The sequence below is a fragment of the Rhizobacter sp. P5_C2 genome (assembly GCF_054049715.1).
Genome location: NZ_JBFULV010000034.1, coordinates 1 through 55,978 on the forward strand (window position 1 = coordinate 1; position 55,978 = coordinate 55,978).

The window sequence follows — 55,978 nt, forward strand, 5'->3', positions numbered from 1 at the left end:
CTGTCGGGGCGAAGACTTCCCTCCGCTGACTGGCTTCATGGCCCGTCGCCGAAACTCCCGTCACTCACTTCGTTCGTTGTGGTCAAACAGTCGGCGACAGTCAGTTCACGAAGCGTGCTGCGCACGCGGGCCATGAATCCAGCCAGCTCCGGCGCCCCGTCCCTATTGGCGCTCCACGGACTCCCCGTCAGCGCCTTTGTGGCACCGCCCCGCTCCTTCGGGGATGACAAGCGAACAAGTGGGCATTGATTCCCGGGTTGCCTCCCGGGCTACGAACACAAGCGGTTCGCAGGCTGCGGCAGGGGGCCTGGGTGGGGGGCGATTTCTGGGGCGACGAAGAACATCGGTTTCGGGGGTGGCGCGCGCCAGCGCGCTTCGTAGACCAACTCATCGGCACTGTCTGACCACAACGAACGAAGTGAGTGGAGGGAGTTTGCCGATGCACCCCCGAAGCCGATCTTCTTCGTGGAGTCGGCCCCCGGGCCGACCGCCCCGGCATGAGTCCCCCGCCCGGGCCTCCTGCCGCAGGCTGCGCGCACAGCAAGAAAAAACGCCCCGCGATAGCGCGAGGCGTTGCAGCACCCGGGTTCGTGACCCGGCGCGGTGATCACTTCTTCGCCGGTTCCTTCTTGGCATCGGCCGAGGCCTTGTAGGCCCCACCGTTGACCGTCAGACCGGCATCCGAGAGCTTCGCAGCCTGGTGGTCCTTGACGCCCTTCACGCGGCCCATCACGTCGGTCCAGTCCTTGAACTCACCCTTCTTGCGCTCGGTCAGCATCCGCGTGGCCATCGCCGGACCGATCCCCTTGATCGCTTCGAGCTCGGCCTGCGTCGCCTTGTTGATGTCGACACCGGCCGCAAAAGCCAGCGCCGAGAACAGTGCCAGCAGCGTGGCGATGATGGTCTTCTTGAACATGGTGATCCTCTCCTGGAAGGTTGACGAATTGCCCGATGGCAACTCCGCGGCCTAACGGGCCCTTCGCAGAGGACGTTGACCGGCCAGGGCCGGTACAGATGCACCTTTCTCAGGCGGTCGTCGCGAGCCAGTCCACGTAGCGCTTCACGCCACCAGCCACATCGGTGAACGCATGGTCGCAACCTGTTGCGCGCAGTCTCGACAGGTCAGCCTGGGTGTGGCTTTGGTACTTGCCGACCAGCGCCTGCGGGAACTCGATGTACTCGATCAGGCCCTTCGCGACCAGCTCGCTCAGCGGCAGTGCCGGCTCGCCCTTCAGCGCGCGCGACGCGTTGACCGTCGCCTCGGCCACGTCGTTGAACGGCTGCGCGCGCCCGGTGCCCAGGTTGAAGACGCCGCTCTGCCCCGGGTGCTGCAGGAACCACAGGTTCACCGCGACCACGTCGTCGACGAACACGAAATCGCGGTTCTGCTCGCCCGGCGCGTAGCCGCCGTACTCGCCGAACAGCTTGACCTTGCCGGTCTCGCGGAACTGGTTGAAGTGGTGGAAGGCCACCGAGGCCATGCGGCCCTTGTGCTGCTCGCGCGGGCCGTAGACGTTGAAGTAGCGGAAGCCCGCCACCTGGCTGCGGTTGTGCGGCAGCATGCGGCGCACCACGTTGTCGAACAGCAGCTTCGAATAGCCGTAGACGTTCAGCGGCCGCTCGAACGCCGGCTCTTCGCGGAAGCTGTCGCTGCCGCCATAGGTGGCGGCCGACGACGCATACAGCAGCCGCGTGCCCTGCGCCTGGCAGGCGTCGAGCAGGTCCTTGCTGCAGCGGTAGTTGGTGTCGAGCATGAAGCGCCCGTTGTGCTCCATCGTGTCGGAGCACGCGCCCTGGTGCAGCACCGCGTCGATCTTGCCGAAGTCGCCGTTCGCGAAGCGCTTGTAGAACTCGCTCTTGTCGAAGTAGTCGCTGAGCTTCGCGCCCAGCAGGTTGCGGTACTTCGGGCCGTCGGTCAGGTCGTCGACGGCGATCACGTCGTCGATGCCCTGCGCGTTCAGCCCGTGGACGATGTTGCTGCCGATCATGCCGGCCGCGCCAGTGACAACCACCTTCATTCGAACAACTCCTCGTAGCTGACGCTGGCCGTGCCGAACTTGCCGACGACGATGCCGCCGGCGCGGTTGGCGATCGGCATGGCCTCGCGCAGGTTGACGCCGCACGCAAGCATCGCGGCCAGCGTGGCGATGACGGTGTCGCCGGCACCCGTGACGTCGAACACCTCGCGCGCCTGCGCCGGCACGCGGGTGTGGCCGTCGGCACCGTCGACCTCGTCGAACAGCGACATGCCTTCTTCCGAACGGGTCAGCATCAGCGCATCCAGGCGGTGCTGCCTGCGCAGGGCCTGGGCCCGCTCGTGCAACTGGGCCTCGCTGCCCCAGGCGCCGATCACCTGCGCCAGCTCGGCGCGGTTCGGCGTGATCACCGTGGCGCCGGCATAGCGGCTGTAGTCGCTGCCCTTCGGGTCGACCAGCACCGGCTTGCCGGCGGCGCGCGCGAGTTCGATCATGCGCGGGATGTGCGTCAGGCCGCCCTTGCCGTAGTCGGAGAACAGCACCGCGTCGTGGCGGGCCAGCTCGCGCTCGTAGTCGCCGAGCATCGCGGTCAGCACCTCGTGGTCGGGCTGGTTCTCGAAATCGACGCGGATCAGCTGCTGCGAGCGGCCGATCACGCGCAGCTTGACGATGGTGTAGAGCTGCGGGTCGTGGCCGAGCACCGTGGCGACGCCTTGCTGCTCAAGCAGGCGCTGCAGCTTGTGCGCCGGCTCGTCGTTGCCGACCACCGTCAGCAGCGTGGCCTGCGCGCCGAGCGTCTTGACGTTCAGCGCGACGTTGGCGGCGCCGCCCAGGCGCTCTTCCTCGCGCGTCACGCGCACCACCGGCACCGGCGCCTCGGGCGAGATGCGGTCGACGGCGCCGAACCAGTAGCGGTCGAGCATCGCGTCACCGACGACCAGCACGCGCGCGCGCGCCAGGCGATCGGGATCCATCGAAACCGTCATCACAAGTCCTCCAGGCGCTGCGGCGGGTAGGCGTCCCAGCTCAGGCAGCCCGGGCATTGCCAGAAATAATGCTGCGCCTCGAAGCCGCAGGCGGCGCAGCGGTAGCGCTGCAGCGGCTTGGCGGCGCGGCCGATGGCATCGCGCAGGCCTTGCGTCTCGTCGCTGCTGAGCGTGTCGCCGGCGCTGACGCGCAGCAGCTCCTGGGCGGCCGACAGGCTGGGCTGCGTCTGCAGGTGCGTCAGCAGGCGGCTGCGCTGCACCGCGGCGCCCGGGTCGAGCAGCGTGATCGCGGCCAGCAGATCCATGGTCGGCGCGCGGCCATACAGCGTGCGCAGCCGCTCGAGCGCGCCGACGGCATCGTTGGCGGCGATCGCGCTGTTGGCGTAGTCGCGGGCAACCAGGTTGAACGCGACCGGGTGGGTCGTCATCAGCTCGCCCCAGGCCTGCATGACCTGCGCATGGTCGCCGCGCGCAAAGGCGCGCTGGCCGGCCAGCACCATCGGGCGGGCGGCCTGCGGGGCCGCGCTGCGGGCGCGGCGCAGCGCATCGTCGCCGTCGGCCTCTTGCTGGCGCGCATCGGCATCGATGGCCAGCTCGCACCAGTAGTGCGCGATGCGCGACGCGAACGAGCCGGTGCCGCTGCGCTCGAGCTTCTGCGCCACCTCGACCGCCGAGCGCCAGTTGCGCGAGCGCTCGTGCAGCGTCAGCAACGCGAGGCGGGCCTCGGTGTCGAAGGCCGTGCCCTCGAGCGCCTTGTAGGCCTCTTCGGCGCGGTCGAACAGGCCGGCCTTCATGAAGTCCTGCGCCAGCGCGTGCTGTGCGCGTTCACGGTCGGCACGCGGCAGGTCGGCGCGGTTCAGCAGGTGCTGGTGCACGCGCACCGCGCGTTCGTATTCGCCGCGGCGGCGGAACAGGTTGCCCAGCGCGAAGTGCAGGTCGGAGGTGTCCGGGTCCTGCTGCACGGCCTCGATGAAGGCATCGATCGCCTTGTCCTGCTGCTCGTTCAGCAGCAGGCTCAGGCCCTTGAAGTAGGCCTTCGGCGAATCGCGCTGCTCGCGCTTCCACTGCCGCAGGTCCAGGCGCGAGCCCAGCCAGCCGAGGGCGAACGCGACCGGCAGGCCGAGCAGGAACCACTGGTAGTCAAAGTCCATCGCGCGGGGGGTGGGAATCGGTTCGGGTGGGGAGCTCGGACGACTGCGTCAGCGCGCTGTCGGCCAGCTCGGAGTGATCGCCGCGGCGGCGCAGGCGGCGCTGGGCGAGGCGGCGGTTGCGCCACCAGCTCGGCACCATCGCGAGCACGCCGAAGGCGCAGCCGAACGCGAAGGCGCCCAGCACGACGAACACCATCGGGGCGTGCCATTCCTGGCCGAAGAACCAATGCACGTTGGCATCGTGCTGGTTGTTCAACGCGAAGGCGAACAGGCTGAAGAAGATGAAGGCTCGGAAGAGCCAGACGGCGATGCGCATCATGGCGGCCGATTATGACGACCCCTCGCCCGATGAGTACACCGGTCGGTCCCCCGAGGGGACGCGGGCCGGCTTGGGAGCGGCCCGGCGCTCGGCCCGCCCAGGTCGGCGAGGTGCAGGGCTCAGGTGCCGGTGAGCGGCGTGATCGGCATCGGCTGGTCGTCTTCGAGCGGAACCTGCTCGTCGACGGCTTCGCGCAAGGCCTTGCCGGGTTTGAAATGCGGAACGAGCTTCTCGGGGATCACCACCTGCTCGCCGGAGCGGGGATTGCGCCCCACCCGCGGCGGGCGGCGGTTGATCGAGAAACTGCCGAACCCCCGGATCTCGATGCGGTGCCCGCGCGCGAGCGCGTCGGACATCGCATCCAGGATGGTCTTGACGGCGAACTCGGTGTCGCGATGCGTCAGCTGGCTGAACTGCTCTGCCAGCCTTGTCACGAGATCGGAACGCGTCATGGGTCCTGTTGATCCTCAGGGTGCGGTCAGTGGGCGAACGACGGGATCAGCCGTTGTTCTGGTTGTCCAGCTTGGCGCGCAGCAGGGCGCCCAGGCTGGTGGTACCGGCGGTCTCGCGCTCGTTCGTGGTCGACAGGCGCTGCATCGCTTCTTGCTGGTCGGCGTTGTCCTTGGCCTTGATCGACAACTGGATCGAACGCGTCTTGCGGTCGATGTTGATGATCAGTGCCGAGACTTCGTCGCCGTCCTTCAGCACGTTGCGCGCGTCTTCGACGCGGTCGCGGCTGATTTCGGAAGCACGCAGGTAGCCGGTGACGTCTTCGTTCAGCTGGATCTCGGCGCCGCGGGCGTCAACCGTCTTGACCTTGCCGTTGACGATCATGCCGCGGTCGTTGACCGAGGTGTAGCTCGTGAACGGGTCGGAGTCGAGTTGCTTGATGCCCAGCGAAATGCGCTCGCGCTCCACATCGACGGCCAGCACGACGGCTTCGACTTCCTGGCCCTTCTTGTAGTTGCGCACCGCGGCTTCGCCCGGCTCGTTCCACGACAGGTCGGACAGGTGCACCAGGCCGTCGATGCCGGCAGCCAGGCCCACGAACACGCCGAAGTCGGTGATCGACTTGACGGGTCCCTTGACCTTGTCGCCGCGCTGCACCGTGGTCGAGAACTCTTCCCACGGGTTGGCCTTGCACTGCTTCATGCCCAGGCTGATGCGGCGCTTGTCTTCGTCGATCTCGAGGACCATGACTTCGACCTCGTCGCCCAGCGAAACGATCTTGCTGGGGGCGACGTTCTTGTTGGTCCAGTCCATTTCGGAGACGTGCACCAAGCCTTCGATGCCCGGCTCGATCTCGACGAACGCGCCGTAGTCGGCGATGTTCGTGATCTTGCCGAACAGGCGCGTGCCGTTCGGGTAGCGGCGCGAGACACCGTGCCACGGGTCGTCGCCCAGTTGCTTGATGCCCAGCGAGACGCGGTTCTTCTCGGCGTCGAACTTGAGGACCTTGGCTTGCAGCTCCTGGCCGACCTGAACGACTTCGCTCGGGTGGCGGACACGGCGCCAGGCCATGTCGGTGATGTGCAGCAGGCCGTCGATGCCGCCCAGGTCGACGAACGCACCGTATTCGGTGATGTTCTTGACCACGCCGTTGACGATCGCGCCTTCGGACAGGGTTTCGAGCAGCTTCGCGCGTTCTTCGCCCATCGAGGCTTCGACCACGGCACGGCGCGACAACACGACGTTGTTGCGCTTGCGGTCGAGCTTGATGACCTTGAACTCCATGGTCTTGCCCTCGAACGGGCTCATGTCCTTGACCGGGCGCGTGTCGAGCAGCGAGCCGGGCAGGAAGGCACGGATGCCGTTCACGAGGACGGTCAGGCCGCCCTTGACCTTGCCGTTGACGGTGCCGGTCACGAATTCGCCGGATTCCAGCGAGTTCTCGAGCGACAGCCACGAGGCCAGGCGCTTGGCCTTGTCGCGCGACAGGATGGTGTCGCCGTAGCCGTTTTCGATCGCGTCGATGGCCACCGACACGAAATCGCCGACCTGGACTTCGAGCTCGCCCTGGTCGTTCTTGAATTCTTCAATGGGCACGTAGGCTTCGGACTTGAGGCCTGCGTTCACCACCACGAAGTTGTAGTCGACACGCACCACTTCGGCGGTGATGACCTCGCCGCTGCGCATTTCAGAGCGCTTCAGCGATTCTTCGAACAGGGCGGCAAAGGATTCGCCGCCTTGGTTGGTGGCGGTTTGGGTTTGAGGCATGTGGATTTCCGGGTGCAACTTGCGTTGCGGTTAGGTTGAGATCCGCTGCCTGGGAGCACGGCCCTTGTTGAGTCAAGAGCGGTGCAGGAGGGTCAGGCCGCGGGCCAGTTTCGCGAAGCCGCCCACCAATCCAGCACTGCCTTGACGCATTCGTCGATGGTCAGTGCCGAGTTGTCGAGCACTTTCGCGCCCTCGGCCGGCTTCAAAGGCGAAACCGCCCGGTTCTGATCCCGGGCGTCGCGCGCTTCAAGGTCGGCTCGAAGGTCATCGATACTAGTCGAAATTCCTTTAGAAATCAATTGCTTATGGCGTCGTTCGGCCCGCACGGCGGCGCTCGCGACGACAAAGACCTTCAGGTCGGCGCCGGGGAAGATCACCGTGCCCATGTCGCGCCCATCGGCCACCAGGCCGGGCAGGCGGCGGTGCGCCAGTTGCAGCTCGTAGAGCGCCTGGCGGACCGCCGGCCAGGCCGACACCTTGGAGGCCATCGCGCCCACCTGCTCCTGGCGAAGGTCGTCGCTCACATCGCGGCCGGCCAGCCAGATGCGCTGGTCGTGGAAGGCCAGTTGCAGGCCGGCGGCGATCTTTGCAAGACCGGGCTCGTCGGTGTCGGCGACGCCGGCGTCGCGCGCCGACAGCGCGGTCGCCCGGTACAGCGCGCCGGAATCGAGGAAGTGGTAGCCGAGCGCCTGCGCGACCGCGCTGGCCAGCGTGCCCTTGCCGGACGCCGTCGGCCCGTCGATCGTGATCACCGGCACGCCGGCCGGGCCGGGCCGGGAGACGGCGAACAGCGTCTCGAAGTAGTCGGGGAAGGTCTTCGCGACGCAGCGCGGGTCGAGGATGCGCACCGGCACCGCGCCGCCCACGAGGGGGTTGAACGCCGCCAGCGAGAAGCACATCGCCACCCGGTGGTCGTCGTAGGTGTGGATGGCCGCCGCGCGCCAGGCGGCCGGCGGCGTGACCTCGATGAAGTCGGGCCCTTCGGTGACCGCGGCGCCCAGCTTGCGCAGCTCGGTCGCCATCGCGGCGATGCGGTCGGTCTCTTTCACGCGCCAGCTGGCGATGTTGTCGAGCCGGGTCGTGCCGGTCGCGTAGAGCGCCATCACCGCCAGCGTCATCGCGGCGTCGGGGATGTGGTTGCAGTCCAGCGTGATCGCCTTCAGCGGCCAGGCGCCGCGGCGCACCTCGAGCCAGCCGGGGCCGCTGCGCACGTCGGCGCCCATCGCGCGGGCGGCGTCGATGAAGCGCAGGTCGCCCTGGATCGAGTCGTCGCCGACGCCTTCGATGCGCAGCGCCCGCCCGTCGAAGGCCGCGATCGCGCCCAGCGCGACGAAGTACGACGCCGACGACGCATCGCCCTCGACGTGGATGCTGCCCGGCGAGCGGTACGCGCTGCCCTGCGGAATGACGAAGCGCTGCCAGCCGTCGCGCTGCACCTGGATGCCGAAGCGGGCCAGCAGGTTCAGCGTGATGTCGACGTAGGGTTTCGAGATCAGCTCGCCGTCGACCTCGATCGTCACCACATGCTCGGCCGACACCAGCGGCAACGCGAGCAGCAGCGCGGTCAGGAACTGGCTGGAGACGTCGCCGCGCACGCGGATCGGCTGCGCGGTGTTCAGCCGCGTGTCGGCGGCCGCGAGCCGCAGCGGCGGAAAGCCCTCCTCGCCGAGCGAGCTGATGTTGCAACCGAGCTGGCGCAGCGCGTCGACCAGGTCGCCGATCGGGCGCTCGTGCATGCGCGGCACGCCACGCAGCTCGAAGCGGCCGTTCTGCGTGGCGGCCAGCACCGCCAGCGCGGCAGTCAGCGGGCGCATCGCGGTGCCGGCGTTGCCGAGGAACAGGCTCGCCTCGCGCGTCGCGAGCCGGCCACCGAGCCCGGTGATGCGCCAGGCGCCGCCGTCGGCCTCGACGCCGCAGCCGAGCTCGCGCAGCGCGGCCAGCATCACCTGGGTGTCGTCGGAATCCAGCAGGTCGTGCACGACCGTGGTGCCGGCGCTGAGCCCGGCCAGCAGCAGCACGCGGTTGGAGATGCTCTTCGAGCCGGGCAGTCGAACGCTGCCGTCGGCGGACGCAAGGGGCGGAAGGTCGAGGAACGGTGTCGTGAACATCGGCGGTGGGCGACCAGGGGCGGCGCCGGGCGCCGCGGTATCAGGAAATCAACGCGAGCTCAGCGCGACGAGCTGGGCTTGCCCGCGCCCATCTGCCAGCTGGAGCGCGCTTCGGACGCGTTGCGGATCAGCCCTTCGAGCGCTTCCGCATTGCCGGTCTTGATGACGTGCTCGAGCGCATCCAGCGTGTGCCGGAAGCGCATCGACTGCTTCAGGATCTCTTCGCGGTTCGACATCAGGATGTCGCGCCAGACCTCGGGGTCGCTCGCGGCGATGCGCGTGAAATCGCGGAAACCCGGGCCGGCCAGCGACAGGAAATCCTTGCCCGCCGGCTGCTTGGCCACCGAGCTGAAGAACGCGAAGGCCAGCATGTGCGGCAGGTGGCTGACGGCGGCGAACGCGGCGTCGTGGTTCTCGGCCGTCATGCGCAGCACCTGCGCACCGATCGCCGACCACACGTCCGTGGCCTTCTGGATCAGCTCGGGCGAGGTCTGCGGCAGCGGCGTGATGATGACCTGCCGGCCGGTGTACAGCGACGCGTCGGCGTGCGCGACGCCGGCCACTTCCTTGCCGGCGATCGGGTGCGCCGGCACGAAGGCGCTGGCGCGCTCCTTCAGCACGCGGCGCGCGGCGTCGACCACGTCGCGCTTGGTCGAGCCGACGTCCATGAACAGCACGTGCGGTTCCACCAAGTGGCGGATCGCCTTGAAGGTGGCTTCGGTGGCCGACACCGGCACGGCCATCAGCACGATGTCGGAGCCCGACACCGCGAGCAGCGCCGATTCGGCGGCCACGTCGATCACCCCCATCTTGCGGGCGCGTTCGGTGGTGGAAGGCGACTTGCTGTAGCCGACCACGCGCTTGACCAGCCCGGCCCGCTTCAGGGCGAGTGCGAACGAGCCGCCCATCAGGCCGACACCGATCACGCCGAGTTGGTTGAACATGGTCAATGGACGTCGATGGGATAGGTGCCGAGCACCTTGAAGAAGGCGCACACCTCGCGCAGCTCGCTCAAGGCGGCCGCGACGTGGGGCTCGTCGGGGTGGCCCTGCAGGTCGACGTAGAAGTAGTACTCCCACTGGCCGGACCGCGCAGGGCGGGATTCGAAACGCGTCATCGAGACGCCGTGGCGCTTCAGCGGCACCAGCATGTCGTGCACCGCGCCGGGCTTGTTCGCCACCGAGACGATCAGGCTGGTGCAATCGTGGCCGGACGCCTTGGGCTGCGGATGCTGGTGCGGATGCGCGAGCACCGTGAAGCGGGTGCGGTTGTGCGCGTCGTCCTGGATGGCCGGCGCGACGATGTGCAGGCCGAACTCGCTGGCGGCGCGTTCGCTCGCGATCGCGGCGACCGTCGGGTCTTCTTTCGCCATGCGCGCGCCTTCGGCGTTGCTCGCGACCGGGCGGCGCTCGACGTTCGGCAGGTGGTTGCTGAGCCAGCCGTGGCACTGCGCCAGCGCCTGCGGGTGGGCGCAGACGGCGCTCAGGTGCTCGAGCGAGTTCTCGCGGCGCAGCAGGTTGTGCCGCACGAACAGGCTGGTCTCGCCGATGATGAAGAGCGGGGTCGTCAGGAACAGGTCGAGCGAGCGCGTGACCACGCCTTCGGTTGAGTTCTCGACCGGCACCACGCCGAAATCGGCCGACCCGGCGCTGACCGCGTGGAACACCTCGTCGAAGTTGGCGCACGGCACCTTGACGATCGACGAGCCGAAGAAGCCCAGCACCGCGAGTTCGCTGAAGGTGCCGGCCGGGCCGAGGTAGGCCACGCGGGTCGGCGTCTCGAGCGCGCGGCAGGCCGACATGATCTCGCGCCAGATCGGCGCGACGCTGTCGCTGGCCAGCGGCCCGGGGTTGGTCTGCTTCAGGCCGTCGATCACCTGCGCCTCGCGCTCGGGGCGGAACGCGACCGAGCCTTCCTTCTTCTTCAGCTCGCCGACGTGCAGCGCGAGCTGGGCGCGCTGGTTCAGCAGGCCCAGCAGCTCTCGGTCGACGCGGTCGATCTGGGTGCGAAGGGCGAGCAGGTCAGGGTGGGGGGCGGGTGTCGGGTCAGCCATGGCGCGCCGCGAATTCTCGCATGTACGCCACCAGCGCCTGCACGCCGGCCAGCGGCATTGCGTTGTACAGGCTGGCGCGCATGCCGCCGACGCTCTTGTGGCCCTTCAGCTGCAGCAGCCCGCGCTCCTTCGCGCCGGCCAGGAACCCATCGTTCAGCGATTCGTCGCGCAGGAAGAAGGGCACGTTCATGCGCGAGCGGCTGCCGGGGTCGACCCGGGTCAGGTAGAACTCCGAGCTGTCGAGGGCGCCGTACAGCAGCGCGGCCTTCGCGATCGAGCGCTGCTCCATCGCGGCGACGCCCGCGGCCGCGCCTTCGCGCTGCGCCTTCAGCCACTGGAACACCAGCCCGGCGATGTAGATCGAGTAGGTGGGCGGCGTGTTGTACATCGAGCCGTTGTCGGCCACGGTCTTGTAGTCGAACGCGCTCGGGCAGATCGGCAACGCGTGGCCGAGCAGGTCGTCGCGCACGAAGACCAGCGTCAGCCCGGCCGGGCCGACGTTCTTCTGCGCGCCGGCGAAGGCCAGGCCCACGCGCGTCCAGTCGATCGCGCGCGACAGGATGTGCGACGAGCAGTCGATCACCAGCGGCGCCTTCGAGCCCAGCGCGGCCAGGTCGGGAATCGTGTGCAGCTCGACGCCGTGGATGGTCTCGTTGGTGCAGGCGTGCACGTAGCTCGCGTCGGCGCTCAGCGACCAGGTCTCGGGCGCCGGGATGCGGGTGTGCTGGTTGTCGGCGTTGCTCGCGGCAATGCGCGGTTGCGCATAGCGCTGCGCTTCCTTGTACGACTTCTGCGACCACGCGCCGGTGACGACCACGTCGACCACGCCGCCGCGCGACAGGTTCATCGGCACGATCGCGTTCTCGGCCAGGCCGCCGCCCTGCATGAACAGGATGCGGAAGTTGGCGGGCACGGCCAGCAGGCCGCGCAGGTCGGCTTCGGCCTGCTCGTAGATGCTCGCGAACTCGCGCCCGCGGTGGCTCATCTCCATCACGCTCATGCCCGAGCCGTGCCAGTCGAGCATGTCGGTGGCGGCTTGCCGCAGCACCTCTTCGGGCAGCGCGGCCGGGCCGGCGGAGAAGTTGTACGGGCGTTGCATCGCGCTCATCGAGGACTACTTGCCGCCCGCCTTCGACGCGGCCGGTGCGGCCGGCTTGGCGCTGCGCGCGCCGGAGGCCGGTGTGGATGTCGATGCGGATGCGGCGGTGCCGGCCGGCGGCACGCCGAGCGCCGTCGAGATGCTCGCGTCGAGCGCCTTCAGCTTCGGATCGACCGACGCGCCGGCGTCGGCGACCAGCTTCTGCACGAACTTGTCGCTGATCTCGGGCATCGCCTGCTGGAACTTCTTGAAGGCCGGGTTCTCGAGCGTCGCGGCCAACTGCTTCAGTTCGTCTTCGGTGAAGCGTTCGTCGAGCATGCCGGCGAGCGTGGTCTGGCTCAGCGTCAGCGCGCGCTCCTTGACCAGCGGCACCGCTTCGGCCAGGTACTTGCGCACGGCAGCCTGCACCTGCGTCCACATCGCGTCGCGCTTGTCGGGCGGCACGCGCTGCTGCAGGTACTGCTGCGCGGCGCTCGTGAGCTGCATCGCCGGGCGCTCGGCCACCTCGCGGGCGGTGTTCTCGAGGGCCGGCTGCTGCAGCGTCAGCACGCGCTGGATGAGGGCCTTCTTCGCGGGGCTGGCCGGGGCGGCCGGCGCGGAGGCCGCTGCCGCCGGTGCGGCCGGCGTCGACTGGGCCTGCGCGCCCAGCGTGGTGCTGCCCAGCAGCGCGATCGTGATCAGGTGGCGGCGCATCAGATGTCCCCTTCCGTCGGGGCATCGCCCGTTCCATCGCCGGAGGCATCCCCGGGTTCGCTTCCATCAGGATTCGCATCGTTCTCGACGATGCGCTGCAGGCCGCTCAATTTCGATCCGCCGTCGAGCGCGATCAGCGTGACGCCCTGCGTCGCGCGGCCCAGCTCGCGGATCTCGGAGACGCGGGTGCGCACCAGCACGCCCTTGTCGGTGATCAGCATGATCTCGTCGTCCGGCCGCACCAGCGTCGCGGCGACGATCTTGCCGTTGCGCTCGGTCTGCTGGATCGCGATCATGCCCTTGGTACCGCGCCCGTGGCGGGTGTACTCGACGATGCTAGTGCGCTTGCCGTAGCCGTTCTCGCTGGCGGTCAGCACGCTCTGCGTCTCGTCTTCGGCCACCAGCATCGCGATCACGCTCTGGCCGTCGTCGAGCATCATGCCGCGCACGCCGCGGGCGCCGCGGCCCATCGCGCGCACGTCGTCTTCATCGAAGCGCACCGCCTTGCCGCCGTCGCTGAACAGCATCACGTCGTGCTTGCCGTCGGTGAGCGCGGCGCCGATCAGGAAGTCGCCTTCGTCCAGGTCGACCGCGATGATGCCGGCCTTGCGCGGGTTGCTGAACTCGTCGAGCGCCGTCTTCTTCACGACGCCCTGCGCGGTCGACATGAACACGAAGTGGTCGGCCGGGAAGCTGCGGAAGCCGTCGGTCAGCGGCAGCACCACGTTGACCTTCTCGCCCTGCTGCAGCGGGAACATGTTGACGATCGGCTTGCCGCGCGAATTGCGCGAGCCCTGCGGCACCTCCCACACCTTCAGCCAGTAGACGCGGCCGCGGTTGGTGAAGCACAGGATGTAGTCGTGCGTGTTCGCGATGAAGAGCTGGTCGACCCAGTCGTCTTCCTTGGTCTGCGTGGCCTGCTTGCCGCGGCCGCCGCGCTTCTGCGCGCGGTACTCGGACAGCGCCTGGCTCTTGATGTAGCCGGTGTGCGAGAGCGTCACGACCATGTCGGTGGGCGTGATCAGGTCTTCGGTGCCGAGGTCTTGCGCGTTGTGCTCGATCTGGCTGCGGCGCGCGCCCAGCTTGGTCTGGCCGAACTCGAGCTTGATCGCGGTGAGTTCGTCGGAAATGATGGTCGTCACGCGCGACGGCGTCGCGAGGATGTTCAGCAGGTCGGCGATCTGCGACATCACCTCCTTGTATTCACCGACGATCTTGTCCTGCTCGAGCCCGGTCAGGCGCTGCAGGCGCATCTGCAGGATCTCGCCGGCCTGGTCGTCGGAGAGGCGGTACAGGCCGTCGGGCTGCATGCCGTACTGGCGCGGCAGGCCTTCGGGGCGGTAGGCGTCGCGCCCGCCGGGGGTCTCGCCCTCGGCGCGCGAGAGCATGTCGCGCACCAGCGAGGAATCCCACGACTTGCTCATCAGCGCGGCCTTCGCGACCGGCGGGGTCGGCGAGGTCTTGATGGTTTCGATGAACTCGTCGATGTTGGCCAGCGCCACCGCCAGGCCTTCGAGCACGTGGCCGCGCTCGCGCGCCTTGCGCAGCTCGAACACCGTACGGCGGGTCACGACCTCGCGGCGGTGCTCGAGGAAGATGCTGACCAGGTCCTTGAGGTTGCAGAGCTTCGGCTGGCCGTCGATCAGCGCCACCATGTTGATGCCGAAGGTGTCCTGCAGCTGCGTCTGCTTGTAGAGGTTGTTCAGCACGACCTCGGGCACCTCGCCGCGCTTCAGCTCGATCACGACGCGCATGCCCGACTTGTCGGACTCGTCCTGGATGTGGCTGATGCCCTCGATCTTCTTCTCGTGGACCAGCTCGGCCATGCGCTCGAGCAAGGTCTTCTTGTTCACCTGGTACGGGATCTCGTCGACGATGATCGACTGGCGCGAGCCCTTGTCGATGTCTTCGAAATGGCACTTCGCGCGCATCACCACCTTGCCGCGGCCGGTGCGGTAGCCGTCGCGCACGCCGCTGGTGCCGTAGATGATGCCGGCGGTGGGGAAATCGGGCGCCGGGATGATCTCGATCAACTCGTCGATCGTGGCCGCGGGGTTCTTCAGCAGGTGAAGGCAGCCGTCGATCACCTCGTTGAGGTTGTGCGGCGGGATGTTGGTGGCCATGCCGACCGCGATGCCGCCGGAGCCGTTCACCAGCAGATTGGGCATCCGCGTGGGCATCACCAGCGGCTCTTTCTCGGAGCCGTCGTAGTTCGGGCCGAAGTCGACCGTTTCCTTGTCGAGGTCGGCCAGCAACTCGTGCGCGATCTTCGAGAGGCGGATTTCGGTGTAGCGCATCGCCGCGGCGTTGTCGCCGTCGACCGAGCCGAAGTTGCCCTGGCCGTCGACCAGCATGTGGCGCATCGAGAAATCCTGCGCCATGCGCACGATGGTGTCGTACACCGACTGGTCGCCGTGCGGGTGGTATTTACCGATCACGTCGCCGACGATACGGGCCGACTTCTTGTAGGGCCGGTTCCAGTCGTTGTTCAGCTCGTGCATCGCGAAGAGGGCGCGGCGGTGGACGGGCTTCAGGCCGTCGCGCGCATCGGGCAGTGCGCGCCCCACGATCACGCTCATCGCGTAGTCGAGGTACGAGCGGCGCATTTCCTCTTCGAGGCTGATCGGCAGGGTTTCCTTGGCGAACTGGGTCATTCGAGGTCGTCGGCGGAGCCGGTAAGACGGGCGCTGGCGGGCCCGTGAGCGCAATCCGCGATTCTAGTTCGGGGCCGTTGTAGTGCTTGCGCAACATCTGATTCGACTCTCGTAGGACGAAGCCGCGACCCCGGGCCAAAATCCGGGTCGCCAGAGGCCCTATGGCACAATCCGTCGACGGTGGTGAGCGCTCGGGACCGAGGGTTTCGCCGTACCTTTCCGATTCCGGTTTGGACGTTTTGCAGGCCATCTGCGACATTCCTCAAGAGGAGAATCATGAAGAAACTGAATAAAGTGGCATCGCTCTTCGCAACCGCCGCGCTGGCCGCATCAGCGTCTGTTGCGTTCGCCCAATCCAACGGGGCTGACAACTGGGTCAACAGCACCGGCATCCCCTGGAAGAACGGCACCAGCGAACTCTGCTGGCGCGATGCCAACTGGACGCCGGCGACGGCCAACCAGGCTTGCGACGGCGCTCTGAAGCCGCCGCCTGCACCGGCTCCGGTTGCACAGGCCCCGGCTCCCGCCCCGGCCCCGATGGCTCCGGCCCCGGTCGCGCCGCCGGCACCGGTCGTCGTTCCGGTTGCTCCGGTCTCCGAGAAGGTCACCTTCGCCGCTGACGCCTTCTATGACTTCGGCAAGTCGACGCTGAAGCCGGAAGCCAAGTCCAAGCTGGACGACCTGGTCAGCAAGACCTCGGGCGTGAACCTCGAAGTCATCATCGCCGTCGGCCACACCGACGCGATCGGTGGCGACGCCGCCAACCAGAAGCTGTCGGTCGCTCGTGCCGAAGCGGTCAAGACCTACCTGGTGAGCAAGGGCATCGAGAAGAACCGCGTGTACACCGAAGGCAAGGGCAAGAAGCAGCCCGTCGCCGACAACAAGACCGCCGAAGGCCGCGCGAAGAATCGCCGCGTCGAAATCGAAGTGGTTGGTACGCGCAACAAGTGATCGGCCTCAGCTGATGCACGACAAACCCCGCCTCGGCGGGGTTTTTTATTGGCGCGGGGAATACCTGCGGCGGGAGCGATTCCTCTGCTTCGAATATGTCGACCCTGACATGTCAAACTGACGGCCTCATGATCAATGCCGACCCTCAAGAGCTCGCCAAATTCAGCGACCTGGCTCATCGCTGGTGGGATCCCGACAGCGAGTTCCGCCCGCTGCACCAGATCAACCCGCTGCGGCTGGACTGGATCGACCGGCTCGCCGCGTTGAAGGGCAAGCGGGTGCTGGACGTCGGCTGTGGCGGCGGCATCCTGGCCGATTCGATGGCGCGCAAGGGCGCCGACGTGCTGGGCATCGACCTCGCCGGCAAGGCGCTGAAGGTGGCGCAGCTGCATGCGATGGAGGCCGGCACCACCGGCGTCGAGTACCGAGAGGTCGCGGCCGAAGCGCTGGCGGTCGAGGCGCCCGGGCAGTTCGACGTCGTCACCTGCATGGAGATGATGGAGCACGTGCCCGACCCGTCGTCGATCGTGCAGGCCTGCGCGACGCTCGCGAAACCGGGCGGCTGGGTGTTCTTCTCGACGATCAACCGCAACGCGAAGGCTTTCATGTTCGCGATCGTCGGCGCGGAGTACCTGCTGAAGCTGCTGCCGCAGGGCACGCACGAGTACAAGCGCTTCATCAAGCCGAGCGAGCTGGCGCAATGGGCGCGCAGCGCCGGGCTGGCGCTGGAGGGCACGCGGGGCATGGAATACAACCCGCTGACCGGGCGCTACTGGCTGTCGGCCGACACCAGCGTGAACTACCTGTTCGCCTGCAGGAAGCCGCTGTGAGCCTGCGCGTGAAGGCGGTGCTGTTCGACCTGGACGGCACCTTGATCGACAGCGCCCCCGACTTGGCCGGCACCGCCAACGACATGCGCGCCACGCGCGGCCTGCCGGCGCTGCCTTTCGAGCAGTTCCGGCCGATGGTCGGCGCGGGCGCGCGGGGGATGATCGGCGTGGCGCTCGGCATCACGCCGGCGGATGACGGCTTCATCGTGCTGCGCGACGAGTTCTTCGACCGCTACGAAGTGCGTATGACGCAGCACACGCGGGCGTTCGACGCGGTGCCGGCGATGCTGGACGCGATCGAGGCCCTCGGCCTGCGCTGGGGCATCGTCACGAACAAGGCGCAGCGCTTCACGAACCCGCTGGTGGCGGCGCTGGGGCTCGATGTGCGGGCCGGCGCGGTGGTGAGCGGCGACACGACGCCGCATTCGAAGCCGCATCCGGCGCCGTTGCTGGAGGCGGCGCGCCAGATGGGCGTGGCGGCGCGCGACTGCGTGTACGTTGGCGACGACCTGCGCGATGTGCAGGCCGGGCAGGCCGCCGGGATGGCGACGGTGGCTGCGGGCTGGGGCTACCTCGGTGTCGGCGAGCCGGTCGGGGCGTGGGGTGCGCAGCACGTCGTTCATTCGCCCGATGAGCTCTTGAAGCTGCTGGCGATGACCTAAACTATGACTTTCTGGGGCCGACCTGGTTTCGACGTAGGTTCGGATTCGGAGTAGGGCATGTCGAGCACCAGTTCGCTCGTAAATCCACTGGATCGCACTTAACTGCGAACGCTGATACGTACCTGCAAGCCTCCAACGGCTAAGTAAGGGCGACCCCCCGCCGCGTAATACCGGCGGGCTTCGCAACAGCACGTCCATGGGCTGGGCTTGAGGGGCAACCCAAGAGCTGCGAAGTCATTCACATGGAATCGCTCTGAGCCGGGTCACTCGGTTCAAGGGCTAAATCAAGTGACTCGGGACGAGGGTAGCGTGCTGCTGCGCGACCACTGTCCTCAAAAACAAATCAGTCAGCTACACATGTAGATCTACCCGGTGAAGGCTTTCGGACGGGGGTTCGATTCCCCCCGGCTCCACCAGATGAAGGTCCGACGAGGACCGTGATGTTGCAAGAAGCCCTGGAGCCCCAACGCTCCAGGGCTTTTTTGTTGTGCGTCGGAAGCTCCATCAAGCCCGCCGGCAAGACCGTGAGGAATTCCACCTGGGACCCTTCGCTCTCCAAGCTTGCGTGCGCCACGGGCACAAAATGCCGTATGATGACAATCATGCGAAAGTCATCCACAACCGCCCGGGCCGCCGCCAAGGAGGCCACGCACGAGCGCATCGTGGCCGTGGCGGCGCGTGCCATCCGCCGCAGCGGCTACGACGGCACCGGGGTGGCCGACATCATGAAGGAGGCCGGGCTGACGCATGGGGCCTTCTATGCCCACTTCGAATCGCGTGAGGCCATGCTCGCCGAGGCGGCGGCCCGGGCCTGCGCGGAGTCCGCTGCGGCTGCGGCGGACGTGGCGGCCAGCGTGCCCGCCGGGTCGGCACTGGCGCCCATGCTCGGCGCCTACCTCTCCAGATCGCATGCCGCGAACCCCGAGCTGGGCTGCCCCTTGGCGGCGCTCGGTTCTGAAACGTCGCGCCAGGCCCCCGAGGTGCGCCGCGTGACGACCCAGCACATCAAGGAAACGGTCGACATGCTCGCCCGCCAGTCGCCGGACTGGGGGCAGTCCGGCGCGCACGAGCGGGCGCTGGTGACGATCTCCGCCATGGTCGGCGCCTTGCTGCTGGCCCGCGCGGTGGACGATCCCAAGCTGTCGGACGACCTGCTCGAAACCGCACACCGCTACCTCACCCCTGCCGGCCCCTGAACCCACACCGGGGACCGTGGCCTTTTCTTTCGCCATTACATATGATGATCATCATTTCAGTAGCCAACACCGACGGAGCCACGACATGACAGCAACCAGCAGCAAGCCCAGGATCGCCCTCGTGACGGGCGCCTCATCGGGCATCGGCCAGGCCACCGCGGAGCGGCTCGCGAAGGCGGGCTACAAGGTCTACGGCACGAGCCGGCGCGGTGAAGACGGGCGCCAGCGAGCGTTCGAGATGCTGCCGCTGGACGTGACCAGCGATGCCTCCGTCGCCGATGCTGTCTCGCAGTTGATGCAGCGGGAGGGGCGCATCGACCTCCTCATCAACAACGCCGGCTTCGGAGTCGCCCCTGCCGGGGCGGAAGAAAGCTCGATCGAGCAGGCCCAGTCGATCTTCGACACCAACTTCTTCGGGATCGTCCGAATGACGCGCGCCGTCCTCCCGCACATGCGCAAACAGGGCGCCGGGCGCATCATCAACATCGGCTCGGTGCTTGGCTTGTTGCCCATGCCGTACGGCGCGCTCTACGCCGCGACGAAGCATGCGATCGAAGGCTATTCCGAGTCGCTCGACCATGAGTTGCGCACAAGGGGCATCCGGGTCTCGGTCATCGAGCCCGCTTACACGAACACGCCGTTCGACGCGAACTTCATGCAGCCCGACGCCAAGCTCGATGCGTATCGCGAGGCCCGCACCGCCGTCAGCCAGCGCGTGAAGGAAGTGATGGCCACCGCAGACCAACCGGGCGTCGTGGCCGAGACCGTGCTGAAGGCCGCCAGTGCGGTTCGCCCCCTGCTGCGCTACACGGCCGGCGGGCTCGCTGCCCGGCTGACATGGCTGCGCAGATTTGCGCCTGCCGGACTGATCGATGCCGGGATTCGAAGGGATCTGCGGCTCGATGCGACGCTGGCGGTGAAATCATGAAGGCATTCGTCCTCGATCGCTATCAGAAGCAAGCCTCCCTGCGCTTGGCGGACATGCCAACCCCGGAGCTCCGTGAAGACGAGGTCCTGGTCGAGGTCCATGCCGCCGGCGTGAACCTGCTGGATGCCAAGATCCGGAGCGGCGAGTTCAAACTCCTGCTGCCCTATCGCCTGCCGATCATCCTCGGTCACGATGTGGCGGGCGTCGTCGTCAAGGTGGGCGCGCGCGTGCGGCAGTTCAAGCCGGGTGATGAGGTCTATGCGCGGGCCGATGATTTCCGGATCGGCACGTTCGCAGAATTCGTCCCCGTCAAAGAGGCGTCGCTTGCGCTCAAGCCCAAGGGCTTGACGATGGAGGAAGCCGCTTCCATTCCGCTGGTGGGGTTGACGGCATGGCAGGCGCTCGTCGAAAAGGCCGGCCTGAAGAAGGGGCAGAAGGTCTTCATCCAGGCCGGCTCCGGTGGCGTGGGCACCTTCGCCATCCAGTTGGCCAAACACCTGGGCGCGAGCGTCGCCACGACGACGAGTGCCACCAACGCCGCGCTCGTGAAGCGCCTGGGTGCCGACGTCGTCGTCGACTACCGCACCCAGGACTTCGAGACCGTCCTGCAAGGCTACGACGTGGTGCTGAACAGCCAGGACGGCAAGACGCTGGGCAAGTCCCTGCGCGTGCTGAAGAGCGGCGGCAGGCTCATCTCCATCTCCGGGCCGCCGGACCCCGAGTTCGGCAAGGAGATCGCGGCGCCGGGCTTCGTGAAGCTGGTGATGCGGTTGCTGAGCTCAAGCATCAGGCGCAGGGCACGCAGTCGAGGCGTGGGCTATTCCTTCCTCTTCATGAAGGCGAACGGTGTTCAGCTGCAGCAGATCACCCGCCTGATCGAGGACGGTGCAATCCGGCCCGTCATCGACAAGGTCTTCCCGTTTTCATCCACCAACGAAGCGCTGGCCCATGTTGAATCTGGCCGAGCCAAGGGCAAGGTCGTGATCAAGATCAAGTGAGCCCTGACGCACCGGCAAGCGGCTGGAGCCTGAACCGCATCGATCTGGCGAAACGCCGAACAGGCGCAAGAGGGACCAAAACCGGCCGATCCTGACCGAAGCTGCGCCTGGTTCGGGTCCTCAGGCATGGCCCGGGCTTTGCTGCAAATGCTGCCATCGAAGCTGAAGCCCTGCGGCACCGCCATGACTCACGACAACAACCAGGGAGCGCTGCCGTTCTCACGACGGGCCTTCATGCTGGGCATCGGCGCGGGCGGGCTCGGTCTGCAGGCCTGCAGCAACGGTGAAGAGACCCAAGCGGATTCGGCAGACGCCGGCGGATCCGCCGGGCAGCCGAGCGAGGGGGCGTCCCGGGTCTTTGTCCACCCGGGACTGCTTCATACCGAAGCCGACTTCGCCCGCATGCGCGAGAAGGTCGCGCTGGGCGCGCAGCCATGGACCGATGGCTGGAATGCCCTCATCGCCAACGGCCGCTCGCAGCTCGGCGCGGCACCTCGACCGCTGGCGCAGGTGGTGCGGGGGGGCGATGGTTCGAACTTCGCGCAGATGTACATCGACATCGCACGCGCCTACCAACTGGCCTTGCGCTGGAAAGTCTCGCAGGACGCCCGCTATGCCGACCAGGCCGTCGTCTTTCTCAACGCGTGGTCCGGCACGCTGACCTCGATCGTCGGCAACGCGGATCGATTCCTGGCCGCGGGCATCTATGGCTACCAGTTCGCGAACGCGGCCGAGATCATGCGCAGCTACAGCGGGTGGGCGGCGGAAGACTTCAAGCGCTTCCAGAACATGATGCTGACGGTCTTCTATCCGTGGAACGCCGACTTCCTGAAGAACCACAACGGCGCGGTGATCACCAACTACTGGGCCAACTGGGACCAGTGCACGCTGGCCAGCATGCTCAGCATCGGCGTGCTGTGCGACCGGGAGGACCTCTACGACCAGGCGCTCGCCTACTACCGGAACGGGCAGGGGCATGGCGCCGGCCTGCAAGCGGTCTTCCACGTGCACCCGGGGAACCTGGGTCAGTGGCAGGAAAGCGGGCGCGACCAGGGCCATTCCACGCTGGGCATCGGCCTCGCCGGCGCATTCCTCGAGGCGGCATGGAACCAGGGCGACGACCTCTATTCGTACGACAACCACCGCTTCCTGGCCGGAGCCCGGTACGTGGCGAAGTCGAACCTGCCGGACGGCAACGGGGGCTTCGAGGGAGTCCCCTATCTGCCCTACAACAACAAGCAGGGTTACAGCACCGTGCTCGGCGGCGGCCTGGGAATCAAGCGCCCGGTCTGGGAGCTGGTGCTCCACCACTACGAAGGGCGCCTCGGCATCGCTGCGCCCGAGGTCAGGCAGCAGGCCCTGCAATTGCGCCCGGAGTACGACGGAGACAACGGCGATCAGCTCGGCTTCGGCACGCTGACCTTCGCGCGCGATCCCGTCGCCGGAGCACGGCCGAGCGGGCTGACGGCGCGGCTGCAAGCGGTCAAGGTCGAACTGTCGTGGTGGGGCGTGCCGGATGCCGACTCGTACACCGTGAAGCGCGGTGCTCGCGGCGGTGGGCCGTACGCGGTCGTCGCCACCGGCGTGACATCGGTCTTGACCTGGACCGACACGGCGCCGCTCGCGTCGGCCTGGTATGTGGTGACCGCCGTCCATGGCGCCGGTGAAAGCGGCACGTCCAACGAGGTGGCGGTGTCGACCCAAGCGCAGCAACTGCTGCAGCTCACGTTCGATGAAACCACCGGCACGGCGGCCGCCGATGCCACCGGGCAATGGCCGGCCAGCAAGACGGTTCGCGCCGACGGCTGGGCGGCGGGTCGCAAGGCGGGCCACTCGGTGGTCCTCGATGGCGTGGCCGACTTCATCGCGTTGCCGGCCAACGTCATTGCATCGCTGAGCGACTTCACCATCGCGACCTGGGTCTTCCTCGATGCCGCCACGACCTGGGCCCGGGTCTTCGACTTCGGTTCCGGTCCTCGGAGATCCATGTTCCTGGTGGCGCGAAATGCGCAAGGCTGGCCTCAGTTCTCGATCGACACCGAGCACGGCTATGTCGCCCAGAACGTCGTCGGCCAGACGGCCGTACCAACCGGAAAGTGGACGCACCTGGCGGTGACCTTGTCCGGGCAGTTGGCGACCTTGTACGTCGACGGCGTGGCCGTGGGCAGCAAGGCCGACGTGATCTATGCGCCGTACCACCTCGGTGTCGGCATGGCCGGGTTCATCGGCAAGTCGCAGTACGCGACCGATCCCTTGCTGAAGGGCAAGGTCGACGATTTCAGCATCTACGCGGGTGCGCTCGGTGCGGCGGCTGTGGCGGCACTTGCCGCCGGTTGAGCTTCTGGGCGCTCGAATCCCCCGCAAGGGGGTTTGAGCCCTCCGCGCGTTGCCGCTACGCTTCCCGGCACTCACGGAGGAGTCCCCCATGACCTTGAAAGCAAAGCTCGCCACGCTGGCGTTCTGTTCACTCGCGGCTGCCGCAGGCGCCGACCCCGGCCCCGCCGTCGCGCCGGCCGAAGCGGCCCGCGGCGCCGGGCATCGCGCCAACGATGCCCCCACCTTCACCGACGTGCGCCGCGCCGTGCACACCGGCGCCATCGTCAACCTGACGCCCCTCGTCGACGACCCGGATCGACGCGACCACCACCACCTCGAACTGCTCTCCGCTCCGCTGACCGGCTCGGCCGCCGTCTCCGCGAACGGCAAGCACATCACCTACGCCGCCCCCGCCACCGCGGGCGTCGACACCTTCACCTACCGCGCCACCGACCGGGCCGGCCTCTCCGTCGACGGCACGGCCCGCATCGTGGTCTACGACGACGCGACCCTCGCCACCTGCCGGCAAGACAGCACCGTCACGCCGGCCGGCGTGCTGGAGAGCCGCACCAAGTCCAACGGCTGCGCCTACTACGGCCAGACCGCCACGCGCGTCTCGATCGACGGCCCGGTGGTGATGGACTATTTCGTCAACTGGCCGTCCAACGGCAGCGCGCCGAAGGCGGTGGTCGTGCTGATCGGCGGCGGCGACTTCAACATGGCCATCCGCGGCAACCTGGACACCGGCGCCGGCGACGTGACCGGCGGCGCCAACAACTTCGTCGTGCGCACCGCGCAACTGCTGGCCGACGCCGGCTACCTCGCGGTCGCACTCGACCGGCCGGTGCCCGGGCCCCGCGTGCCGCCGGGCTCGACCGACGTCACCACCGCGACCGACTTCTACCGCGTGTCGGTCGATCACGCGGTCGACATCCTCACGGTGCTGAAGTCGCTCGACACCCGCCACCTGCCGGTGTTCCTGATGGGCACCAGCCGCGGTTCGATCTCGGTGGTGGCGCAGAACCTGATCGCCACCGGCATCTCCACCTCCAGCACCGTCACCTTCGATTCGAACGACAACGGCCGCCGCCTGTGGGTGGGCAAGCCCAGCGTGCCGAACCTGATAGCCGACTACGTGCACCGCCCGACGCACGTGCTGTGGCATGAGCAGGACGGCTGCATCGCTTCCACGCCGACCGGTTCGCGCATGTTCTACGAGAGCCTGCTCGTCCAGGGCAAGGAGCCGTCGTTCAACATCGCCAGCGGCGGCGTGCGGGTCACGGCCACGGGCAACGGCGTGTCGCCGGATGTCTGCGGGCCGCTGAATTTCCACGGCTACATGGGCATCGAGAACACCGTGCTCGGCTACCTCACCACCTGGTTCGACCAGCGCGTCGCAGCGCTCGGGCACGACAAGCCGCCGCACGCCGCCTTCGCCGAGGTCAGCACGGCCGCCGGCGTGCCGGTGCAGATTCACCTGGCGGGGCTCACGCACGATCAGCACCGGGCGCATCTCTCGTACGCCTTGCCCGGCACGGCGACCAGCTTCGGCGGCCAGGCGGTGCTGAACGGCCGCACCGTGACCTACACGCCGCCCGCCGGCATGACCAGCGGCACCGACTACTTCGTCTACGTGGTGACCGACGGGCGCGGCGGTGTCGGCGCCGCGGTGGTGACGGTGCATGTCGGCGGCTGAGCATTCATCCTGCGGCTGACCCGGCTTCGAGCTGCAGGCGGACGCTGCGGGCTCACGTGCCCGCGGCCTTGTTGACCGCGATCGCCGCGCGGAACAGCGCCTTCAGCGCGGTGGCGTCCGGCTTGTCGCCTTCGTGGAAGTCGATCGCGCGGCGGACGTTGCCGTCGAGGCTGCTGTTGAAGAGCTTGGCCGGGTCGGGCACCGAGGCACCCTTCGCGAAGGTCAGCTTCACCGCCTTCTTGTAGGTCTCGCCGGTGCAGATCAAGCCGTGGTGCGACCAGGCCGCCGTGCTCCACTTCCATTCCTCGGTCACGCCGGGGTCGGCCTTCAGGATCAGCGCGCGCAACGTGGCGAGCATCTCGCCGCGCCAGTCGGCCAGGCCTTCGATCTTCTCGTCGATGAGTTCGGAGGGAGTGGGCATCGCAATCCTCGGCTCGATTTCTTGAGGCCGGCATCGTACCGCCTAGACTGCGGTGATGAACATCCATGACGACTGGGCCACGCCGTTCGAGCGGGGCAACGGCAACCAGACCACGACCTGGCGCGACTGCATCGATTTCCACCAGCAGCTGGCACGGGCCTTCCCGTCCTGGCTGCGCTTCGACGAGGCCGGCCGGTCGGATGGCGGCGTGCCGATCCACGTCGGCGTGTTCTCGAACGACGGCGTCTTCGACCCGCCCGCGGTGAAGGCTGCGGGTCGCTCGGTGTTCTTCAACAACAACGGCATCCACCCCGGCGAGCCCGAAGGCATCGATGCGTGCATGGCCCTGCTGCGCGACCTGTGCCTCGACCCGGCGCGGCGCGCGGCGCTCGGGCGCACGGTGCTGGTCTACATCCCGGTCTACAACGTCGATGGCGCGCTGAACCGGCACGACACCAGCCGCGTCAACCAGAACGGGCCGGAGGCCTTCGGGTTTCGCGGCAATGCGCGCCACCTCGACCTGAACCGCGATTTCATCAAGGCCGACAGCCTGAACACCCGCAGCTTCGCGCAGGTGTTCACCCGCTGGGACCCCGACGTGATGGTCGACACCCACACCTCGAACGGCGCCGACTACCAGCACGTGGTGACGCTGATCGCGACGCAGCCCGACAAGCTCGGCGGCCGCACCGGCAAACACCTGCGGGAGACGATGCTGCCGGCGCTGTACGCCGACATGGCGCGCCGCGGTTTCCCGATGTGCCCGTACGTGAACCCGCTGCAGGAGATTCCGGACGACGGCATCGCCGACTTCCTCGACTCGCCCCGCTTCTCGACAGGCTACGCGGCACTGCACCACACGATCGGCTTCATGCCCGAGACGCACATGCTGAAGGCCTTCGAGGCGCGCTACCACGGCACGCGCGCGCTGGTGGAGGCGGCGCTCGCGCACACCGTGGCGCACGGCGATGCGATCCGTGCCGCGCGGGCGGGCGACCGGGCGGCCATCGCAGGTGGCGCACCGGTCGCGCTCGATTGGTCGCTCGATCGGCAGCGCAGCCGACCGTTCCGCTTCAGCGGCTTCACGGCGGTGCACGAACCGAGCCGCCTCGGCAGCTACCAGCGGCTGCGCTACGACCGCGGCGCGCCGTGGGTGAAAGACATTCCGTACTTCGACCGCTACCGCACCACCGTCAGCGCGGTGCCGCCGCGCGCTTACCTGCTGCCGCAGGCCTGGCATGACGTGGCGCTGCGTCTGCAGGCGCATGGCGTGCCGCTGCAGCGTGCACTGCGCGCCGGTCGCGTGCCGGCCGAGGCTTGCCGCATCACGCGCTTCGACAAGCGGCGAATGCCGTTCGAGGGCAGGCACCTGCACGACGTGCTGGAGGTCGAGACCGAGGTGCGCACCGCCGACGTCGCAGAGGGCGATTGGCTGGTGCCGCTCGGCGGGCCGCACGACCGCTTCATCGTCGAGGTGCTGGAGCCGCTGGGCATCGACAGTTTCTTCCGCTGGGCTTTCTTTGACAGCGTGCTCGACAAGAAGGAGAGCTTCAGCGACTACGTGTTCGAGGACGAGGCCGAGCGGCTGCTGGACGCCGAGCCGGGGCTGCGTGCGCGCTTCGAGGCGTGGAAGGCCGAGCATCCGGATCTGCTGGGCGACCGGGAAGCGGTGCTCGGCTTCATCTTCCTTGCGGCGCAGCGGTATGCCGAGCCCGAATGGCGTCTGTATCCGGTGCTGCGCCTGCTTGAGTTGCCCGCGACCCTGTTCAGCGCCGAGGACTGACAACGCGCGGCATCACATGCCGCGAAAGCGCCCGCGCTGGCTGCGGCTGACCGGCAGCGGAACCGCCAATCCGCGCTGGCGAACGACGAGCTCGCCGTCGTCGCTGCGCTCGACACGCTCGATGCAGCGCGCATTGATCACGATGCCGCGGTGGATGGGCCAGAACACCGCGTCGTCGAGCTGCGGCAGCAGCTCCGCCAGCGGGGTGCGCAGCAGCAGCACCGTGCCGTCGCGCGCGATCGCCTGCGTGTGCCGCAGGTCCGAACGCAGTACCGCGACCTCGTCGACCTCGATCACGCGCATCGTCAGGCCCGACCATGCGTGCAGGAAGCGCAGGCGGGCTTCGGCGGGCGCTTGTGCCGCCAGCGAGCGGCGCAGGCGTTGCACCGTGCGAGCCAGACGTGCCGGCGTGACGGGCTTCTGCAGGTAGTCGGCCGCTTCGTGCTCGAAGGCCTGCAGCGCATGTTCGGCATGCGCCGTGACGAAGACCACGCGCGTGCCGGCCGGTGTGAGCGACGCGAGGGTGAGGCCGTCGATGCCGGGCATCCGCACGTCGAGGAAGGCGACGTCCGGCGTGTGCTCGTCGAGCAGCCGGCGCGCCTGGCTGCCGGTGCCGGCGGTCGCGACGATCTGCAGCTMGGGCCAGGCCTCGGCCAGCAGCGATCGAAGCTCGTCGAGCAGCACGGGTTCATCGTCGGCGAGCAGGGCTGTCGGCATGGGGCTTGTCGGGGAGGGGAAGGGCGATGTCGGCGAGCGTGGCGCCGTCGGTGTCGCGGTGCAGGGTCAGGCCGGCTTGATCGCCGTGCAGCGCGTGCAGGCGCTCGCGCAGGTTGCGCAGCGCGAGACCGTTTCCGGCCGTTGTTGCGCGTGTGGCGAGGTCGAGCGGACGCCCGGTGTTGCGCACGCGCAGGTGAAGGCGGCCGGCGTCGCAACGCGCGCTCACCTGCACCTCGCCGCCGGCTTCATCGGGTTCCACACCATGGCGCAGCGCGTTCTCGACCAGCGGCTGCAGCAGCAGCGGAGCGATCGGCAGCGCCAGCGATTCGGCGCTGCCGTCGACGCGCCAGCGCAGCCGCGGCCCGAGGCGGATCGCCATGATGCCGAGGTACTGCTCGACCATCTGCAGCTCGCGCTCGACCCGCGACATCGGCTCGCGCACCTGCGGCAACGCCGTCTGCAGCAGGCCGGTGATGCCATCGAGCAAGGGCAGCGCCTGCGCGGACCCCTGGCGCACCAGGCTGCGCAAGGTGGCCAGCGTGTTGAACAGGAAATGCGGTTCGATCTGCGCCTGCAGGCTCATCAGCTCGGCCTGCAGGCGCGCGCGTTCGGCCTCGGCGCGCCGTGCCGTTGCCCGGCGGGCCAGCGACTGCGCGACCGGCACGCCGATCCACAGGCCGCAGAACACGCCGTGCAGCGCGGCGCGGGCGAGCGTGTCGGCAGGCCCGCCGCCGGTGGCGCGGTCGAAGGCCCAGCCGCTCGCACTGCCGGCGAGCCACGCCACGGGCGCGGCGATCCACCAGCGCAGCGGCGTGCGTGTCGTGGCCAGCAGCATGAACGCGACGCCGTAGCCGATCCACAGTGCGAGCGCGAGCCGCCAGGCCGGGTGGTCGCGCCACGGCACGGCGGCAGCGRCCATCAGCAGCAGACCGATGAACGCGTTGCGCCAGCGCCCTTCGAGGACGAAGTCGTCGAGCGGCGCCGCTGTCACGGCGGGCTCAGGTGCTGCGGCTCGATGCGCGTCAGCGGTGCCGAGGCCATGGCCGTGACCGGCACGTCGGTGCCGACCGGGTCGAGGCTGAACTGCGTCGCATCGGCCTGCCCGGCGCCTTCGGTGAGAAAGCCGAAGCTCAGCGTCTCGGTGCCGGGCGGAATGTCGAGCACCACGTCGATCGCCTGCCAGCCGGTGCTGCCGTGCAGTGCGCGGCCCTGCATGTTGTCGAATGCCACCGACCTGCCGCCCTTGTCGGCGCGCAGCCAGACGCCGGCCCAGCCTTGTACCTCGGTGATCTTCAGCTGCGCGCGCAATCGCAGGCGCTGGCCGGCATGGCGCCCGGCCGACACCTGCTGCATCACGGTCGCGAAGCCGGTGGTCTGCGCCGGGCAGTCGATGAAGAAGACGCGCGGCGTCGGTGCGGCGCTCGCGTCGCGCACGCCGTGGCGGCAGGCGGCGGCATCGCCGGCGCGCATCCAGCCTTCGGGCAGCGTGGAGTTGGCCGCGCCGAGCGAGGTGGCGAGCAGCGCGACGCCGACGGCGGCAAGCAGGGATTTCAGTGTCATGCGAGGTTCTTTCCAGCGGCGAATGATCGGCCAGATTCTGGGTGTCACCGTCGCATTCGAGCGAGCGATGCGGCAAACCGCATGCACCGGCGCATGAGCCGTCTTTGATGGCGCTTGAGCTGCTTCAGATGCAATTGAGGTCGTCCTTTCCTGGATTCCCTCGTGTCGCGCCTGCCGGACTACCTGTCGGGTCGTTGGCTCGTCGGGAAAGCGCCGCGCTCAGCCACGGTCGGCCCAGGCCACGAGCCCTGACAGCCAGCTTGGCCGCCACGCCAGCGTCAGCGCCACCAGCAGCGCGGCCGCCCCGAGCGACATCACCCACACCAGCACGGCCATCGTCGCGTGGTCGGCGAGCAGGCAGACGCCGAACGACACGGCCAGCGCCACGCCGCCCAGCGCGCGCAAGCCGATCGCGGTGCGCCGGCCCGGGCCGGCGGCGGTGCCGCGCGCCTGCTGCCAGTGCACCTCCATCGCGAGCGCCAGCCACGCGATGCCGCCGGCGCTGCACAGCAGCGCGAAGGTCAACAGCAGCGCCTTATGCATTCGCGGTCTCCTGCTGGTCCGCGGTGGAGGCCTGGTTCGCGTCCAATTCATCTTCCTTGGCGACCGCGACGACCGAGCGTGCGCGGCGGCGCAACCTGACGGCGGCTGTCGCGGCGATCGCGCCGACGACCAGCAGCGCCAGGTCCAGCCCCGCCACCGGCCAGTAGCGCGCCGCGAGTGTCTTGATCAAATGGTCGCCGGTCGTGACCCAGTTCAGCGCGACCGCCGCGAACGCGAGCACGGCCACCGCAGCGCACTGCTCGGCCCACGCCGGCGACAAGCGCGCATCGCGCACCGGCGCGCTGCGCCACAGCGCATGCGCGGCCGCCAGCACCCAGGCGCCCCAGAAGCTCGCCTTCTCCCAGTCGCCACGCTGCGCCATCTCGGCGGGCAGCAGCCGGTTGGCGACCAGGATCGCCAGCGCCGCGACCAGCATGCCGGTCACCGTGGCCACCGCCACCGCATCGGCCCAGCGCGCACCGCCGGTGCCGGCCTTGGCATGCTGGCGCTTGCGCTTCTCGACGAAGAAGATGAAGCCGGTGGCGATGCAGATGCAGCCCATCAGCCCGCCGAACACGTAGAACCAGCGCAGCAGCCAGTGCTCGAAATGCTGCAGGTGCAGGCCGGTCAGGAAGTCGTTGACGCTGGCCACCGCGCTCGGCGGCGGCTCCTCGAGCAGCACGCGGCCGGTGCTGCCTTCGAAGTGGATCGGCTGGCCGACCAGCGTCACGCGGTCGCTGCCGGCGCGGTACAGCGTGACGGTGCTGTTGCGGTCGCCGACGTGGTTGACGTAGAGGTAGCCGACCTCACCGGGCATGCCGCGCGCGGCCCAGCGGCGCTTCGCCTCGACCACCATCGCGTCCACCGACGCGAGCGGCGCCTGCACGCCGGCCGGCTTGAAGGGCAGGCCCTTGGCCGTGGCATTGGCCATCGCCGCCGCCATCGCCTGCGGCTTCAACAGCGTCTCGGAGACCGGCAGGTAGATGCTCGCGAACACCGTCAGGCCGGTCAGCGCGAACATGAAGTGGAAGGGCAGCGCGACCACGCCGGTCAGGTTGTGCAGGTCGAGCGTGCTGCGCTGCACATGCTTGCGCGGGCGGAAGGTGAACAGCTCGCGGAACAGGCGCCGGTGGATGACGACGCCCGACACCAGCGCCGCCAGCATCACCAGCGCCGCGAAGCCGACGATCCAGTAGCCGAGGTCTTTCCAGGTCAGGTTCAGCCCGTAGTGCATCGGGTAGAAGAACTCGCTGCCGATCTTCAGCTGGTCGTCGGGCAGCAGGCGGCCGTTGCGCGGGTCGATCGTCACGTGGCCGTGCACATGGTCGTCGGGGTCGTCCGGGTTGTTCGGCACCGCGTACTCGGCATACAGCGACAGCACCGGATCGCGGTGCGTCGTGTAGGCGCCCCAGTTCATCGGCGCGAGCGCCTTCGGCAGCGGGCCGCTGACGCGCTTCGCGGCGGCCTGCAACTCGTCGGCCTCGGGCGACATGCGCGCGAAGATCGGCGCGAGCATCGTGTCGAACGACGACATCGGCTGCGGCGCGAAGCGCGTCTCGGGGATCGCCCAGCGGTCGATCTCGCGGTCGAACACCGACAGCGAGCCGAAGAAGAACACGACGATCAGCACGTAGCCGAGCACCAGGCCGAACCAGGTGTGTAGCCACGTCATCGAGAGTCGGAAGGTCGGGAACATGGTGTGCTTCCTCAAACGGCCGGCAACCGGGTCATCCACCAGCCGAGACCGGTCATCGCCGCACCGCCGCCGAGCAGCACGAGCCACACGCGCGCCGTGCTCGCGGCCGCGAACGACCAGCAGAACACGACGAGGTAGACGAGGAAGGCCACCAGGTAGAGCAGCGTCTGCGCATCGGCGTACGGCATGCCTGCGGCGAGCGCCAGTGCGATGCCGAGCATCACGAAGCCCCAGGTGAAGGACCAGCCGCCGAGCACGCCGGCGGCCACGCGGGAGATGATCTGGAACTTGCGCATGGGGCAGGGAAGATGAGAACGATTCTCATCATTATCCATGAACGGGGCGCCTCTCCCGAGGCGCCCACCGTGCCCGGCGACTACTTGAACTGGTAGCTCACCGACGCGTAATAGAAGCGCCCGCGCGGGTCGGCGAACGACGCCGCATAGCCGGTGGCATGCGAGCCGTACGACGCCACCGCGGTGAACGGCGGTTCCTCGTCGAACAGGTTGCGCACGCCCAGGCGCACCGAGAAGTCCTTCAGCCCGTTGTAGACGCCCGAGAGGTTCCAGCGGCTCGAGTCCTTCACGTGGTATTCCTGGTGGACGCCGACGTTGGCGTCGACCAGGTCGGCCGACTCGGTCCAGCCCTTCACGAACACGTTCTCGAGCGTCGCGCCCCAGCTGTCGCGCTGCAGGTCGATGCTGAACGAGTGCTGCCAGCGCGGGTGCGGCTGCACGCTGCCGCCGTCGCCGGCGGTGCCGGCGTAGTCGGTCATCGGGCCGTCCTTGTAGGCCTGGCGCTTCCAGGTGTCGACGTAGGTGCCGTTCAACGCGACCGTCAGCTTGCCGACCGAGGGCAGCGCCCAGCGCGTCGTCACGTCGAGGTCGATGCCCGAGGTGCGCAGGTCACCCAGGTTCTCGACCGGCGTGTCGATGTAGCTGATGAAGCCGTCGGCGGTGCGGTGGATGCGGTTGCCGAACTTCGCCAGCAGCCCGGGCTCGGTCAGGATCGCGTCGCCGGTGACCACGCTGATCTGGTCCGTCTTCTTGATCAGCCACCAGTCGAGCGAGGTCGACAGCCACTTCACCGGCTCCAGCACGATGCCGGCCGAGAACTGCTTCGACTTCTCGGCCTTCAGGTCGGCCGACGACGCGAAGCGCTCGTTGAACTGGCTTTCGCAGCGTTCGTCGTTGGCGATCGGGCAGTTCGGGTCTTTCAGCGAGTTGGCGGTGTTGGTCATCGACGGCGGGCTGTTCACGTCCCACAGCGACGGGGCGCGGAAGCCGGTGCCGGCCGAGCTGCGCAGCAGCACCTCGCGGGCCGGCTGCCAGCGCAGGCTGGCGCGCGGGTTGAAGCTCGAGCCGAAGTCGCTGTAGCGGTCGTAGCGGGCCGCGAGGCCGGCTTCCCAGCCTTTCGCGAACGGCGCGTTGACCTCGGTGAACACCGCGATCACGTTGCGGCTGGCCCGCGTCTCCGGCACCGTGCCCTCGCCGCCGATGTGCAGGCCTTGGCGGTACTCGTCGTTGACCGGCGTGTCCTTGGCCTGCTCGTGGCGGAGGTCGAAGCCGAACGCCGCCGCCAGTTGCCCACCCGGCAGCTCGAGGAATTCGCGGCTCGCCTTGCCGTCGAGCACCGTGGTGGTGCTGGTGGATTTGCGCATCGTGCCTTCGAGCAGCGTCGAGCGCAGCAGCGCCTCGCCGGCCGCATCGCTCGGGCCGAACGGGTTGATCTGGCCGGTCTTCAGTGCGTCGATGAACCGGGGTTCGCTGATGTAGCCCGAGTAGTTCAGCGTACCCATGCCGCGTGCGATCGTCAGCGCCGAGTCGTAGTCCCAGCCTTGCGCCGTGCCCTTGATGCCGGTCACCGCGCGGACTTGCTCGTTGACGTTGTCGTTGATGCGGTTGCCGACCGGAACGGCCCGCATCGAGATCTCGGCCATGCCGCTGGCCGGGGCGGCGTAGCCCAGCGTGGCCAGCAGCGCGGCCGGGTAGTAGGGGCTCGTGACCGGGATCGCGAAGCTCGGGTAGCTGGCGGTGTCGGGGTTCAGGTGCCCCGCGGTGGCGTCGATCGGCACCGGCGCGATGCGTCCGATGTTGTGATTGCGTGCATAGGACGCCTCGGCGAAGAACTCGCTGTCCGCGTCCAGGCGCAGGCTGAAGCGCCCGAACAGGTCGCCCTTGGTCTGGTCCGGCAGGTTGTCGAGCGTGGCCGAGTAGATGAAGCGGCAGGCCTGCTTCGGCTGGCCGTTCGGCGTGGTGGCCACCGCCGTGGTGACGACGGTGAACTTCGGGTCGCAGGGCGCGAAGTTCGGATCGTTGAAGCCGTTGGTGCCGAGGTAGGCGCCGGGGCTGATGCCGAAGTCGACCAGCCGGCCCGGGAAGCCGCGGCCCGAGGTCGGAGGTGCCGAGCCGGGGATCTCGGTGACGCCACGGTTGTAGTAGCCCTGGTCGATCGCGCGGATGCGGGTGTTGTCCTGGTAGTTCGCGGTGAACAGGAAGTTGTAGCCGTCGGTCGGCAGGTCGCCCTGGCCGTAAGCGAGGCTCAGGCCGCTTTCCCTGCCACCCACGTTGGCCTGTGTGTCGCCGTAGCGCACCGTCAGCTGGCCGCTCTTGTAGTCGCGGCGCGTGATGAAGTTGATGACGCCGCCGACCGCATCGGTGCCGTACACCGCCGAGGCACCATCGCGCAACACCTCGATGCGCTCCAGCGCGGCGAACGGAATGCTGTTGAGGTCGACCGAGACCGTGCCGCCGATGCTGCCGAACGGGTGGTTCGCGAGCCGCCGGCCGTTCAGCAGCACGAGCGTCGAGTTGGCACCCAGCCCGCGCATGTTGGCATTCGAGGTCGCGTAGCCGGCGCCCTGGGTGGTGTCCGACTGCAGCCCGGTGCTGGCCGACACGCGCTGCAGCAGCGCCTCGACATTGGTCGCGCCGCTGCGCTCGATCTGCTCCTTGGTGATGACGGTGACCGGCAGGGCTGTCTCGGATTCGACACGCCGGATCGACGAGCCGGTGATTTCCACGCGTTCCAGTTGCTGTTTTGTCGCTTCTTGTGCCGCGGCCTGCTGGGCGCTGGCCAAGGCCATGCCGCCGCTGAAAGCCAGCGTGATGGCGCGATGGATCCTGGTTCTTCTCTGCATGGGGTCCTCCCTCCCTGGTGGGGATGGCGAGCGGGTGACGGGACTCCGCGCGCCTTGCTCAGGGGCGCCCGGCGGTGCCGGCGGGTGCCGGACCGGACAGAACCGGGAGCCGAGAGCAAGAAGAAGACCAACTGCAACGCACCATGTCGCTTCGTTTCGGTGCTGCCGCGAAATGCGGGCGGCCTGGCGGCTGCGGTAGGCTGGGCGAATGGATGAATTGCGAGCCTTGTCGACCTTCGTGCGCGTGGCCGAACTTGGCAGCTTCAACAAGGCCGCCCAGGCGCAGGCCACGACGCCGCAAGCGGTCAGCAAGACGATCCGCCAGCTCGAGCAGCACCTGGGCGTGCGCCTGTTCCACCGCACCACGCGCAAGAACTCGCTGACCGAGGAGGGCGAGCGGCTGCTGCATGCGGCCCGGCCCAACCTCGACGGCCTGGTCGAGGCGCTGACGCGCGCCCGCAGCGCGGTGCGCAGYGACGAAGGGCTGGTGCGCGTCAGCGCGGCCGGTGCGGTGGCGCGGCAGGTGCTGGTGCCGATGCTGGCAGCGTTCCAGGCGCAGCACCCGGCTGTCCAGATCGACCTGCTGCTCGAGGACCGCTTCACCGACCTGGTCGGCGAGCGGATCGACGTCGGCTTCCGGGCCGGCAACCCGCCCGAAGCCCAGGTCATCGCGCGCCGGCTGTTCACGATCCAGCAGATCGTGTGCGCGTCGCCGGCCTACTTCGAGCAGCACGTGGCGCCCGAGCGGTTGCAGGACCTGCTGCTGCACCGCTGCACGGCGTACCGCCAGCCGGGAACAGGTCGGCCGATGCCGTGGGAGTTCGAGGTGGATGGCAGCGCGGTTTTCCACCACGTGCCGGTGGTGCTGTGCAGCAGCGAGCCCGAGGCGGACTGCCTCGCCGTACTGGCCGGCATCGGACTCGGCCAGGTCGACAGCATCAATGCCGCGGCCGCGTTGCGCGACGGCCGGCTGGTGCCGGTGCTGACCAACCATGTGAGCGAGCGCATGGGTCTCTACCTGTACTACGCGCAGCGGGCCGACATGCCGGGGCGGGTTCGCCGCTTCATCGACTTCAGCACGACCTGGCTGCGCGACAGCAAGCAGTTCTACGTCCCGCCGGCGGAGTTGCGCGCACTGGCCCGGCGCGCCCGCGCGGCACGCCGGTGATTGGTAACTCATGGTTGTCAAAGTAACGGCTTTGGCGGACTACCCAGGTTGAGGCTTGATTCCTAGAGTTCGGTCCAGGCGTCGCTGTCGCGGCGCGCAACCCAAGGACGAACCTCATGGCCACCTCTTCGAACTTCTTCGCTTCCCAACTCGCCGGCCGCGTCGCCGTCATCACCGGCGCATCGAGCGGCATCGGCCGCGCGTCGGCGCTGCTGCTGGCCGCGCGCGGCGCCAAGGTCGCGGTGCTCGCACGCCGCAAGGAAGCGCTCGACGCGCTGGTGGCCGAGATCACCGCGGCCGGCGGCGAGTCCATCGCGGTGGCGGTCGACGTGACCGACCAGGCCTCGGTGGCGGCCGCGGCCGCGCAAGTCGCAGCGGCCTACGGCCGGGCCGACCTGGTCTTCAACAACGCCGGCGTGATGCTGCCCGGCGCGATCGAAGAGGGCAAGCTCGCCGAATGGGAGCAGCAGATCGACCTGAACGTGACCGGCGTGATGCGCGTGATCCACGCCTTCGTGCCGCAGCTGGTGCAGGCAGCGGCCGAGGGCGCGACCGTCGACCTCGTCAACACCTCGTCGATCGCGGGCCAGTACCTGTACCCGTACTTCGCCGTCTACACCGCGACCAAGGCGTATGTGAGCCACCTGACGCGGCACCTGCGCATCGAGCTGGGTCCGAAGAACATCCGCGTGTCGATGATCGAGCCGGGCATCGTCGCGACCGAGCTGCAGGGCCATGTGACCTTCCAGGGCGCGAAGGACTGGCTGGCCGGTGCCGAGAAGACGATGGAGTTCCTGCAGCCGGAGAACGTCGCCGAGAGCGTCGGCTTCATCGTCGCGCAGCCGAAGCACGTGAACCTGCAGCAGGTCGTGATCATGCCGACGAAGCAGGGGATCTGAGTCGACGGGCCCGGGGAAAGGCCCGAAGGAAGAGGCCCGAGAAAAGGCCCGAGAATGGGCCCGATGAAAATTCCAGCACGACTTCAGAACCTGGTGGCCGAAGGCCTGATCGACAGCGTCGTCCGCCAGCTCAAGAGCGGCAAGGAAGCTGATGTGTACGTCGTGCGCTGCGGCGACGAGACCTGCGCGGCCAAGATCTACAAGGAGGCCCACAAGCGCAGCTTCCGGCAGGCGGTGGACTACACCGAGAACCGCAAGGTGCGCAACAGCCGCCAGGCGCGGGCGATGGCCAAGGGCACGGCGTTCGGCCGCGAGCAGCAGGAGGCTGCGTGGCAGAGCGCCGAGGTCGATGCGCTGTACCGCCTGGCGGCGGCCGGCGTGCGCGTGCCGAAGCCGCACAACTTCCTCGACGGCGTGCTGCTGATGGAGCTGGTGGCCGACGAGCGGGGCGATGCCGCACCGCGCCTGAACGACCTGCAGTTCACCGAAGAACAGGCGCTGCAGCACCATGCCACGCTGATCGGCGAGGTGGTGCGCATGCTGTGCGCCGGCGTGATCCACGGCGACCTGTCGGAGTTCAACATCCTGCTGGCCGCGGATGGGCCGGTGATCATCGACCTGCCGCAGGCGGTCGACGCGGCCGGCAACAACCACGCGCCGCGCATGCTGATGCGCGATGTCGACAACCTGCGCAACTTCTTCGGCCGCTTCGCGCCGAGCCTGCTGGGCACGCGGTACGGGCCCGAGATGTGGTCGCTGTACGCCGGTGGGCTGCTGGTGTCGGGCATGCCGCTGACCGGCCGCTACGAGCAGCGCGCCGGGGCGGTCGACTTGTCCGGGGTGCTGCGCGAGATCGAGGATGCGCGGCTCGAAGAGGCGGCGCGCGTGCTGCGGATGAGCTGAGGAGATTGCATGACCGACGACCTTCGCCGCCACAGTCCCGCCGCCGAGCGCAACCGCGCGGCGATCCTGGCCGAACTGCAGCGGCTGCTCCCGCCGCACGGCGTGCTGCTGGAGATCGCGAGCGGCACCGGCCAGCATGCGGCGCATTGCAGCGCCGGGCTGCCGGGCTGGCAGTGGCAACCGAGCGATTTCGAGGCCGAGACGCTGCCGTCGATCCGCACCTGGTGCGCCGGGCTCGATCGCGTGCGCGCGCCACTGCAGCTCGACGTGTTGTCGCCTGAATGGCCCGGCGTGCCGGCGCAGGTCGACGCCATCTTCTGCGCCAACATGATCCACATCGCGCCGTGGGAATGCTGCGGTGGCTTGATGCGCGGTGCGGCGCGATACCTGTCGCCGCAGGGCATGCTGATCACCTACGGCCCCTACTTGGAAGACGGCGTCGAAACCTCGCCCGGCAACCTGGGTTTCGACGTCGACCTGCGCATGCGCAACCCCGGCTGGGGCCTGCGCCGGCGCGAGGACGTCGAGCACGAAGCCGCGGAGGCCGGCCTGGTGCTGCGTGAACGGGTGGCGATGCCGGCCAATAACCTGCTGCTGGCCTGGCGCCGCGTGCCGACCTGAACCCGCCATCGCCGGGTCGCGACGAACGCTGATTCCTCAGCGCTGGCCCGCTCGCACCAGCGGCAAGAAAACCTCGTCCACCCAGGCCGTCGTCAGCTCCGGCCCCGGCGCGGCGAGGTTCATGATGACGTGATGGCGGAACAGGTCGATCAGCACGGTCGACACCGGCGGCTTCAGTTTGGCGGCGTCGATCTCGCCGCGCGCCACGGCACGGGCCAGGATGCTGCCGAGAGCGTCGGTTTCGCCGCGGACGAGTTGTGTTCGAAACGCCTCGGGCGATGACCCGGTCGCGGCGGAGTACTCGCCAAAAATCACCAGGATGCTGGCCGCCAGAGCACTGGCCCGCGCGGTGGCCTGGTTCATCAGTGCGAGGAGTTCATCGCGCACGCCGCCGCCTGCGGGCACGTCCATGGGGTGCTTGAGCAGTTGCTGATGGATGGCGGCCAGGGCCAGCTCGGCGCGATTGCTCCAACGGCGGCCCAGTACCGGGCGACTCGTGCCTGCCCTGGTGGCCACGGCTTCCATCGTCAGGTTGGCATAGCCGCCTTCGATCAATTCCTCCCAGGTGGACTCCAGGATCGCCGCTTCCAGGTTGGCACCGCGTCGCCTTTCCTTCACTTGAACGCCTTCCACAATAAGATTCATCCTTGCATCTTGTTGGATATTTTGCTTAAATTGGATGCATCGATGAATCTTAATTGAAGGAGGCTCCCAATTGGGAACGGCACACAGGCGGCCCAAGGTGGCGGTACTCGACGACTACGCCGGCGCTGCTCTCAGCCTCGCCGACTGGTCGTCCGTGCAGAGCCAGGCGGACGTCACGGTCTTCGACCACCACCTCTCCGAGGACGAAGCCGCGCAGGCGCTGCAGCCGTTCGACGTGGTTTGCACGCTTCGCGAGCGCATGGCCTTTCCACGCACGCTGATCGAGCGGCTGCCGAACCTGAAGCTGATCAAGATCGTCGGCATGAGCCTGCCGAACCTGGACATGGCCGCGGCCAGCGAGCGCGGCATCCTGGTGGGCCACTCGGATTTCTCCCACCCCAGGTTTCGCATCGCCGGCCTCGCTGACGCCACGCCGGAACTGGCATGGGGGTTGATGATGGCCACAGTGCGCCACTTGGCTGAAGAACATCGGCACATGCGCGACGGCGGGTGGCAGACCACCACAGGTCTGATCCTGTCCGGCAAGACGCTCGGCCTTCTCGGTCTCGGCCGCAGCGGCAAACGCATGGCACAATACGCGAAGGTGTTCGGGATGGAGGTCATCGCCTGGAGCCAGAACCTGACCGTCGAGGCGGCGGCGGCGGTCGGCGTGCGCCGTGTCGAGAAAGAGGCTCTCTTCACGGAAGCCGACGTGGTCTCCATCCACCTGGTGCTGTCGGAGCGCACGCTGGGCCTCGTCACTGAAGCCGAACTGGCCTTGATGAAGCCGAGCGCCTATGTGATCAACACCTCCAGAGGTCCGATCGTCGACGAGGCGGCTCTTGTCGCTGCGCTGCGAGCCGGAACGATCGCCGGAGCGGGACTGGACGTCTACGACGTCGAACCGCTGCCGCCCGATCATGCGTTGCGCTCTCTGCGCAACGTGACGCTGTCTCCCCATCTCGGGTACGTCACCCGCGAGCTTCTGCGCGCCATCTATTCAGAAACCGCAGAAGACGTGGCGGCTTGGCTGGAGGGGTCCCCGGTCTGGATCGCGAACCGTGAGGCGCTGCAGAGTCGAGTTCCGACCGGCTAGACATTCCGCTCTCCCCATTCGATCAGCCGCAACTCCCGCGCCCGGACCAGCGCCCCCACGCGTGTGCCCACGCCGAGCTTCGCGAAGATGTTCTTCACATGCCACTTCACGGTGGTCATCGAGATCTGCGCCCGCGCGCTGATCTGCTGGTTGCTCAAGCCCTGCGCCAGCAGCGCCAGCACCTCCAGCTCGCGCGCGGTCAGCGCATCCACCGCATGGGCGGAGCGGGGCTCGCTGCGCCCGAGCGCGGCACCGAAGACGCGCAGCACGTGCTCGGGCATCAGGCGGCGCATCGTCGGCACCTGCAGCGCAGCCACCAGCACCTCGTGGAAGCGCGGGTTGTCGTCGAACCAGCTGCGCGACGGCGCGTGGCCGCGGGCGCGCAGCAGCGATTGATGCAGACACTGCAGCGCCTCGTCGCGCGCGCCGGTCTCCCACAGGTTGCTGGCCAGCGCCGCCTCGATCGCATGCAAGCGCAGCACGTGCCCTGCGGCCTCGGCGCTGCCGCGCAGCACCTGCAGCACGGCGCGCGCTTCATCGTGCCGCTGCGCGTGCGACAGCAGCGCGGCCTGCGCCATGCCGCGCCGCTCCCAGGCCTCGTCATAGGGTCGCATGGCTTGCCATTCGGTCGCGTCGACGATGCCGAATTCCGCCGCGCAGTCGCGTGCCCGCACCGGCTCGCCCTGCGCCAGCCACAGCCGCACCTTGTCGAATCCCACCTGCGCCGCAAAGCGCCGCTCGTGGCTGCCGCCGAGCACGCCGTGCAGGTAGTCGAGCAGGCGCATCGCGGCCTCGGGTTCGCGCTCGGCGGCATGCACGCGGGCGAGCGTGCGTGCGGCGGCCACCAGCGTCTCGTAGGTACCACCTGCTTCCACCAGCGGCAGCAATTCCTCGCACAGCGTGCGCGCTTCGGACAGTCGGTTGGTCTCATAGCGCAGCACCGCGAGCGCTGTCGCCGCATTCGCCCACGCGGCATTGCGCGGGCCGTTGCGCGTGCCGGCCCACAGCGCTTCCACGCGGCGCGCGGCCGAGCCGAAGTCGCCCTTCGCCCGCTCCACCAGTGCCAGCAGGCTGCTTGCATAGCCATCGCCGTAGGGGCTGATCGGCTGCAGGATCTCTCGCGCGCGCATCGCGAGCCGCCACGCGGCATCGAAGCGATGCGCGCAGAACAGCGCATAGGCGCGGTTGACCAACTGCAGCCCGCGCAGCTGGGCATCGCCATCGCTCTCGTCAGCCGCCGGCATCTCGTCGCCGAGCGCTGCATGCTCGCCGAGCAGCGCCTGCAGGATCTGCTGCAGTGTGCGCCGATGAAACGCGAACGGCGCACCGTCGCGCGTCGCGGGGTCCGCGGCCAGCCGGCGCAGCATCGCGCGGGCTTCGTCGAAGCGCCGGCACAAGACCAGGCAGGTGGTGAAGGTCACGCCGAGCGCAGGCCGGGCGTGCAGGTGTTGAGGTGGCAGCCGCTCGCACCAGCGCACCACCTCGGCGATGTCGCCCGATTGCTGCCAGCGTGCGGCGGCGCGCTCCATCAGCTCGGCACACCAGGCCGGCTCGCCCGACTGGAACGCATGGGTCAGTGCCTCGGTGAAGCGCAGCTGCGCCGCATACCAATGGCTGGCACGCGCGTGCAGGGCGCGCTGGCGCGCCGGGTCGGCCGCCAGCCGGCTGCGCAGGAAGCCGGCGAACAGCGGGTGGTAACGGAAGGCCAGGGCGTGGCTGTCCTGCGCGGTCACGAACAGCTGGCTGCGCTCCAGCTTCTCGAGCACCGCCTGCGAGCCGTCGCGGCCGAGCAGTGCATCGCACAGCTCGCCGGTCATCGCGTCGACGAGGCTGGTCGCGACCAGGAACTCCTGCAGCGCCGCATCCTGCTCGCTCAGCACCTCGCGCTGCAGGTAGGCGGCGATGTCGACATGGCCGCCGTCGACATCGCCACGCGCGAGCAGGCCGAGCTTGACGCCCGCTGTCCAGCCCAGCGTGATCTCCAGCAATCGCTCGGCGTGTTCGCGGCTCAGCGGCTCGGGCATCAGCTTGCGGCCGAGCTGCGTGACCTGGCCGATGTCGAACGCCAGGTCACCACCATCGAGCACCTCCAGCTGATCGCGCAGCCGCCACGTGGGCAGGTTCAGGCCGGGCATGCAGCGACCCGACAGCACCCAGTGCACTCCAGGTGCGCACGATGCCAGCAGCGTGTCGAGCAGCGCGAGGCAGGGCGCGTCCTGCGCGTGCTGCACGTCGTCGATCATGATCAGCAGGTCGCCGCTGCGCTGTGCGAGCAGCGTCTGCAGGGTCTGCACCGCACCATCGGCGCCCGTCGTCGATGGGGGCTGCGCGCCGGCTGCCGCCACGCTGGCCAGCAGCCGCGTCGCCAGCGCCTGCGGGCTCGGCAGCGGCCCGTCCAGCGTCAACCAGGCCACCGTGCGCCGTTGCCGCCGATTGCGGAACCACTGCGTCAGCAACGTCGTCTTGCCGGAGCCGGCCGGCGCGGCCACCAGCACCAGCCGCAGTTTCGACGCGGCATCGAGCCGCGCCATCAAGGCGGGTCGCGAGACGCTGGAAGGCGCCAGCAGCGGGGGCTCGATCGTCGTTTCTGACATCGCGGCGGCCGGGGAGGGTGAACCCCTGGAGGGAGGGCGCGCGAGTGTAGCGCCCCCTCCCGGCGGAGGGGGCGCGGCGGAAAGACGCTCCGTACGATCGTGCGGCGAGCCACCGTCGAGGCAGCCCGCCATCCAACAAAGAAACAAGGAGACACACATGCAAGCGCATCCCATGCCGTGCCGAGGCAGGCCGCGGCTCACCCTGTCGATGTTGTTGTCGTCGTTGCGGTTCCTGTCGGGCCTCGTGATGGCCCTGTTGCTGATGCCGCTCGCGGCGCACGCGCAGGCGCCGTCGTTCATGCAGTTCGAGAGCGGCCCGGTGCGGCCGATGGCGATGTCGCCCGACCGCAGCCGGCTGTTCGTCGCGAACACGCCCAACGACACGCTCGATGTCTTCAACATCGCCGGTGCCACGCCGCAGCTCGTCGCGCGCGTGCCGGTGGGGCTGGAGCCGGTGTCGGTGGCGGTGCGCGGCAACACCGAGGTGTGGGTGGTGAACCACCTGTCCGACAGCGTCAGCATCGTCGACCTGGCCGGCACGCCGCGCGTCGTGCGCACGCTGCTGGTAGGCGACGAGCCGCGCGACATCGTGTTCGCCGGCAACCCGGAGCGCGCCTTCATCACCACCGCGCACCGCGGGCAGCAGCGCAGCGATCCGTCGCTGGCCGCCGTGCCCGGTGCCGGCGACCCGCAGCTCACGACGCCCGGCATCGGCCGCGCCGACGTGTGGGTCTTCAACCCGGCGAGCCTGGGCAGCGCGTTCGGCGGCCTGCCGCTGCGCATCATGAGCTTCTTCAGCGACACGCCGCGCGCGCTGGCGGTGAGCCCCGACCGCAGCACCGTCTACGTCGCGGCCTTCAAGTCGGGCAACCAGACCACCACGCTGCTCGCGGGGATGATCTGCGGCGGCTTCAACCCGAACCTGCCCTGCCTGGGCCCGAACTTCAAGATCGTTCCCGGCGGCAACCCCGGCCCGAAGACCAACTTCGAAGGCAAGCAGGCGCCCGAGGTCGGCCTGATCGTCAAGTTCAACAAGGCCGCCGGGCGCTGGGAAGACGAGCTGCATCGCAACTGGAACAACGCGGTGCAGTTCCGCCTGCCCGACCGCGACGTGTTCGCCGTCGATGCCAACACGCTGGCGCAGAAGACCAGCTGGTCGGGTGTCGGCACGGTGCTGTTCAACATGGTCACCAACCCGGTCAGCGGCGCGGTCTACGTGTCGAACACCGAGGCGATCAACGAGGCCCGCTTCGAGGGGCCGGGCACCTACGCCGGCCACACGGTGCAGGGCAAGCTGGCGCAGACGCGCGTCACCGTGCTGTCGGGCGCGAACGTCTCGCCGCGCCACCTCAACAAGCACATCGACTATTCGAAGCTGCCGGGCAACCCCGGCTTCGACTGGACGATGAAGAACCATTCGCTGGCGATGCCGCTCGACATGGTGGTCACCGGCGACGGCCGCACGCTGTACGTGGCGGCCTTCGGCTCCAGCCGCATCGGCGTGTTCGATACCGCCGCGCTCGAGAGCGACAGCTTCGATCCGCGCAGCGCCAGCGCGCGCTACATCGAACTGGCCGGCGGCGGCCCGAGCGGGCTGGTGCTCGACGAGGCACGCGGCCGCCTCTACGTCACCACCCGCTTCGACAACGCGGTCAAGGTGGTCGACCTGGCGTCGCGCGCCACGCTGTCGTCGGTCGCGATGAAGAACCCCGAGCCGGCGTCGGTGACGGCCGGGCGGCCGTTCCTGTACGACGCGCGCCGCTTCTCGGCCAACGGCGAAGCCTCGTGCGCGAGCTGCCACACCTTCGGCGATGCCGACGACCTGGCCTGGGACCTCGGCAACCCCGATGACCGCGTCACCAACAACCCGATCACGAAGAACCTGGCGTCGCCGCTGGAGATCACGCTCGGCAAGCTGCTGTTCGGCGTCAAGTCGCCGGTCAACGGCAGCGACAACGCCAACGAGTTCCATCCGATGAAGGGGCCGATGACGACGCAGACGCTGCGCGGCATGCGCAACTCCGGTGCGATGCACTGGCGCGGCGACCGCGCCACCGGGCTGTTCGGCAGCAGCGGCACCGACAGCGTGCTGTCGTTCAAGAACTTCGCGGTGGCCTTCGAGGGCCTGCTGGGCGGCACCGCGCCGCTGAGCGAGGCCGAGATGCAGACCTTCGCCGACTTCCAGCTCCCGGTGATGCTGCCGCCGAACCCGATCCGCAAGCTCGACAACACGCTGACCGCATCGCAGCAGCGCGGGCGCAGCTTCTACAGCGGCACGCGGCCGTCGGACGGCATCGACATCGGCGCGCTGGGCGGGCTGGTGCCGAACCAGACCGCCTTCACCTGCGAGGGCTGCCACCGGCTCGACCCGGCCAGCGGCTTCTTCGGCACCGGCGGGCGCGCGAGCTTCGAGGGCATCACGCAGATCGTGAAGATCCCGCACCTGCGCAACATGTACCAGAAGGTCGGCATGTTCGGCTCGCCGCGCGTGGAGTTCTTCGGCGCGCCCGACACCGGCTTCCTGGGCGACCAGGTGCGCGGCTTCGGCTTCGTCAACGACGGCTCGGTGGACACGCTGTTCCGCTTCTTCACCGCCAAGGTGTTCAACCCGCAGCTCACGGTCGGCTTCCCGATCGTGGACCCGGATGCGACGCGGCGCGACGTGGTCGATTTCATGATGGCCTTCGACAGCGACCTCGCGCCGATCGTCGGCCAGCAGGTCACGCTGACCAGCACCAATGCGGCGGCGGTGGCGGGCCGCATCAACCTGCTGCTGCAGCGCGCGGCCACGCCGTTCACGTCGAAGGAGCTGGGCGGCGCGACCACCGAATGCAGCCTGGTCGTGCGGATCGTGGAAGGTGGCGTGTCGCGCGGGCTGCTCTACAAGCCGGCGGTGCAGGCCTTCGTCGCGTCCGACGGCAGCCAGCGCAGCGACGCGGCGGTGCGGGCGCTGGCGACGGTGCCGGGGCAGGAGGTGACGTACACCTGTGCGCCCCCGGGGTCGGGGGCGCGCATCGCGTACGACTCCTGAGCGAGGGCGTCAGGCCGCCTGGCGGCGCAGCTTGACCGCCGGGAAATCGACCGGCACCGCGAGCGCCACGTTCAGGTAGTTGGTGAACAGGTTCAGCGCGACGTGGGCGATGATCTCGACGATCTGTTCATCGTCGAAGCCCGCGCCGCGCAGCGCCTGCACATCGGCATCGCCGACCTGGCCGCGGTCGTTGACCAGCTTCAGCGCGAAGCGCAGCGCCACGGCCGTCTTCGGATCGGCGGATTCGCCGTGCTGCGCCGCCACCATCTCTTCGGCGCTGGCACCGGCCTTGCGCCCGAGTGCCGTGTGGGCGGCCAGGCAGTACTCACAGGCATTGCGGTCGGCCACCGCCACGGCGATCTGCTCGCCCAGCTTGGCCGGGAGCACGCCGGCACCGAGTGCGCCGAAGCTGCCCCACAGGCTCTTCAGCGCGGCAGGGGAGTTGGCGACGGCGCGGAACATCGCCGGCGTGGCGCCGAGGGCACCGTGGATCTGGTCGAGCAGCTGCTTGCGCTCGCCGTCGGTGCTTGCGGGAGCGATCAGTTGGACGCGGGACATGGTGGGTTTCCTTGAGAGGTCGAGAAGGTGGTTGGGAGGGTCTTCGGCAGCTGCTGGTCGCCAGTGTGCGTCGCGAAGCCGTACCATTGGGCACCTATCGTCCCGATGACATGCCTGATCGTCCAGGGCTTCGCATCCTCCGCATGAACCATCCCGACCCGGCTCCGATCGACCGCCTCTCCGGCCTGCTGGAGCGGTTCAAGGTGCGCGCGCGGCTGTTCCACAGCGGCCCGCTGTGCGGCACYACGCACTTCCCGGCCGAGCCGGGCCGCGGCTTCCTGCACGTGATGCGGCGCGGCGAGATGGAGCTGCGCCATGGCGCGAAGACGCCGCTGCCGCGGCGCATCGTCGTGGCCGAGCCGACGCTGCTGTTCTACCCGCGGCCGCTGTCGCACGCGTTCCGCAATCCGCCGCAGGACGGCTCTGATTTCGTGTGCGCCGAGCTCGAGTTCGACGGCGGCGAGCGCAACCCGCTGGTGCGCGCGTTGCCGCCGCTGATCGTGCTGCCCTTGTCGCGCGTCGAGGGGCTGGCGCCGGCGCTCGCGCTGCTGTTCGGCGAGGCGGAGCGGCTGCGCTGCGGGCAGCGCCTGCTGGCCGATCGCTTGTTCGAGGTGGTGCTGATCCAGCTGCTGCGCTGGCTGATCGACCACCCGGCCGAGGCCGGCATGCCGCAGGGGCTGCTGACGGGGCTGTCCGATCCGCGGCTGGCGCGTGCACTGGTGGCGCTGCACGACACGCCCGGCGCGCCGTGGAGCCTGGCGACGATGGCGGCCGAAGCCGGCATGTCGCGCAGTGCGTTCGCTGTTGCTTTCAAGACCGTGGTCGGCCAGCCGCCGGCCGCGTACCTCGCCGACTGGCGGCTCAGCCTGACGCAGTCGCAGCTGCGCCAGGGCCGCTCGGTCAAGGCCATCGCCGACGAACTGGGCTATGCCAACGCGTCGGCGTTGTCGCGCCTGTTCAGCCAGCGGGTGGGCCACTCACCCCGTCAATGGCTGGAGCAGAACCAGGATGGCTGAACGAACATTTCACTTGGTGCGCGCGCTGGTGGCGATGGCCGGGCTCGCGCTGTGCGGGCTCGGCGTGCCGCTTGCATCGCAGGCGGCAGACGAGCCCGCGGCCGATTGCGGGGTCGGCGCGTACCGGCTCGACGATGGGTCCAGCCTCGATGTCGGCCCGTCGGCGGGCAGCTCGCTGCGCTGGCGGCGACCCGATGGAACGAGCGGTGCGTTCTCGACCACCGGCCCGGAGGCCGGCGTGAGCTCGCTCGGATGGACAAAGCGGCCGGACGGCCAGCGTGTTCGCATCGACTGCGCGAAGGCGCAGATCGAGGTCGACGGTGTGCGTGGCCGGCGGCTGGCGCTCGCGACGACCGAGGTGCGTTTCACCAGCGACGGCACGACGCTCGCGGGCCGCCTCGTGATGCCCGAGGGCGGCGGGCCGGTGCCGGTCGTCGTGTTGCTGCAGGGCTCGGAGCACGACTCGGCGATGCGCTTCGATTCGATGCAACGGCGGTTCCCCGCGGCCGGCGTCGGCGCCTTCGTGTTCGACAAGCGCGGCACCGGGGCGTCCGGAGGTCGCTACTCGCAGGACTTCGATCAGCTGGCACGCGACGCGGTCGCGGCGCTGCGGGAAGCCCGGCGGCTGGCCGGCACGCGCGTCGCGAGGATCGGATTCCATGGCCCGAGCCAGGGTGGTTGGATCGCACCGCTGGCGGCAAGGATCGCGCCGGTCGATTTCATCGTCGTCGGCTTTGGTCTCGCGGTGTCGGTGCTGGACGAGGATCGCGAAGCGGTCGCGATGAACATCACGGCAGCCGGCCACGGCCCGCAGGCGATGGCTGGCGCGATGGAACTGGTGGACGCCTGCGGTGCGCTGGCCTTGAACCCGATGCCGGCGGTGTTCGACCGCTTTGCGCGCGTGCGGCAGCGCTTTGCAGGCGAGCCGTGGTTCAAGGACGTGCGCGGGGATTTCTGCTACCTGCTGCTGGGCCTGAAGACCCAGGAGGAGTTCGCGGAATTCGCGCAGCACCTGAATGCCGGCACGCCGTGGCTGTTCGACCCGCTGGCGACGATCGGGGCGGTGACGGCTCCGCAGTTGTGGATCCTCGCGCAGGACGACCTCGAGGCACCCGCCGCGGAGACCGCACGCCGCCTCGCGTTGCTGCGCATGGCCGGTCGCCCGATCGCGACGGCGGTGTTCCCGAACACGGAGCACGGCATCTACGAGTACGAGACGGCCGCGGACGGCAGCCGCCTGTCGACGCGCCAGCCGGATGGCTACCTGCGGATGATGGTCGACTTCGCGCGCGGGATGGCGTTGAAGCCGCCGTACGGCACTGCCGTTCTTGCTCGGCCTGATCGCTAGACTTGCTGACCATGCCAGCCAAGCTTCGCGCCGTCCGCGCCGACATCACGACCCTCGCCGTCGACGCGATCGTCAATGCCGCGAACTCGTCGCTGCTGGGTGGTGGTGGCGTGGACGGGGCGATTCATCGCGCGGCCGGTCCGGAACTCCTGCATGAATGCCGACTGCTGGCTGGCTGCAAGACGGGCGACGCGAAGCTGACGAAGGGCTACCGGCTCAAGGCGAAGTACATCGTCCACACCGTCGGGCCGGTCTGGCGTGGCGGTGAGCACGGCGAGGCGGATCTGCTGGCGTCCTGCTATCGGAGGTCGCTCGAAATCGCTGGCTCGAAAGGTGTCAGGTCGCTGGCGTTTCCGAGCATCAGCACCGGCATCTACGGCTACCCGATCGACTTGGCGGCGCAGGTTGCGGTTCGCACCGTGCGCAGCCATCTCGCGCAGTTTCCCGAGTTGGAGGAGGTGGTGTTCTGTTGCTTCTCGCCCAGCGATCTGGCGGTCTACGAAAGGGCGATCCATGGACCAGCAAGCTGAATCCTGGCCGGTGCGCACGATGCTGCTCTTGAACTTCAAATCACGCGAGCCCGAGCTGGCGAAGGCCGCGGCTGCATCGACCTTCCTCGAGGGTGCGCTTGAGTTGCTGATGGCCCTGTTCTCGTGACCCGGAGGCAAACATTGCCGTCCATCGAATTCTGGGGCGACCTGCTGCGCGATCGTTCAGAGGCGGACGTGATCTCGTTCATTCGCCAGCAGCCTGAACTGGTGAACGCGCCGGATGCCGTGTTGTCCGAGTACGCGCTGGAGCAAGCCGTCTTCTTCGAAATGCGCGAGCTGGTGCAAGTGCTGCTCGACCTGGGCGCGAATCCTGATCAATTGAACGACCAGGGCTGCCTGGCACTCCACACGGCCATCGAGTTGTTCGAGCGTTCGCCGAAAGTCGCGTTGCAACTGGTCGACGTTCTGCTGGCTCGCGGCGCCGATCTCGAAGCCAGAGGGTATCCAGACTTCACCGCGCTGCATCGGGCCTGCGCGGTGAATGCCATTCCCATCGCGATGATGCTCATCGAGCGAGGTGCCAGCCTGACGGCTGCAGCGGAAGCGTGGGTGGATGGCGGGCGCACGCCGCTCGACGTGGCGTGGACCCATCGATACCAGGAGCTTGCGTCGCTGCTGCAGAGCCGAGGTGCAAAGAGCGTCGATGATCTTCCGACACCCTGACCCTTCCGGTTCCGTCCCACTTCTTGATCCCGACAACCATGGCAGCCAACTTTGCATTCAAGTGCAGCAATTGCGAAGAGATCCACGAGGGCTCTCCGAGCATCGGCTATCGAATGCCCGACCCGTACGCATCCTTGTCGGAGGAGCAGAAGGCGACGATGGGAGAACTGAGCAGCGACTTCTGCACCATCACGCATGAGGACAGAACCGACCGATTCATCCGCGCCGTGCTGGAGGTGCCGATTCACGGGATCGAGGAGCCGTTCCTGTGGGGCATCTGGGTGTCGCTGAGCGAGAAGAGCTTCAACCGCTATCTCGAAACCTACGATGAGCCCGTCGACGGAGACTGCTTCTTCGGCTGGGTCTGCAACGGGATTCCGGACTACCCGTACGGCGAGTCGAGGTCGGCCGATATCGTGGTGCAGCCCGGAGGTCAGCGACCCAAGGTCATTCTCCACCGTGGCGAACACGACCGCGATCCGTTGGTCATTGATCAAACTCGTGGAATTTCCATTGCCCGAGCACAGGAAATTGCGGAACATGTGTTCCATCGGGACTGAGCCGGTCCAAGCACGGAATTCATCGAGGAGCGCACATGGGAGCATGGTCTGTCGATCCCTTCGGAAATGACGACGCCGCGGATTGGGCCTACGAGCTTGAAGAAGCCGACAGCCTCGCTCCCATCGAAGAAGCGATCGACGCCGTGCTTTCGTCCGGCGACGACTACCTGGAAGCGCCGGTAGCTTCCGTGGCCATCGCGGCCATCGAGGTCCTGGCCAGACTGGGAGGCGGCTCCGGCGAGAAGACCTCGTACACGGAAACTGCTGACAAGTGGGTGGCCGAGCACCCACTCAAACCATCGGTGGAACTGGTGGACAAAGCGCAGGCCGCAATCGCCCGCATCCTTGCCGAGAATTCCGAGCTGGCGGAGCTCTGGCAGGAGAGTGATGAATACGATGCCTGGCAGGCTTCGGTCGAAGATCTGCGAGTGCGAGTCGGCGCCTGACTCTCACGGCTGTCTGACGGATCGGCTCAACCAGCTCCGTCGATCGAATTTCTCGGCTTCTCCGGTCGATTCTGCACCTCATCGCTCGTCGTCCCAGCATCACCTCACCTTGGAGACGCCCATGAGCACACAGCCGCCCCTCCGCCCCGCCAAGGACCTCGCCCAGTCCAAGCGCCGCTTCCCCGGCGAGACCCCCGAGTACCGCGCTGCCCGCAACGCCCTGCTCGAACAGGAGATCGAGCTGCGCCGCCTGAACGAGCGCGTCGCCGCGCAGCGCCGCGCGCTGCCGCCGGGCGGGGTCGTGCCGCACGACTATCGCTTCGACGGCGTGCAGGGCCCGGTCACGCTGTCGCAGCTGTTCGGCGAGCACGACACGCTGGTCACCTACAACTTCATGTACGGCCCGCAGCGCAAGCGGCCGTGCCCGATGTGCACCTCGATGCTCAGCGCGTTCGACGGCGAGATGCCCGACATCCTGCAGCGCGTGTCGTTCGCGGTGATCGCGCGCGCGCCGCTCGACCGCATCGTCGCTTTCAAGAAGGAACGCGGCTGGCGCCACCTGCGCCTGTACTCGTCGGGCGGCAACGACTTCAACCGCGACTATGCCGACGAAGACCCGGCCAGCGGCTCCGACAACGCCGGCTTCAACGTCTTCACGCGCCGCGACGGCGTCATCCGGCACACCTGGGGCGACGAGATGGGCCCGGAGAGCGCCGACCCCGGCCAGGACCCGCGCGGCGCGCCCGAGGTGATGCCGATCTGGATCGTGCTCGACATGACGCCGGGCGGCCGCGGCACCGACTGGTACCCGGAACTCGACTACCCGAAGCGCTGAGGCTTCGGCGGCCGCACGCAGAGCGCAGAATGCCGGATGCGCCTGTCGAGCTTCATTCACGCCAACATCGATGCCATCCTGCGGGATTGGGTCGCTTTCGCGGCCAGCCAGATGCCTGCCGCGGCCAGCATCGACGAGGCGGGCCTGCTCGACCACGGCAGGTTGATCCTGCAGGAGATCGCCGAAGACATGCGCCGTCCGCAAGACGACGACGAGCGGCAAGCCAAATCGGAAGGCCAGAGCGACACGCCCGACCTCGCCCGAAGCGTCCCGTCGCGCAGCCATGCCCGGCAGCGCGAGCGACAGGGGTTCGAGGTGGAGCAGATGGTGGCCGAATACCGTGCGCTGCGGGCGACGGTGTTGAGGTTGTGGAGCGCTTCCCCGGGCGAGGCACAGGTTGCCCGCGATCTCGACGACGTGACGCGCTTCAACGAGGCGGTAGACCAGGCCATCGCGGAGTCGCTGAGCGTTTTCGTGCTGGAAGTGAACCGCACGCGCGACCTCTTTCTCGGGATGCTGGGTCACGACCTGCGCGGTCCCCTCAGCACGATCTCGGCCTATGCGGCGCTGGCGCTGCGCACCCGCCCCGACGATGCGCCGCAACTCGCCGTGGTGCAGCGCAGCGTCGGCCAGATGAAGGCCCTGCTGAACGACCTGGTCGAGTACACGCGCCATCGCCTGGGGTCGGGTCTGCCCGTCAGTCCGGCGCCGCTTCATCTCGACAAGTTCGCCCAGAACACCTTGCAGGAAATCGATGCGATCACCCCCGGTCGAGTCCTGCAGTTGACGGTGCTGGGCGATCTGCAGGGCGAATGGGACGCGCGGCGCCTGCATCAGGCCTTGTCCAACCTGGTGTTCAATGCCTTGAAGTACGGATTCCCCAGCTCGCCGGTCCGCGTCATCCTGGATGGCACACGCACCGATGAAGTCCTGCTGGCCGTCGAGAACCACGGCAAACCGATTCCGGCCGACCTGCTGCCCAGCCTCTTCGATCCGCTGGTGCGCGCCGGCAGCGATGATGACGATGCCGACTCCCAGGTGGCCGGCGCCAATCTCGGCCTCGGGCTGTACGTCGTCCGCGAGATCGCGCTGGCCCACGGCGGCACGGTGGAGGTCTCGTCAGACGAAGACGCCACGCGCTTCGAGCTTCGCTTGCCGCGCATCTGTGTGCGCCGCAACGGCGAAAGTCCGACTCCTCCCCGATCTGCATGATTCGCGACGGCGTCGCCGGTGCCGGTTGTCACGCCGCGCCGATGTCGACGGCGATCTTGCCGCGCGCCGGCCCGCCGGCCCCGCCCATCAGCGCGTGGGCCGCGTTCACCTCGGCCAGCGTGAAGCGGTGCGGGTCGAGCATCGGCCGCAGCGTTCCTTCGGCCGCCAGCCGCGCGGCGTGGCCGAGGATCTCGCCGTGGCGCTCAAGTCCTTCGCCGGTCAGCAGCGGCAGCAGCGTGAACACGCCGGAGTAGGTGGCGCCCCGGAACGACAGCGGCGCCAGCGCATGCGTGCCCCAACCGAGGCTGCTGACGACGTGGCCGGTGTAGCGGCGCGCGGCGATGAACGATGCATCGAGCGTGGTGCCGCCCACCGTGTCGAACACGATGTCGAAGCCCGCACCGGCGGTTGCCTCGGCCACGTAGCGCTCCACCGGCGTCGCGGTGTGGTCGATCGGCGTGGCGCCGAGCCGGTGGATCGCGTCGATCTGCGCCGCTGTGCCGGTGGCCCAGACGTCGGCGCCGTGCGCACGTGCCAACTGCACGGCGATGTGCCCGACGCCGCCGGCCCCGCCATGCACCAGCACGCGGTCGCCGGGCTTCACCCTCGCCCGATCGACAAGCCCTTCCCATGCGGTGATCGTGACCAGCGGCAGCACCGCCGCCTCGCGCGGTGACAGCGCGGCCGGCCGCAGCGCCAGCAAGCGCGCATCGACCGCGATGAAGCCGGCCAGCGTGCCCGCATGCCCGCCGACGCCGCCGACCATGCCGAACACCTCGTCGCCCGGCTTCAGCTGCGACACGCCCGCGCCGACGGCGCGCACGGTGCCGGCCATGTCGATGCCGAGCACTGCCGGCAGCGGCTGGCGTGCATGGGCCGCCTGGCCGGCGCGGATCTTCGCGTCGAGCGGGTTCACGCCGCTGGCCCGGACCTCGACGAGGACCTGGCCGGCGCCGACCGAGGGCACCGGCAGCTCGCGCACGACGAAGGGCGCGCCGGGCGCGTCGGCGAAGGCGGCAGTGGTGGTGGAAGGGAGGTGGAAGGTCGACATGGCTGTTCTCCGGTGATCGATGCAGCCAGTCTGGTCCATTCACAAACGTTCTTCAATCGACAAGAATGCACGTGGTTCATGCAAATGTGAATGCGAGGTCGAGATGGAATGGAGCGACGTGAAGGTGTTCCTCGCGGTGGCGCGCGAAGGCTCGCTCGGCGGTGCCGCGCGGCGCATTGGGCAGACGCAGCCGACGATGGGTCGGCGGCTGCGCGCGCTCGAAGACTCGCTCGGCCAGCGGCTGTTCCAGCGCGGCAGCGCCGGCTTCGTGCTGACCGAGGAAGGTCAGTCGGTGCTGCAGCATGCGCAGCGCATCGAGGAAGAAGCGCTGGCGATCGAGCGCCGCCTGGCCGACGGGCAGGTGGCGCTGAGCGGGCTGCTGCGCATCTCGTCGTCGGACTGGTTCGGCGTGCACGTGCTCGCGCCATGGTGCGCCGAGTTCATGGACCTGCACCCGGAGGTGACGATCGAGCTGATCACCGACAGCCGGCTGTTCAGCCTGGCGCGCCGCGAAGCCGACCTGGTGTTCCGCATCGCGCCGTTCAGCGAACCCGAGGTGGTGCAGCGCCGCTTCATGCACCTCGACTACGGGCTGTACGTCGCGAGCACGCACAAGGGGCCGCTGCCGCGGCGCGGCAAGGGCCTGCGGCTGGTGACGATGGACAGCGCCTTCGACGACATGCCCGACGTGGCCTGGCTCAAGCGCAGCTTCCCCGAGGGTCGCACGGTGTTCGGCAGCAACAGCCGCGAGGCGCAGGCACGCCTGTGTGCCGCCGGTGCCGGCGTGGCGGTGCTGCCGTGCGCGTTGGCGGCGGGCATGCCCGGCCTGCGGCGTGTTGCGCGGGCAGAGCCACCGCCCGGCCGCGAGGTCTGGGCGGGCTACCACCAGGACCTGCGCAACGCCGGCCGGCTGCGCGCGTTCCTCGAGTTCGTGGTGGCGAAGGCGGCGGCCTGACGCTCAGGGGCGCGGCGCCGGCTGCGTGTTGACGAACAGGCACAGGAAGGCCGTCAGCAGCGCGAGGCCGATGTGCAGGCCGTAGACCACGTCGAAATCGCTGCGTTGCACCACGCCATGGCCGAGCAGCAGCACCGTGATCGCGACGCCGATCACCGCGCCGATCTGGCGCGTGGCCTGGTTGACCGCGCTGCCGACTGCGTAGTGCTGCGCCGGCAACTTGCTGACGGCCGCACCGGACAGCGAGGGCAGCACCATGCCGACGCTCGCGCCGCTGAGGAACAGGCCGGGCAGCCAGTGCGTCAGGTAGGCGGGCTCGAGGCCGGGCACCAGCATGAACCACAGGCCGGCGGCCGCGTAGAGCAGCGCACCGCCGACCAGGAAGGGCCGGTGGCCGAGCCGCCCGGCGAGGCGGCCGGTGATGATGGCGACCGGGATCACGGTGAGCGGGCCCGGCGCGATGGCGAGGCCGGCCTGCGCCTGGCTGTAGTGCCACACGGTGTTCATGTAGAAGAAGAATGCGAAGAACATCATCGCGAACGCGATGCCGAAGGCCAGCGTCGCGGCGTTGACGGCGCTGTAGGTGCGGTGGCGGAACAGGCCGAGGTCGACCAGCGGATCGCGCACCCGGCCGGCCCAGATCACGAACGCGACCAGCGCGATCACGCCGGTGCCGGCGGCGGCGATCAGCTGCGCGCGCGTCCAGGCCGGGGATTCGGATTCGACGATGGCCAGCGCGATCGCGCCGACCGCGACGATCAGCAGCGCCATGCCGACCGCATCGACCTTGCGCCGTGTGGCCCCGCGCGGCGATTCGCCGAGCAATGCGGCACCGCGCCACAGCGACAGCGCGCCGATCGGCAGGTTGATGAAGAAGGCCCACGGCCAGCCGATGGTCTCGACGACCAGCGAGCCGAGGCTCGGCCCGACCGCGGCCGCGAAGCCGGCGACGGCACCCCACAGGCTGACGGTCAACGCGCGTTTTTCTTGCGGGAAGGCGGCCAGCACGATCGACAGCGAGGCCGGCGTCAGCAGCGCCGCGCCGACGGCCTGCAGCACGCGCGCGGCGATCAGCCAGCCGACGCTGCCGGCCATCCCGCAGGCGGCCGAGGCGGCGATGAACACCGTGACGCC

General features: G+C 68.6%; 51 protein-coding genes and 1 other RNA gene (1 of these 52 cut by a window edge). 26 read left to right on the top strand and 26 right to left on the bottom strand.

What is annotated here, in order from left to right; genetic code table 11:
• Window positions 1-607: 607 nt before the first annotated feature.
• The 13 genes from ACXJLU_RS14540 to gyrA form a co-directional block, all read right to left on the bottom strand.
• Window positions 608-916, bottom strand: coding sequence for a ComEA family DNA-binding protein (locus ACXJLU_RS14540; protein WP_457332029.1), 309 nt, complete (start codon window positions 914-916; stop codon window positions 608-610).
• A gap of 109 nt (window positions 917-1,025) precedes the next feature.
• Entirely contained in the window at window positions 1,026-2,018 is a 993-nt protein-coding gene (gene rfaD / locus ACXJLU_RS14545; protein WP_457332031.1) for an ADP-glyceromanno-heptose 6-epimerase, read from the bottom strand.
• The gene (rfaE1, locus tag ACXJLU_RS14550; RefSeq protein WP_457332033.1) at window positions 2,015-2,962 is read right to left on the bottom strand and encodes a D-glycero-beta-D-manno-heptose-7-phosphate kinase; all 948 of its coding nucleotides are present in this window, start codon (window positions 2,960-2,962) and stop codon (window positions 2,015-2,017) included. Before rfaE1 ends, rfaD begins: the two co-directional genes overlap by 4 nt.
• The gene (gene lapB / locus ACXJLU_RS14555) at window positions 2,962-4,113 is read right to left on the bottom strand and encodes a lipopolysaccharide assembly protein LapB (RefSeq protein WP_457332035.1); all 1,152 of its coding nucleotides are present in this window, start codon (window positions 4,111-4,113) and stop codon (window positions 2,962-2,964) included. Before lapB ends, rfaE1 begins: the two co-directional genes overlap by 1 nt.
• Window positions 4,103-4,429, bottom strand: coding sequence for a LapA family protein (locus tag ACXJLU_RS14560; protein WP_073468898.1), 327 nt, complete (start codon window positions 4,427-4,429; stop codon window positions 4,103-4,105). The genes lapB and ACXJLU_RS14560 overlap by 11 nt, the downstream gene beginning before the upstream one ends.
• Before the next feature lie 122 nt (window positions 4,430-4,551).
• On the bottom strand, window positions 4,552-4,884 hold the full coding sequence (locus ACXJLU_RS14565) for an integration host factor subunit beta (protein ID WP_052203810.1): 333 nt from the start codon (window positions 4,882-4,884) through the stop codon (window positions 4,552-4,554).
• 46 nt (window positions 4,885-4,930) lie between these two features.
• Window positions 4,931-6,649 (bottom strand): 30S ribosomal protein S1, encoded by a 1,719-nt coding sequence (rpsA, locus tag ACXJLU_RS14570; protein WP_073468890.1) that lies wholly within the window; start codon window positions 6,647-6,649, stop codon window positions 4,931-4,933.
• A 92-nt stretch (window positions 6,650-6,741) separates the two neighbouring features.
• Window positions 6,742-8,757: a bifunctional 3-phosphoshikimate 1-carboxyvinyltransferase/cytidylate kinase gene (locus tag ACXJLU_RS14575; RefSeq protein WP_457332038.1), complete on the bottom strand. Its 2,016-nt coding sequence runs from the start codon at window positions 8,755-8,757 to the stop codon at window positions 6,742-6,744.
• Between the two features lie 59 nt (window positions 8,758-8,816).
• Window positions 8,817-9,701 carry a prephenate dehydrogenase gene (locus ACXJLU_RS14580; protein WP_457332040.1) on the bottom strand — a complete coding sequence of 295 codons (885 nt, stop codon included), beginning with the start codon at window positions 9,699-9,701 and terminating at the stop codon, window positions 8,817-8,819.
• 2 nt (window positions 9,702-9,703) lie between these two features.
• On the bottom strand, window positions 9,704-10,810 hold the full coding sequence (pheA, locus tag ACXJLU_RS14585) for a prephenate dehydratase (RefSeq protein ID WP_073468887.1): 1,107 nt from the start codon (window positions 10,808-10,810) through the stop codon (window positions 9,704-9,706).
• Window positions 10,803-11,909, bottom strand: a complete 1,107-nt coding sequence (gene serC, locus ACXJLU_RS14590; protein ID WP_457332126.1) for a 3-phosphoserine/phosphohydroxythreonine transaminase — start codon at window positions 11,907-11,909, stop codon at window positions 10,803-10,805. The genes pheA and serC overlap by 8 nt, the downstream gene beginning before the upstream one ends.
• Before the next feature lie 15 nt (window positions 11,910-11,924).
• Entirely contained in the window at window positions 11,925-12,602 is a 678-nt protein-coding gene (locus ACXJLU_RS14595) for a DUF2059 domain-containing protein (RefSeq protein WP_457332042.1), read from the bottom strand.
• The gene (gyrA, locus tag ACXJLU_RS14600) at window positions 12,602-15,256 is read right to left on the bottom strand and encodes a DNA gyrase subunit A (RefSeq protein ID WP_457332044.1); all 2,655 of its coding nucleotides are present in this window, start codon (window positions 15,254-15,256) and stop codon (window positions 12,602-12,604) included. The genes ACXJLU_RS14595 and gyrA overlap by 1 nt, the downstream gene beginning before the upstream one ends.
• A gap of 276 nt (window positions 15,257-15,532) precedes the next feature.
• On the opposite strand from gyrA, the gene ompA reads away from it, so the two are divergent.
• The 9 genes from ompA (at window position 15,533) to ACXJLU_RS14645 (ending at window position 24,833) form a co-directional block, all read left to right on the top strand.
• Window positions 15,533-16,207: an outer membrane protein OmpA gene (gene ompA, locus ACXJLU_RS14605; RefSeq protein ID WP_073468884.1), complete on the top strand. Its 675-nt coding sequence runs from the start codon at window positions 15,533-15,535 to the stop codon at window positions 16,205-16,207.
• Between the two features lie 128 nt (window positions 16,208-16,335).
• On the top strand, window positions 16,336-17,037 hold the full coding sequence (gene ubiG, locus ACXJLU_RS14610) for a bifunctional 2-polyprenyl-6-hydroxyphenol methylase/3-demethylubiquinol 3-O-methyltransferase UbiG (protein ID WP_457332046.1): 702 nt from the start codon (window positions 16,336-16,338) through the stop codon (window positions 17,035-17,037).
• Window positions 17,034-17,699, top strand: a complete 666-nt coding sequence (gph, locus tag ACXJLU_RS14615; RefSeq protein WP_457332048.1) for a phosphoglycolate phosphatase — start codon at window positions 17,034-17,036, stop codon at window positions 17,697-17,699. The genes ubiG and gph overlap by 4 nt, the downstream gene beginning before the upstream one ends.
• A 13-nt stretch (window positions 17,700-17,712) precedes the next feature.
• Window positions 17,713-18,115: a transfer-messenger RNA gene (gene ssrA, locus ACXJLU_RS14620) on the top strand.
• 174 nt (window positions 18,116-18,289) lie between these two features.
• On the top strand, window positions 18,290-18,895 hold the full coding sequence (locus ACXJLU_RS14625) for a TetR/AcrR family transcriptional regulator (protein WP_457332128.1): 606 nt from the start codon (window positions 18,290-18,292) through the stop codon (window positions 18,893-18,895).
• Window positions 18,896-18,980: 85 nt separating this feature from the next.
• On the top strand, window positions 18,981-19,823 hold the full coding sequence (locus ACXJLU_RS14630; protein WP_457332050.1) for an oxidoreductase: 843 nt from the start codon (window positions 18,981-18,983) through the stop codon (window positions 19,821-19,823).
• Complete coding sequence (locus ACXJLU_RS14635; RefSeq protein WP_457332052.1) at window positions 19,820-20,821, top strand: NADP-dependent oxidoreductase; 1,002 nt, start codon at window positions 19,820-19,822, stop codon at window positions 20,819-20,821. The genes ACXJLU_RS14630 and ACXJLU_RS14635 overlap by 4 nt, the downstream gene beginning before the upstream one ends.
• Window positions 20,822-21,004: 183 nt before the next feature.
• Window positions 21,005-23,158, top strand: coding sequence for a LamG-like jellyroll fold domain-containing protein (locus ACXJLU_RS14640; RefSeq protein ID WP_457332054.1), 2,154 nt, complete (start codon window positions 21,005-21,007; stop codon window positions 23,156-23,158).
• An 88-nt stretch (window positions 23,159-23,246) separates the two neighbouring features.
• Window positions 23,247-24,833 carry an Ig-like domain-containing protein gene (locus ACXJLU_RS14645; protein WP_457332056.1) on the top strand — a complete coding sequence of 529 codons (1,587 nt, stop codon included), beginning with the start codon at window positions 23,247-23,249 and terminating at the stop codon, window positions 24,831-24,833.
• A gap of 52 nt (window positions 24,834-24,885) precedes the next feature.
• Here ACXJLU_RS14645 and ACXJLU_RS14650 read toward each other — a convergent pair whose 3' ends face one another.
• Entirely contained in the window at window positions 24,886-25,254 is a 369-nt protein-coding gene (locus ACXJLU_RS14650) for a DUF1801 domain-containing protein (protein ID WP_457332058.1), read from the bottom strand.
• Between the two features lie 55 nt (window positions 25,255-25,309).
• Here ACXJLU_RS14650 and ACXJLU_RS14655 point away from each other — a divergent pair, with 55 nt between their 5' ends.
• Window positions 25,310-27,037: a M14 family zinc carboxypeptidase gene (locus tag ACXJLU_RS14655; RefSeq protein ID WP_457332060.1), complete on the top strand. Its 1,728-nt coding sequence runs from the start codon at window positions 25,310-25,312 to the stop codon at window positions 27,035-27,037.
• A 12-nt stretch (window positions 27,038-27,049) separates the two neighbouring features.
• On the opposite strand, the gene ACXJLU_RS14660 is transcribed toward ACXJLU_RS14655, so the two are convergent.
• The 7 genes from ACXJLU_RS14660 to ACXJLU_RS14690 all read right to left on the bottom strand — a co-directional run bounded on the left by ACXJLU_RS14660 (window position 27,050) and on the right by ACXJLU_RS14690 (window position 34,692).
• A complete protein-coding gene (locus ACXJLU_RS14660; protein ID WP_457332062.1) occupies window positions 27,050-27,754 on the bottom strand; it encodes a LytR/AlgR family response regulator transcription factor in 705 nt (234 codons plus the stop codon).
• Window positions 27,726-28,745: a sensor histidine kinase gene (locus tag ACXJLU_RS14665; protein ID WP_457332063.1), complete on the bottom strand. Its 1,020-nt coding sequence runs from the start codon at window positions 28,743-28,745 to the stop codon at window positions 27,726-27,728. Before ACXJLU_RS14665 ends, ACXJLU_RS14660 begins: the two co-directional genes overlap by 29 nt.
• Window positions 28,742-29,314, bottom strand: coding sequence for a hypothetical protein (locus tag ACXJLU_RS14670; RefSeq protein ID WP_457332065.1), 573 nt, complete (start codon window positions 29,312-29,314; stop codon window positions 28,742-28,744). The genes ACXJLU_RS14665 and ACXJLU_RS14670 overlap by 4 nt, the downstream gene beginning before the upstream one ends.
• A 219-nt stretch (window positions 29,315-29,533) precedes the next feature.
• Window positions 29,534-29,857, bottom strand: a complete 324-nt coding sequence (locus ACXJLU_RS14675; protein ID WP_457332067.1) for a DUF3325 family protein — start codon at window positions 29,855-29,857, stop codon at window positions 29,534-29,536.
• Entirely contained in the window at window positions 29,850-31,553 is a 1,704-nt protein-coding gene (locus ACXJLU_RS14680; RefSeq protein ID WP_457332069.1) for a PepSY-associated TM helix domain-containing protein, read from the bottom strand. Before ACXJLU_RS14680 ends, ACXJLU_RS14675 begins: the two co-directional genes overlap by 8 nt.
• Window positions 31,554-31,564: 11 nt before the next feature.
• The gene (locus ACXJLU_RS14685) at window positions 31,565-31,849 is read right to left on the bottom strand and encodes an iron uptake protein (protein ID WP_457332071.1); all 285 of its coding nucleotides are present in this window, start codon (window positions 31,847-31,849) and stop codon (window positions 31,565-31,567) included.
• A gap of 80 nt (window positions 31,850-31,929) precedes the next feature.
• Window positions 31,930-34,692 carry a TonB-dependent receptor plug domain-containing protein gene (locus ACXJLU_RS14690; protein WP_083614751.1) on the bottom strand — a complete coding sequence of 921 codons (2,763 nt, stop codon included), beginning with the start codon at window positions 34,690-34,692 and terminating at the stop codon, window positions 31,930-31,932.
• A gap of 208 nt (window positions 34,693-34,900) precedes the next feature.
• Here ACXJLU_RS14690 and ACXJLU_RS14695 point away from each other — a divergent pair, with 208 nt between their 5' ends.
• From ACXJLU_RS14695 to ACXJLU_RS14710, 4 genes are all read left to right on the top strand, one after another.
• On the top strand, window positions 34,901-35,860 hold the full coding sequence (locus ACXJLU_RS14695; protein ID WP_457332073.1) for a LysR family transcriptional regulator: 960 nt from the start codon (window positions 34,901-34,903) through the stop codon (window positions 35,858-35,860).
• A 116-nt stretch (window positions 35,861-35,976) separates the two neighbouring features.
• Complete coding sequence (locus ACXJLU_RS14700; protein WP_457332075.1) at window positions 35,977-36,759, top strand: SDR family oxidoreductase; 783 nt, start codon at window positions 35,977-35,979, stop codon at window positions 36,757-36,759.
• A gap of 63 nt (window positions 36,760-36,822) precedes the next feature.
• A complete protein-coding gene (locus ACXJLU_RS14705; RefSeq protein ID WP_457332077.1) occupies window positions 36,823-37,662 on the top strand; it encodes a PA4780 family RIO1-like protein kinase in 840 nt (279 codons plus the stop codon).
• Window positions 37,663-37,671: 9 nt separating this feature from the next.
• The gene (locus ACXJLU_RS14710; protein WP_457332079.1) at window positions 37,672-38,283 is read left to right on the top strand and encodes a DUF938 domain-containing protein; all 612 of its coding nucleotides are present in this window, start codon (window positions 37,672-37,674) and stop codon (window positions 38,281-38,283) included.
• Window positions 38,284-38,319: 36 nt separating this feature from the next.
• Here the strand turns inward: ACXJLU_RS14710 and ACXJLU_RS14715 are convergent, their stop codons facing one another.
• A complete protein-coding gene (locus tag ACXJLU_RS14715) occupies window positions 38,320-38,928 on the bottom strand; it encodes a TetR/AcrR family transcriptional regulator (protein ID WP_457332081.1) in 609 nt (202 codons plus the stop codon).
• 97 nt (window positions 38,929-39,025) lie between these two features.
• On the opposite strand from ACXJLU_RS14715, the gene ACXJLU_RS14720 reads away from it, so the two are divergent.
• A complete protein-coding gene (locus ACXJLU_RS14720) occupies window positions 39,026-40,024 on the top strand; it encodes a D-2-hydroxyacid dehydrogenase family protein (protein ID WP_457332083.1) in 999 nt (332 codons plus the stop codon).
• Here ACXJLU_RS14720 and ACXJLU_RS14725 read toward each other — a convergent pair.
• The gene (locus ACXJLU_RS14725; RefSeq protein ID WP_457332085.1) at window positions 40,021-42,618 is read right to left on the bottom strand and encodes a winged helix-turn-helix domain-containing protein; all 2,598 of its coding nucleotides are present in this window, start codon (window positions 42,616-42,618) and stop codon (window positions 40,021-40,023) included. The genes ACXJLU_RS14720 and ACXJLU_RS14725 overlap by 4 nt on opposite strands.
• Window positions 42,619-42,775: 157 nt before the next feature.
• On the opposite strand from ACXJLU_RS14725, the gene ACXJLU_RS14730 reads away from it, so the two are divergent.
• On the top strand, window positions 42,776-45,649 hold the full coding sequence (locus tag ACXJLU_RS14730; RefSeq protein ID WP_457332087.1) for a YncE family protein: 2,874 nt from the start codon (window positions 42,776-42,778) through the stop codon (window positions 45,647-45,649).
• A 9-nt stretch (window positions 45,650-45,658) separates the two neighbouring features.
• On the opposite strand, the gene ACXJLU_RS14735 is transcribed toward ACXJLU_RS14730, so the two are convergent.
• A complete protein-coding gene (locus ACXJLU_RS14735) occupies window positions 45,659-46,207 on the bottom strand; it encodes a carboxymuconolactone decarboxylase family protein (protein WP_457332089.1) in 549 nt (182 codons plus the stop codon).
• A 143-nt stretch (window positions 46,208-46,350) separates the two neighbouring features.
• Between ACXJLU_RS14735 and ACXJLU_RS14740 the strand changes: the two genes are divergently transcribed.
• The 9 genes from ACXJLU_RS14740 (at window position 46,351) to ACXJLU_RS14780 (ending at window position 52,838) form a co-directional block, all read left to right on the top strand.
• On the top strand, window positions 46,351-47,223 hold the full coding sequence (locus tag ACXJLU_RS14740) for an AraC family transcriptional regulator (RefSeq protein ID WP_457332091.1): 873 nt from the start codon (window positions 46,351-46,353) through the stop codon (window positions 47,221-47,223).
• The gene (locus ACXJLU_RS14745; RefSeq protein WP_457332093.1) at window positions 47,216-48,571 is read left to right on the top strand and encodes an alpha/beta hydrolase family protein; all 1,356 of its coding nucleotides are present in this window, start codon (window positions 47,216-47,218) and stop codon (window positions 48,569-48,571) included. The genes ACXJLU_RS14740 and ACXJLU_RS14745 overlap by 8 nt, the downstream gene beginning before the upstream one ends.
• 11 nt (window positions 48,572-48,582) lie before the next feature.
• Window positions 48,583-49,101, top strand: coding sequence for an O-acetyl-ADP-ribose deacetylase (locus tag ACXJLU_RS14750; RefSeq protein WP_457332095.1), 519 nt, complete (start codon window positions 48,583-48,585; stop codon window positions 49,099-49,101).
• Entirely contained in the window at window positions 49,085-49,228 is a 144-nt protein-coding gene (locus ACXJLU_RS14755; RefSeq protein ID WP_159445378.1) for a hypothetical protein, read from the top strand. Before ACXJLU_RS14750 ends, ACXJLU_RS14755 begins: the two co-directional genes overlap by 17 nt.
• A gap of 14 nt (window positions 49,229-49,242) precedes the next feature.
• On the top strand, window positions 49,243-49,785 hold the full coding sequence (locus ACXJLU_RS14760) for an ankyrin repeat domain-containing protein (protein ID WP_457332097.1): 543 nt from the start codon (window positions 49,243-49,245) through the stop codon (window positions 49,783-49,785).
• Window positions 49,786-49,823: 38 nt separating this feature from the next.
• Window positions 49,824-50,345: a DUF2199 domain-containing protein gene (locus tag ACXJLU_RS14765; protein WP_457332099.1), complete on the top strand. Its 522-nt coding sequence runs from the start codon at window positions 49,824-49,826 to the stop codon at window positions 50,343-50,345.
• Between the two features lie 35 nt (window positions 50,346-50,380).
• On the top strand, window positions 50,381-50,791 hold the full coding sequence (locus tag ACXJLU_RS14770; RefSeq protein WP_457332101.1) for a DUF4259 domain-containing protein: 411 nt from the start codon (window positions 50,381-50,383) through the stop codon (window positions 50,789-50,791).
• A gap of 121 nt (window positions 50,792-50,912) precedes the next feature.
• The gene (locus ACXJLU_RS14775; RefSeq protein ID WP_457332103.1) at window positions 50,913-51,626 is read left to right on the top strand and encodes a DUF899 family protein; all 714 of its coding nucleotides are present in this window, start codon (window positions 50,913-50,915) and stop codon (window positions 51,624-51,626) included.
• Between the two features lie 36 nt (window positions 51,627-51,662).
• Window positions 51,663-52,838 (top strand): ATP-binding protein, encoded by a 1,176-nt coding sequence (locus tag ACXJLU_RS14780; RefSeq protein ID WP_457332105.1) that lies wholly within the window; start codon window positions 51,663-51,665, stop codon window positions 52,836-52,838.
• Window positions 52,839-52,866: 28 nt separating this feature from the next.
• Here ACXJLU_RS14780 and ACXJLU_RS14785 read toward each other — a convergent pair whose 3' ends face one another.
• Entirely contained in the window at window positions 52,867-53,889 is a 1,023-nt protein-coding gene (locus ACXJLU_RS14785; RefSeq protein ID WP_457332107.1) for an alcohol dehydrogenase catalytic domain-containing protein, read from the bottom strand.
• A 103-nt stretch (window positions 53,890-53,992) separates the two neighbouring features.
• Between ACXJLU_RS14785 and ACXJLU_RS14790 the strand changes: the two genes are divergently transcribed.
• Complete coding sequence (locus ACXJLU_RS14790; protein ID WP_457332109.1) at window positions 53,993-54,844, top strand: LysR family transcriptional regulator; 852 nt, start codon at window positions 53,993-53,995, stop codon at window positions 54,842-54,844.
• 3 nt (window positions 54,845-54,847) lie between these two features.
• On the opposite strand, the gene ACXJLU_RS14795 is transcribed toward ACXJLU_RS14790, so the two are convergent.
• On the bottom strand, window positions 54,848-55,978 hold the 3' portion of the coding sequence (locus tag ACXJLU_RS14795) for a DHA2 family efflux MFS transporter permease subunit (protein ID WP_457332111.1). 273 nt of this gene lie beyond the right edge of the window; only the last 1,131 of its 1,404 coding nucleotides appear in the window; its start codon lies beyond the right edge, outside the window — the gene reads right to left on this strand; the stop codon is at window positions 54,848-54,850.

Coding starts and splice junctions, on each gene's coding strand:
- ACXJLU_RS14540 (WP_457332029.1), bottom strand. CDS start 916: ATGTTCAAGAAGACCATCATCGCCACGCTGCTGGCACTGTTCTCGGCG.
- rfaD (WP_457332031.1), bottom strand. CDS start 2,018: ATGAAGGTGGTTGTCACTGGCGCGGCCGGCATGATCGGCAGCAACATC.
- rfaE1 (WP_457332033.1), bottom strand. CDS start 2,962: ATGACGGTTTCGATGGATCCCGATCGCCTGGCGCGCGCGCGCGTGCTG.
- lapB (WP_457332035.1), bottom strand. CDS start 4,113: ATGGACTTTGACTACCAGTGGTTCCTGCTCGGCCTGCCGGTCGCGTTC.
- ACXJLU_RS14560 (WP_073468898.1), bottom strand. CDS start 4,429: ATGCGCATCGCCGTCTGGCTCTTCCGAGCCTTCATCTTCTTCAGCCTG.
- ACXJLU_RS14565 (WP_052203810.1), bottom strand. CDS start 4,884: ATGACGCGTTCCGATCTCGTGACAAGGCTGGCAGAGCAGTTCAGCCAG.
- rpsA (WP_073468890.1), bottom strand. CDS start 6,649: ATGCCTCAAACCCAAACCGCCACCAACCAAGGCGGCGAATCCTTTGCC.
- ACXJLU_RS14575 (WP_457332038.1), bottom strand. CDS start 8,757: ATGTTCACGACACCGTTCCTCGACCTTCCGCCCCTTGCGTCCGCCGAC.
- ACXJLU_RS14580 (WP_457332040.1), bottom strand. CDS start 9,701: ATGTTCAACCAACTCGGCGTGATCGGTGTCGGCCTGATGGGCGGCTCG.
- pheA (WP_073468887.1), bottom strand. CDS start 10,810: ATGGCTGACCCGACACCCGCCCCCCACCCTGACCTGCTCGCCCTTCGC.
- serC (WP_457332126.1), bottom strand. CDS start 11,909: ATGCAACGCCCGTACAACTTCTCCGCCGGCCCGGCCGCGCTGCCCGAA.
- ACXJLU_RS14595 (WP_457332042.1), bottom strand. CDS start 12,602: ATGCGCCGCCACCTGATCACGATCGCGCTGCTGGGCAGCACCACGCTG.
- gyrA (WP_457332044.1), bottom strand. CDS start 15,256: ATGACCCAGTTCGCCAAGGAAACCCTGCCGATCAGCCTCGAAGAGGAA.
- ompA (WP_073468884.1), top strand. CDS start 15,533: ATGAAGAAACTGAATAAAGTGGCATCGCTCTTCGCAACCGCCGCGCTG.
- ubiG (WP_457332046.1), top strand. CDS start 16,336: ATGATCAATGCCGACCCTCAAGAGCTCGCCAAATTCAGCGACCTGGCT.
- ACXJLU_RS14625 (WP_457332128.1), top strand. CDS start 18,290: ATGATGACAATCATGCGAAAGTCATCCACAACCGCCCGGGCCGCCGCC.
- ACXJLU_RS14630 (WP_457332050.1), top strand. CDS start 18,981: ATGACAGCAACCAGCAGCAAGCCCAGGATCGCCCTCGTGACGGGCGCC.
- ACXJLU_RS14635 (WP_457332052.1), top strand. CDS start 19,820: ATGAAGGCATTCGTCCTCGATCGCTATCAGAAGCAAGCCTCCCTGCGC.
- ACXJLU_RS14640 (WP_457332054.1), top strand. CDS start 21,005: ATGACTCACGACAACAACCAGGGAGCGCTGCCGTTCTCACGACGGGCC.
- ACXJLU_RS14645 (WP_457332056.1), top strand. CDS start 23,247: ATGACCTTGAAAGCAAAGCTCGCCACGCTGGCGTTCTGTTCACTCGCG.
- ACXJLU_RS14650 (WP_457332058.1), bottom strand. CDS start 25,254: ATGCCCACTCCCTCCGAACTCATCGACGAGAAGATCGAAGGCCTGGCC.
- ACXJLU_RS14655 (WP_457332060.1), top strand. CDS start 25,310: ATGAACATCCATGACGACTGGGCCACGCCGTTCGAGCGGGGCAACGGC.
- ACXJLU_RS14670 (WP_457332065.1), bottom strand. CDS start 29,314: ATGACACTGAAATCCCTGCTTGCCGCCGTCGGCGTCGCGCTGCTCGCC.
- ACXJLU_RS14675 (WP_457332067.1), bottom strand. CDS start 29,857: ATGCATAAGGCGCTGCTGTTGACCTTCGCGCTGCTGTGCAGCGCCGGC.
- ACXJLU_RS14680 (WP_457332069.1), bottom strand. CDS start 31,553: ATGTTCCCGACCTTCCGACTCTCGATGACGTGGCTACACACCTGGTTC.
- ACXJLU_RS14685 (WP_457332071.1), bottom strand. CDS start 31,849: ATGCGCAAGTTCCAGATCATCTCCCGCGTGGCCGCCGGCGTGCTCGGC.
- ACXJLU_RS14690 (WP_083614751.1), bottom strand. CDS start 34,692: ATGCAGAGAAGAACCAGGATCCATCGCGCCATCACGCTGGCTTTCAGC.
- ACXJLU_RS14700 (WP_457332075.1), top strand. CDS start 35,977: ATGGCCACCTCTTCGAACTTCTTCGCTTCCCAACTCGCCGGCCGCGTC.
- ACXJLU_RS14705 (WP_457332077.1), top strand. CDS start 36,823: ATGAAAATTCCAGCACGACTTCAGAACCTGGTGGCCGAAGGCCTGATC.
- ACXJLU_RS14710 (WP_457332079.1), top strand. CDS start 37,672: ATGACCGACGACCTTCGCCGCCACAGTCCCGCCGCCGAGCGCAACCGC.
- ACXJLU_RS14715 (WP_457332081.1), bottom strand. CDS start 38,928: ATGAATCTTATTGTGGAAGGCGTTCAAGTGAAGGAAAGGCGACGCGGT.
- ACXJLU_RS14725 (WP_457332085.1), bottom strand. CDS start 42,618: ATGTCAGAAACGACGATCGAGCCCCCGCTGCTGGCGCCTTCCAGCGTC.
- ACXJLU_RS14730 (WP_457332087.1), top strand. CDS start 42,776: ATGCAAGCGCATCCCATGCCGTGCCGAGGCAGGCCGCGGCTCACCCTG.
- ACXJLU_RS14735 (WP_457332089.1), bottom strand. CDS start 46,207: ATGTCCCGCGTCCAACTGATCGCTCCCGCAAGCACCGACGGCGAGCGC.
- ACXJLU_RS14745 (WP_457332093.1), top strand. CDS start 47,216: ATGGCTGAACGAACATTTCACTTGGTGCGCGCGCTGGTGGCGATGGCC.
- ACXJLU_RS14750 (WP_457332095.1), top strand. CDS start 48,583: ATGCCAGCCAAGCTTCGCGCCGTCCGCGCCGACATCACGACCCTCGCC.
- ACXJLU_RS14755 (WP_159445378.1), top strand. CDS start 49,085: ATGGACCAGCAAGCTGAATCCTGGCCGGTGCGCACGATGCTGCTCTTG.
- ACXJLU_RS14765 (WP_457332099.1), top strand. CDS start 49,824: ATGGCAGCCAACTTTGCATTCAAGTGCAGCAATTGCGAAGAGATCCAC.
- ACXJLU_RS14770 (WP_457332101.1), top strand. CDS start 50,381: ATGGGAGCATGGTCTGTCGATCCCTTCGGAAATGACGACGCCGCGGAT.
- ACXJLU_RS14775 (WP_457332103.1), top strand. CDS start 50,913: ATGAGCACACAGCCGCCCCTCCGCCCCGCCAAGGACCTCGCCCAGTCC.
- ACXJLU_RS14780 (WP_457332105.1), top strand. CDS start 51,663: ATGCGCCTGTCGAGCTTCATTCACGCCAACATCGATGCCATCCTGCGG.
- ACXJLU_RS14785 (WP_457332107.1), bottom strand. CDS start 53,889: ATGTCGACCTTCCACCTCCCTTCCACCACCACTGCCGCCTTCGCCGAC.
- ACXJLU_RS14790 (WP_457332109.1), top strand. CDS start 53,993: ATGGAATGGAGCGACGTGAAGGTGTTCCTCGCGGTGGCGCGCGAAGGC.